This is a genomic window from Streptococcus sp. WB01_FAA12 (genome assembly GCF_012843315.1).
Lineage (GTDB): Bacteria > Bacillota > Bacilli > Lactobacillales > Streptococcaceae > Streptococcus.
This window is the reverse complement of record NZ_JABAEX010000006.1, coordinates 57,672-111,225: the sequence shown is the minus strand read 5'-3', so window position 1 is coordinate 111,225 and position 53,554 is coordinate 57,672. Positions and strand designations below refer to the sequence as shown.

General features: G+C 41.9%; 68 protein-coding genes, 1 pseudogene and 1 riboswitch (1 of these 70 running past the window's edge). Of the genes and pseudogenes, 3 read left to right on the top strand and 66 right to left on the bottom strand.

Going from position 1 to position 53,554, the window contains the following annotated elements; translation table 11 throughout:
• The 66 genes and pseudogenes from HF881_RS07905 to uvrA all read right to left on the bottom strand — a co-directional run.
• Positions 1 to 293, bottom strand: a 293-nt coding sequence (locus tag HF881_RS07905) for a hypothetical protein (protein WP_169447049.1), incomplete at its 3' end; no start/stop codon positions are given.
• Positions 280 to 978, bottom strand: coding sequence for a DUF5081 family protein (locus tag HF881_RS07900; RefSeq protein WP_169447048.1), 699 nt, complete (start codon positions 976 to 978; stop codon positions 280 to 282). The genes HF881_RS07905 and HF881_RS07900, both read right to left, overlap by 14 nt.
• 2 nt (positions 979 to 980) lie before the next feature.
• Positions 981 to 1,280: a WXG100 family type VII secretion target gene (locus HF881_RS07895; protein ID WP_169447047.1), complete on the bottom strand. Its 300-nt coding sequence runs from the start codon at positions 1,278 to 1,280 to the stop codon at positions 981 to 983.
• 5 nt (positions 1,281 to 1,285) lie between these two features.
• Positions 1,286 to 1,687, bottom strand: a complete 402-nt coding sequence (locus tag HF881_RS07890; RefSeq protein WP_169447046.1) for a hypothetical protein — start codon at positions 1,685 to 1,687, stop codon at positions 1,286 to 1,288.
• 162 nt (positions 1,688 to 1,849) lie between these two features.
• Positions 1,850 to 1,963 (bottom strand): annotated as a pseudogene (locus tag HF881_RS07885) (DnaD domain protein); the annotation flags it as partial.
• Between the two features lie 164 nt (positions 1,964 to 2,127).
• A complete protein-coding gene (locus tag HF881_RS07880; protein ID WP_169447045.1) occupies positions 2,128 to 2,772 on the bottom strand; it encodes a hypothetical protein in 645 nt (214 codons plus the stop codon).
• Positions 2,773 to 3,105: 333 nt separating this feature from the next.
• Positions 3,106 to 4,041 carry an IS30 family transposase gene (locus HF881_RS07875; RefSeq protein ID WP_169447044.1) on the bottom strand — a complete coding sequence of 312 codons (936 nt, stop codon included), beginning with the start codon at positions 4,039 to 4,041 and terminating at the stop codon, positions 3,106 to 3,108.
• Between the two features lie 290 nt (positions 4,042 to 4,331).
• Positions 4,332 to 4,748, bottom strand: a complete 417-nt coding sequence (locus HF881_RS07870; protein ID WP_125398485.1) for a GNAT family N-acetyltransferase — start codon at positions 4,746 to 4,748, stop codon at positions 4,332 to 4,334.
• An 11-nt stretch (positions 4,749 to 4,759) separates the two neighbouring features.
• Entirely contained in the window at positions 4,760 to 5,455 is a 696-nt protein-coding gene (locus HF881_RS07865) for a GNAT family protein (protein WP_125398486.1), read from the bottom strand.
• Between the two features lie 194 nt (positions 5,456 to 5,649).
• On the bottom strand, positions 5,650 to 8,151 hold the full coding sequence (gene leuS, locus HF881_RS07860; protein WP_169447043.1) for a leucine--tRNA ligase: 2,502 nt from the start codon (positions 8,149 to 8,151) through the stop codon (positions 5,650 to 5,652).
• A 159-nt stretch (positions 8,152 to 8,310) separates the two neighbouring features.
• On the bottom strand, positions 8,311 to 9,003 hold the full coding sequence (locus HF881_RS07855) for a histidine phosphatase family protein (RefSeq protein ID WP_169447042.1): 693 nt from the start codon (positions 9,001 to 9,003) through the stop codon (positions 8,311 to 8,313).
• A 236-nt stretch (positions 9,004 to 9,239) separates the two neighbouring features.
• Positions 9,240 to 10,577, bottom strand: a complete 1,338-nt coding sequence (locus HF881_RS07850) for a PFL family protein (protein WP_169447041.1) — start codon at positions 10,575 to 10,577, stop codon at positions 9,240 to 9,242.
• A 9-nt stretch (positions 10,578 to 10,586) separates the two neighbouring features.
• Complete coding sequence (locus HF881_RS07845; protein ID WP_000644111.1) at positions 10,587 to 10,853, bottom strand: ACT domain-containing protein; 267 nt, start codon at positions 10,851 to 10,853, stop codon at positions 10,587 to 10,589.
• Positions 10,854 to 11,116: 263 nt separating this feature from the next.
• Positions 11,117 to 11,503 carry a 50S ribosomal protein L17 gene (gene rplQ, locus HF881_RS07840; RefSeq protein WP_000331493.1) on the bottom strand — a complete coding sequence of 129 codons (387 nt, stop codon included), beginning with the start codon at positions 11,501 to 11,503 and terminating at the stop codon, positions 11,117 to 11,119.
• Between the two features lie 11 nt (positions 11,504 to 11,514).
• Positions 11,515 to 12,450, bottom strand: coding sequence for a DNA-directed RNA polymerase subunit alpha (locus HF881_RS07835; RefSeq protein WP_125398490.1), 936 nt, complete (start codon positions 12,448 to 12,450; stop codon positions 11,515 to 11,517).
• Positions 12,451 to 12,492: 42 nt separating this feature from the next.
• Positions 12,493 to 12,876, bottom strand: a complete 384-nt coding sequence (rpsK, locus tag HF881_RS07830) for a 30S ribosomal protein S11 (protein ID WP_001118385.1) — start codon at positions 12,874 to 12,876, stop codon at positions 12,493 to 12,495.
• 17 nt (positions 12,877 to 12,893) lie between these two features.
• Positions 12,894 to 13,259 carry a 30S ribosomal protein S13 gene (rpsM, locus tag HF881_RS07825; RefSeq protein ID WP_000090781.1) on the bottom strand — a complete coding sequence of 122 codons (366 nt, stop codon included), beginning with the start codon at positions 13,257 to 13,259 and terminating at the stop codon, positions 12,894 to 12,896.
• A gap of 17 nt (positions 13,260 to 13,276) precedes the next feature.
• Positions 13,277 to 13,393 (bottom strand): 50S ribosomal protein L36, encoded by a 117-nt coding sequence (gene rpmJ, locus HF881_RS07820; RefSeq protein WP_001808836.1) that lies wholly within the window; start codon positions 13,391 to 13,393, stop codon positions 13,277 to 13,279.
• Between the two features lie 24 nt (positions 13,394 to 13,417).
• Entirely contained in the window at positions 13,418 to 13,636 is a 219-nt protein-coding gene (infA, locus tag HF881_RS07815; RefSeq protein WP_001029883.1) for a translation initiation factor IF-1, read from the bottom strand.
• Between the two features lie 116 nt (positions 13,637 to 13,752).
• Positions 13,753 to 14,391, bottom strand: coding sequence for an adenylate kinase (locus HF881_RS07810; RefSeq protein WP_169447040.1), 639 nt, complete (start codon positions 14,389 to 14,391; stop codon positions 13,753 to 13,755).
• Between the two features lie 145 nt (positions 14,392 to 14,536).
• Complete coding sequence (gene secY / locus HF881_RS07805) at positions 14,537 to 15,847, bottom strand: preprotein translocase subunit SecY (protein ID WP_000465381.1); 1,311 nt, start codon at positions 15,845 to 15,847, stop codon at positions 14,537 to 14,539.
• 11 nt (positions 15,848 to 15,858) lie between these two features.
• Complete coding sequence (gene rplO / locus HF881_RS07800) at positions 15,859 to 16,299, bottom strand: 50S ribosomal protein L15 (protein ID WP_000766092.1); 441 nt, start codon at positions 16,297 to 16,299, stop codon at positions 15,859 to 15,861.
• 144 nt (positions 16,300 to 16,443) lie between these two features.
• Entirely contained in the window at positions 16,444 to 16,626 is a 183-nt protein-coding gene (gene rpmD / locus HF881_RS07795; protein WP_000057241.1) for a 50S ribosomal protein L30, read from the bottom strand.
• Positions 16,627 to 16,639: 13 nt separating this feature from the next.
• Positions 16,640 to 17,134: a 30S ribosomal protein S5 gene (gene rpsE, locus HF881_RS07790; protein WP_000874204.1), complete on the bottom strand. Its 495-nt coding sequence runs from the start codon at positions 17,132 to 17,134 to the stop codon at positions 16,640 to 16,642.
• A 17-nt stretch (positions 17,135 to 17,151) separates the two neighbouring features.
• Positions 17,152 to 17,508 (bottom strand): 50S ribosomal protein L18, encoded by a 357-nt coding sequence (rplR, locus tag HF881_RS07785; RefSeq protein WP_004251098.1) that lies wholly within the window; start codon positions 17,506 to 17,508, stop codon positions 17,152 to 17,154.
• Positions 17,509 to 17,591: 83 nt separating this feature from the next.
• Entirely contained in the window at positions 17,592 to 18,128 is a 537-nt protein-coding gene (gene rplF, locus HF881_RS07780) for a 50S ribosomal protein L6 (protein ID WP_169447039.1), read from the bottom strand.
• Positions 18,129 to 18,320: 192 nt separating this feature from the next.
• Positions 18,321 to 18,719, bottom strand: a complete 399-nt coding sequence (gene rpsH / locus HF881_RS07775; protein ID WP_000245504.1) for a 30S ribosomal protein S8 — start codon at positions 18,717 to 18,719, stop codon at positions 18,321 to 18,323.
• A 212-nt stretch (positions 18,720 to 18,931) separates the two neighbouring features.
• Positions 18,932 to 19,117: a type Z 30S ribosomal protein S14 gene (locus HF881_RS07770; RefSeq protein WP_001085697.1), complete on the bottom strand. Its 186-nt coding sequence runs from the start codon at positions 19,115 to 19,117 to the stop codon at positions 18,932 to 18,934.
• A gap of 17 nt (positions 19,118 to 19,134) precedes the next feature.
• On the bottom strand, positions 19,135 to 19,677 hold the full coding sequence (rplE, locus tag HF881_RS07765; protein ID WP_000013542.1) for a 50S ribosomal protein L5: 543 nt from the start codon (positions 19,675 to 19,677) through the stop codon (positions 19,135 to 19,137).
• A 23-nt stretch (positions 19,678 to 19,700) separates the two neighbouring features.
• Positions 19,701 to 20,006: a 50S ribosomal protein L24 gene (gene rplX / locus HF881_RS07760; protein ID WP_000497691.1), complete on the bottom strand. Its 306-nt coding sequence runs from the start codon at positions 20,004 to 20,006 to the stop codon at positions 19,701 to 19,703.
• Positions 20,007 to 20,083: 77 nt separating this feature from the next.
• Positions 20,084 to 20,452: a 50S ribosomal protein L14 gene (rplN, locus tag HF881_RS07755; RefSeq protein WP_000616548.1), complete on the bottom strand. Its 369-nt coding sequence runs from the start codon at positions 20,450 to 20,452 to the stop codon at positions 20,084 to 20,086.
• A gap of 25 nt (positions 20,453 to 20,477) precedes the next feature.
• Positions 20,478 to 20,738 (bottom strand): 30S ribosomal protein S17, encoded by a 261-nt coding sequence (gene rpsQ / locus HF881_RS07750; RefSeq protein ID WP_000440801.1) that lies wholly within the window; start codon positions 20,736 to 20,738, stop codon positions 20,478 to 20,480.
• Between the two features lie 24 nt (positions 20,739 to 20,762).
• Complete coding sequence (rpmC, locus tag HF881_RS07745; protein WP_000772918.1) at positions 20,763 to 20,969, bottom strand: 50S ribosomal protein L29; 207 nt, start codon at positions 20,967 to 20,969, stop codon at positions 20,763 to 20,765.
• 9 nt (positions 20,970 to 20,978) lie between these two features.
• Positions 20,979 to 21,392 (bottom strand): 50S ribosomal protein L16, encoded by a 414-nt coding sequence (gene rplP / locus HF881_RS07740; RefSeq protein WP_000960948.1) that lies wholly within the window; start codon positions 21,390 to 21,392, stop codon positions 20,979 to 20,981.
• A gap of 3 nt (positions 21,393 to 21,395) precedes the next feature.
• Positions 21,396 to 22,049, bottom strand: coding sequence for a 30S ribosomal protein S3 (gene rpsC / locus HF881_RS07735; RefSeq protein WP_000529936.1), 654 nt, complete (start codon positions 22,047 to 22,049; stop codon positions 21,396 to 21,398).
• Positions 22,050 to 22,061: 12 nt separating this feature from the next.
• Complete coding sequence (rplV, locus tag HF881_RS07730) at positions 22,062 to 22,406, bottom strand: 50S ribosomal protein L22 (protein WP_000818137.1); 345 nt, start codon at positions 22,404 to 22,406, stop codon at positions 22,062 to 22,064.
• 11 nt (positions 22,407 to 22,417) lie between these two features.
• Positions 22,418 to 22,699, bottom strand: coding sequence for a 30S ribosomal protein S19 (gene rpsS, locus HF881_RS07725; protein ID WP_000533766.1), 282 nt, complete (start codon positions 22,697 to 22,699; stop codon positions 22,418 to 22,420).
• A gap of 103 nt (positions 22,700 to 22,802) precedes the next feature.
• Complete coding sequence (rplB, locus tag HF881_RS07720) at positions 22,803 to 23,636, bottom strand: 50S ribosomal protein L2 (protein ID WP_000512905.1); 834 nt, start codon at positions 23,634 to 23,636, stop codon at positions 22,803 to 22,805.
• Positions 23,637 to 23,653: 17 nt separating this feature from the next.
• Positions 23,654 to 23,950: a 50S ribosomal protein L23 gene (locus tag HF881_RS07715; RefSeq protein WP_001055347.1), complete on the bottom strand. Its 297-nt coding sequence runs from the start codon at positions 23,948 to 23,950 to the stop codon at positions 23,654 to 23,656.
• Positions 23,950 to 24,573, bottom strand: coding sequence for a 50S ribosomal protein L4 (gene rplD / locus HF881_RS07710; RefSeq protein WP_000024537.1), 624 nt, complete (start codon positions 24,571 to 24,573; stop codon positions 23,950 to 23,952). The genes HF881_RS07715 and rplD overlap by 1 nt, the downstream gene beginning before the upstream one ends.
• A gap of 24 nt (positions 24,574 to 24,597) precedes the next feature.
• The gene (rplC, locus tag HF881_RS07705; RefSeq protein ID WP_000160197.1) at positions 24,598 to 25,224 is read right to left on the bottom strand and encodes a 50S ribosomal protein L3; all 627 of its coding nucleotides are present in this window, start codon (positions 25,222 to 25,224) and stop codon (positions 24,598 to 24,600) included.
• 81 nt (positions 25,225 to 25,305) lie between these two features.
• Positions 25,306 to 25,614, bottom strand: coding sequence for a 30S ribosomal protein S10 (gene rpsJ / locus HF881_RS07700; protein ID WP_001284513.1), 309 nt, complete (start codon positions 25,612 to 25,614; stop codon positions 25,306 to 25,308).
• Positions 25,615 to 25,879: 265 nt separating this feature from the next.
• On the bottom strand, positions 25,880 to 26,506 hold the full coding sequence (locus HF881_RS07695) for a phosphoribulokinase (protein WP_169447038.1): 627 nt from the start codon (positions 26,504 to 26,506) through the stop codon (positions 25,880 to 25,882).
• A complete protein-coding gene (gene nrdG / locus HF881_RS07690; protein ID WP_169447037.1) occupies positions 26,503 to 27,099 on the bottom strand; it encodes an anaerobic ribonucleoside-triphosphate reductase activating protein in 597 nt (198 codons plus the stop codon). Before nrdG ends, HF881_RS07695 begins: the two co-directional genes overlap by 4 nt.
• Positions 27,100 to 27,104: 5 nt before the next feature.
• Positions 27,105 to 27,605 carry a GNAT family N-acetyltransferase gene (locus HF881_RS07685; protein ID WP_169447036.1) on the bottom strand — a complete coding sequence of 167 codons (501 nt, stop codon included), beginning with the start codon at positions 27,603 to 27,605 and terminating at the stop codon, positions 27,105 to 27,107.
• A gap of 43 nt (positions 27,606 to 27,648) precedes the next feature.
• Positions 27,649 to 27,789 (bottom strand): hypothetical protein, encoded by a 141-nt coding sequence (locus tag HF881_RS07680; RefSeq protein WP_000521635.1) that lies wholly within the window; start codon positions 27,787 to 27,789, stop codon positions 27,649 to 27,651.
• A gap of 11 nt (positions 27,790 to 27,800) precedes the next feature.
• A complete protein-coding gene (gene nrdD / locus HF881_RS07675) occupies positions 27,801 to 30,008 on the bottom strand; it encodes an anaerobic ribonucleoside-triphosphate reductase (RefSeq protein WP_169447035.1) in 2,208 nt (735 codons plus the stop codon).
• Positions 30,009 to 30,124: 116 nt separating this feature from the next.
• The gene (locus tag HF881_RS07670; RefSeq protein WP_169447034.1) at positions 30,125 to 31,681 is read right to left on the bottom strand and encodes a damage-inducible protein CinA; all 1,557 of its coding nucleotides are present in this window, start codon (positions 31,679 to 31,681) and stop codon (positions 30,125 to 30,127) included.
• A 35-nt stretch (positions 31,682 to 31,716) separates the two neighbouring features.
• Positions 31,717 to 31,860: a hypothetical protein gene (locus tag HF881_RS07665; protein ID WP_169447033.1), complete on the bottom strand. Its 144-nt coding sequence runs from the start codon at positions 31,858 to 31,860 to the stop codon at positions 31,717 to 31,719.
• 74 nt (positions 31,861 to 31,934) lie between these two features.
• Positions 31,935 to 33,467 (bottom strand): cardiolipin synthase, encoded by a 1,533-nt coding sequence (cls, locus tag HF881_RS07660; RefSeq protein ID WP_169447032.1) that lies wholly within the window; start codon positions 33,465 to 33,467, stop codon positions 31,935 to 31,937.
• A 134-nt stretch (positions 33,468 to 33,601) separates the two neighbouring features.
• Complete coding sequence (locus HF881_RS07655) at positions 33,602 to 34,546, bottom strand: 3-oxoacyl-[acyl-carrier-protein] synthase III C-terminal domain-containing protein (RefSeq protein ID WP_169447031.1); 945 nt, start codon at positions 34,544 to 34,546, stop codon at positions 33,602 to 33,604.
• 14 nt (positions 34,547 to 34,560) lie between these two features.
• Positions 34,561 to 35,823 (bottom strand): F390 synthetase-related protein, encoded by a 1,263-nt coding sequence (locus tag HF881_RS07650; protein ID WP_169447030.1) that lies wholly within the window; start codon positions 35,821 to 35,823, stop codon positions 34,561 to 34,563.
• A complete protein-coding gene (locus HF881_RS07645) occupies positions 35,801 to 36,616 on the bottom strand; it encodes an MBL fold metallo-hydrolase (RefSeq protein WP_169447029.1) in 816 nt (271 codons plus the stop codon). The genes HF881_RS07650 and HF881_RS07645 overlap by 23 nt, the downstream gene beginning before the upstream one ends.
• Positions 36,591 to 37,571, bottom strand: coding sequence for an NAD(P)-dependent oxidoreductase (locus HF881_RS07640; RefSeq protein ID WP_169447028.1), 981 nt, complete (start codon positions 37,569 to 37,571; stop codon positions 36,591 to 36,593). Before HF881_RS07640 ends, HF881_RS07645 begins: the two co-directional genes overlap by 26 nt.
• A 3-nt stretch (positions 37,572 to 37,574) precedes the next feature.
• Positions 37,575 to 38,843, bottom strand: a complete 1,269-nt coding sequence (locus HF881_RS07635) for a nucleotide disphospho-sugar-binding domain-containing protein (RefSeq protein WP_169447027.1) — start codon at positions 38,841 to 38,843, stop codon at positions 37,575 to 37,577.
• Between the two features lie 87 nt (positions 38,844 to 38,930).
• Entirely contained in the window at positions 38,931 to 40,082 is a 1,152-nt protein-coding gene (locus HF881_RS07630) for an iron-containing alcohol dehydrogenase (RefSeq protein WP_169447025.1), read from the bottom strand.
• A 185-nt stretch (positions 40,083 to 40,267) separates the two neighbouring features.
• The gene (locus HF881_RS07625; RefSeq protein ID WP_169447023.1) at positions 40,268 to 40,708 is read right to left on the bottom strand and encodes an SP_0198 family lipoprotein; all 441 of its coding nucleotides are present in this window, start codon (positions 40,706 to 40,708) and stop codon (positions 40,268 to 40,270) included.
• A 90-nt stretch (positions 40,709 to 40,798) separates the two neighbouring features.
• Positions 40,799 to 42,049, bottom strand: a complete 1,251-nt coding sequence (locus HF881_RS07620; RefSeq protein WP_169447022.1) for a folylpolyglutamate synthase/dihydrofolate synthase family protein — start codon at positions 42,047 to 42,049, stop codon at positions 40,799 to 40,801.
• Between the two features lie 355 nt (positions 42,050 to 42,404).
• Positions 42,405 to 42,710, bottom strand: coding sequence for a DUF1292 domain-containing protein (locus tag HF881_RS07615; protein WP_000017622.1), 306 nt, complete (start codon positions 42,708 to 42,710; stop codon positions 42,405 to 42,407).
• Between the two features lie 15 nt (positions 42,711 to 42,725).
• A complete protein-coding gene (gene ruvX / locus HF881_RS07610; protein WP_004244031.1) occupies positions 42,726 to 43,145 on the bottom strand; it encodes a Holliday junction resolvase RuvX in 420 nt (139 codons plus the stop codon).
• Between the two features lie 3 nt (positions 43,146 to 43,148).
• Positions 43,149 to 43,415 (bottom strand): IreB family regulatory phosphoprotein, encoded by a 267-nt coding sequence (locus HF881_RS07605; protein WP_000507060.1) that lies wholly within the window; start codon positions 43,413 to 43,415, stop codon positions 43,149 to 43,151.
• Between the two features lie 87 nt (positions 43,416 to 43,502).
• Positions 43,503 to 44,072 carry an SP0191 family lipoprotein gene (locus tag HF881_RS07600; RefSeq protein ID WP_169447020.1) on the bottom strand — a complete coding sequence of 190 codons (570 nt, stop codon included), beginning with the start codon at positions 44,070 to 44,072 and terminating at the stop codon, positions 43,503 to 43,505.
• Between the two features lie 63 nt (positions 44,073 to 44,135).
• A complete protein-coding gene (gene spx, locus HF881_RS07595; protein WP_000591165.1) occupies positions 44,136 to 44,534 on the bottom strand; it encodes a transcriptional regulator Spx in 399 nt (132 codons plus the stop codon).
• A gap of 134 nt (positions 44,535 to 44,668) precedes the next feature.
• Positions 44,669 to 47,329, bottom strand: a complete 2,661-nt coding sequence (mgtA, locus tag HF881_RS07590) for a magnesium-translocating P-type ATPase (RefSeq protein WP_169447018.1) — start codon at positions 47,327 to 47,329, stop codon at positions 44,669 to 44,671.
• A 195-nt stretch (positions 47,330 to 47,524) separates the two neighbouring features.
• Positions 47,525 to 47,676, bottom strand: a riboswitch (M-box (ykoK) riboswitch).
• A gap of 53 nt (positions 47,677 to 47,729) precedes the next feature.
• Positions 47,730 to 48,791, bottom strand: a complete 1,062-nt coding sequence (locus HF881_RS07585) for a Xaa-Pro peptidase family protein (RefSeq protein ID WP_169447016.1) — start codon at positions 48,789 to 48,791, stop codon at positions 47,730 to 47,732.
• A complete protein-coding gene (gene uvrA, locus HF881_RS07580; protein ID WP_169447014.1) occupies positions 48,784 to 51,615 on the bottom strand; it encodes an excinuclease ABC subunit UvrA in 2,832 nt (943 codons plus the stop codon). The genes HF881_RS07585 and uvrA overlap by 8 nt, the downstream gene beginning before the upstream one ends.
• Before the next feature lie 136 nt (positions 51,616 to 51,751).
• Here uvrA and HF881_RS07575 point away from each other — a divergent pair, with 136 nt between their 5' ends.
• The 3 genes in view from HF881_RS07575 to HF881_RS07565 are tightly spaced (at most 15 nt apart) and all read left to right on the top strand, a layout consistent with a single transcriptional unit that may run on beyond the window.
• Positions 51,752 to 52,696: a magnesium transporter CorA family protein gene (locus HF881_RS07575; RefSeq protein ID WP_000815621.1), complete on the top strand. Its 945-nt coding sequence runs from the start codon at positions 51,752 to 51,754 to the stop codon at positions 52,694 to 52,696.
• A gap of 11 nt (positions 52,697 to 52,707) precedes the next feature.
• Positions 52,708 to 53,385, top strand: coding sequence for a DUF1129 family protein (locus tag HF881_RS07570; protein ID WP_169447012.1), 678 nt, complete (start codon positions 52,708 to 52,710; stop codon positions 53,383 to 53,385).
• Positions 53,386 to 53,400: 15 nt separating this feature from the next.
• Positions 53,401 to 53,554: the beginning of a hypothetical protein gene (locus HF881_RS07565; RefSeq protein ID WP_169447010.1), read on the top strand. 194 nt of this gene lie beyond the right edge of the window; 154 of the gene's 348 nt are visible here — the first part of the coding sequence; the start codon lies at positions 53,401 to 53,403; the stop codon falls past the right edge of the window.

Here is a 53,554-nt window from a genome sequence, read left to right as displayed (position 1 = left end):
TGTTGGAGCCACTGTCCCATCATACTTAAAATTTCACTATTGGCACGCCGATATAGGTCGCCAACTTCATTCACTTTATTGAGCATTTTAGAATAGTGATCCATTGCCTTGGAAGCTTCTCCACCCTCATAATATTTTGTTTCAGAAAGGCTCTTCAATTTTGGAGCCAAATTATTTTGAAATGAAACCTCAACTGTGGTGATATAACGCATGATTGCCTGTAATTCATCAGGATTCATGACGATTTCGTTAGATCCACCACCATCCATTGTAGTAGCTTCAATTAGAACCATTTTCAAAATCCTCCTCTCTAAACGGAATAGAAAGCCAATTATACAATCTCTCAAGGAAATAGTATTGACTAAAACGATATAACTCCTCTTGATTCACATCAAATCCCAGCAATTCTCCCCCTTCTTCAACAAAGAGATAAGAAGCTGATAATAATGCTGCGTGTCTGGTCTCGCACATTTGTTCCAAAGGATAATACTGTACCATCAGAACTTGATCAGATGCTAAAGCTGTTTCGATATCAGAAGTGAGTTGTCTTCTTTCAGTTAGAAAATCTACCTCATCTTCCAGAGAAATCCTTGTCACAAGCGATAGCTTATCTTGAAGCAATAATAAGCGACTCATAGGACTAATCTTGGCAAGTTGATATCCCTGACCAGTATCAATGATAAGAATAGAGAAGTCGCTATCACGGCAGTGCATGAAATAGAAATTATTCAGAATGACCAAGGTTATTCCTAAGCAATACTCCCGTAGAGTTTCAACTATGGTAAAACCTGATTTTGTCAAAGAACCATCCTCATTAACTAGGCCTTTTTTCTCAAGAGCTTCCTTAGCTATCGTCCACACTAGTTCAGAAGCAGTTACAATATCGTCTAGTGTTGGCAAACCAGGCATTAGTTCACCATCAAAGGCACCAATCAGATAATGGAGTTCATGAATAGAAAATATTTCTTTATTTGACATATTTACAACCCCTTAATTGATGAAACTTCCGATGAACCATTATAGCTATCAATGGAGTTTTTCAAACTTGTTACTGCTTTTTCATGTTCTTCCATAATAGATCTCAAATCTTTGTGGTATTTATGGATGATGTCTAGATAGGACTCAAAAGCCACCTTTGTTTTCCCAGACCACTTGGCTGACTGGAGATAACTTTTTAATTGAGTGACAGTTTGGTAAGAATTTGTCAATTCTTGATTAATTTCTTTTGAAAGCTGAATAGCTGTCTCTAGATCTTTATACTTTATTTTTAAATCTGCCATGGAACTTACCTCCTTCTACGGTTTCTTTTCCTACGTTCTTCAGCTTGACGTCTTGCCTCTGCTTCCCTCTCTCGGCGTTCTTGCTCAGCCAATCGAGCATAATACTGATATCGTTCATAAGCTGCATCAACCGCACGAGACAATTTGCTTACGTCACTTGATTGATTTGAAATAACTGATTCTACTTTTGTTTTAACCCTATTTTCGCTATCACTAAAAACATCCTCTGGAATAATAGATAAACTCATAGAAGGTCGTGAACTATTATAGCTATCAACTTTTCCCTCTATCATTTTTAATTTAGTCTTAAAACTTTTCAATTGACTATTCAGATCATTATATAAAGTCTTATATTGTTCCCTTTTCTTTTCTGTTGGTGTCCCAAACCATGCATCCCAAAGTGACATAATGAGTATCCTCCTTTTTTATCATCATTCAGTTCAGAAGATCGGTTAAAATCCTGAATCGAATCAGGAAAAGTGACGTCATCTAACTCATCTAATTTTTTACTATCCATATCCATTAACAAATGTCAGAAAATAAAGCGATTATCTTCTATAAATCTCTCATTAGGAATCTAATTTTTTTAACATTTCTGCTTTTTTTCTTTCAAGTTCTTGACGCTGCTCTTCTGTTATCTCGTTCTTATAATTAGGATTTGACAAAAATGGAACATTGGTCTTTGGAGATTCGCCAAAAATTTCTCTTTCGGCGTTCTCAATATCTTCCATCTTCTTCACTCCTGCTTTTTCCCAATTTTCTAAAGTATACTCTAAATCTCTAATAATCTGACGTCCATCATCATAAGTGAGACTCTGTAATTCTTTAATAGCACTATTTAGAATTGTTAATTTATTTTTTTAGTATATGGTATTGGAGGGTTTATAGATCGGTGTTCAGCAATCCATCGATATAAATTTTGCCCATATTTTTTCAATTGATTATGTAGCTCACGACCAAATTTTAAATACTTTGTCTCAGACCAATCATCTTTATTAAATAAATCAACAACTCGTTTTTTATTCTGAATAATGTTCCCCACTTCATCCAAAATCTCATTTTGATAAACAGCTTCTGAAATATGAACGGTCAATTCCTGATTGATATGATCTACTCTAAATTTTTCTGTAAATAAAGGATAATCATCAAAAACACTATTCCCTTTTTCATCCATCTTAATAAATTTTTTATATGATACGAGTTTTAATTTAGTCTGAATCTCTTCAATAAAACGATTGAAGTGTTTCCCTGTATTGGCATAATATACTCCATCAGAATTTTTTAAAACATTATCCGACATATATGCAATGTCAGAATAAGAGATAGTTATTCCATCAGGAGAATATTTATCACGAATTTCACCCAATAAAGCATATACAACATTTGCTTCATTCTTTGATAGATCTCCAAGATCAAAATATTTTGGAAAGTCTCTATCATATTGAATAACAGCCCTATACTGTTTTTGATTTACATCTTTTAATTTTGCCATCTACTAACTTTTTAAACTCCGTTTTTTCTAAGGTTATGCAGGAATCTCCCTTATATTTTATCATATTTTATACTCAAAGAAAAACTATGATAGACTTCCTAGCCTATAAGATTATTGAATCTCTTAGTTTACCTTGCATTTCTAGGACTTTTATTTTGTTCTATTCTTGTTGCCTTGCGTTTCTCAGACTTTATACTCTTAAAATCCTTGGTATCACTAGCTTTATACTATCCCCTAACTAATATAATTTAAGTAATTTTAATAACTTATATATAACTAAAATTATTAGTAATTATTTTTCGTAATGATAAATTGCAAGAATAAGTGCAACATTTACTCTAACTCATCCACTAGAGCCTCATAAGCAGTTCTGTAAGCTAAACATTTTCGCGGTCTGTGATTGATATCTGATGAGGCCTTGTTCAAAGCCTCATCAGATATAGCAGCTAAATCTGTTTTCTTTGGGAAATATTCTCTTAGTAAGCCATTTGCGTTTTCATTGCTTCCTCTCTGCCATGATGAATAGGCGTCCGCAAAGAAAAAGGAAATTCCTAAGTTCTCTACCAGAGGATAGCAGGCGAACTCTTTTCCCCTGTCTGAAGTGAAGGTTTTAAGAGTCTCTTTTGGAAATAGCTTACAAAGTTGTTCGATGGCTGAAAACATGGCTTTGGCTGTTTTGTCTGGTATCTTTAAAGCTAAGTAAAAGCGAGTTTTCCGCTCCAGAAAGGTCGCTAAACAGCCCTTGCTTTTGCCTCTGGAAGACACCACAGTATCGAGCTCCCAGTGACCAAAAGTTTCACGATTCCGGACCTCTTTAGGACGTTTGGCAATCGGTGTGCCAATCCTAAATCTTCCACGTGTTTCTTTTGGCTGTCGACTTTTTCCCTTTCGGCGAAGGACGCTTAAATCCAGATCAATCAAACCCGCATAGAGCCAGTTATAGATGGTTTTAAAAGCGACCATTGGCCTTTGTTCAAGCTGATAGCACCCACAAATCTGTTCAGGCGACCAGGAGGCTTTTAACCCCTTCTCAATTTCCTTTTTCAACTTAGGTGTTAAACAAGACTTCCGACCCTTTTGCTTAGCCCTGTGGTCATACTGTTCCTGTGTTAAGACTGCGGAGTAACCATTTTGGCATCGTCTCAACTCTCTTGAAATGATAGACTTATGGACGCCAAGTTTACTTGCAATTTGGCAAGGTTTCAAACCTAATTCCAAGTAAGTTTCTATCTTTATTCGGTCGGTTATGGTAAGATGGGAGTAGCTCATAGTTTTTCCTCGGCTTCTGTTTGTGTGGTTACTTACAGTTTACACCAATGAAATGCTGTGAGTTTTTTTGGTGTACTATATTTTACAATTTATCTTTTTTAAAAAATTTTTTCCAAATGGAATTTCCTTTCTCAGGCAACAAAAAAGCCACCTGATTGGGTGACTTCTTTAGGAGATTATGATGAAAAAGAAAAGTTTAGGATTTCATTAAATAAAGTTAGGAGGTCTTTATTTAATAACTATATGATACACGAGGAGACTTAAACTTTACTTAAGAAAAATAATTATTTTTATTTTTTTCGATCCACCCAAATCATTCCCGTACAATCATAAGTAGATAAGGTTTCAAAACCCAGTGAACAGTAGAATTCTAAATTTTTTTCTGTCTGTTCGGTCACTAGTTGGACTTGATAGGCATCTTTAAAATCCTCTAAAGCCTCTTTCATCAAGTCTCTACCAATCCCTTGGCGCTGATAGCTAGGCAAAACGATCAAATCCTGGACAAAAATCGATGAGAAACCATCTCCGACCAAACGGACCAAGCCCACCACGGCATCGCCATCAAGTGCCAGATAAATCGCTAATGAGTGAGACAAGGCCTTCTCCAGCATCTGGGATTGATGTGTATAATTTGTCCAGCCGACTGCCTGATAGAGATGCAAAACATCATTTATATTTACTAATTCTTGCTTTCTAACGGTAATCATGTCATCACCTCTTAGATTTCTCTCAAACTCTTGTACTGCCGTCCATCTTTATCAAAGTTTTCAGGAGCCAGCCACATTTCCAAGCGAGTTTTGGCTTGGGGCCAGTCCTTATCAATCATAGACAACCAATCCGTATCTCTAGTCCGCCCCTTATAAATGACAGCCTGGCGGAAGGTTCCTTCATAGACAAAGCCCAAACGCTCTGCTGCTCGTCTTGATGGCAAATTTAAGGCATCGCATTTCCACTCATAGCGACGATAGTTAAGCTCCTCAAAAACATAGCGAGCCAAGAGATACTGAGCTTCTGTCCCTATCCTCGTCCCCTTAAGAGCCGGTGAAAAGGTGACAGCACCCACTTCTATTACTCGGTTATTCTGATCAATTCGCATGAGAGAAAATGTTCCCAAGGCCTTACCCGTCTCCCTATCCAAGATAGCATAGAAAAAACGATCCTTACGAGCCAACATCTGATTTAAAACGGCAACCAGTTCCTCCATATCTGCCACTGGCTCCTGAAAAAGGTAGGTCCACATCTCCCGAGGAGTATCTGGACCATAAACAGCTAGCAAATCCTCCGCATGCTTTTCCACAGAAAGAGCCTCTATCCGAGCGTAACTCCCTTCTAAGAAATCAATGGAAGGCAATTCACCTGGTGTATAACCTTCCATTGACTCACCAATCATCTGACCATATTCGTTTACTGGCATAGCTTTCTCCTTGTTTTGCTTTTCAAACTTTATAATTGCACATAGTATATCATACTTTCATGAAAAAATTCAAAAATCCTCCAGATTCTACCTCTGAAGGATTCGTTTCTTATTTCACAACGATATTAACGAGTTTAGTTGGCTTCAATAGTCCAGTGGACTATTGAAGGTGGCAGATAGGGCTAATAAACTCGTTATTTAACGACGATATTAACGAGTTTGTTAGGTACCGCAATCACCTTCACGATTTCCTTACCGTCAATTTCTGCTTTGACCTTTTCGTCAGCCAGAGCAATTTCTTGCAATTCTTCGCGTGACAGGTCTTTAGCGACCATGAGTTTGGCACGAACTTTTCCTTTGATTTGGACGACGATCTCGATTTCATCTTCAACCAATTTGCTTTCGTCCCATGTTGGCCAAGCTACATAAGAGATGGACTCACCTGTTGCAGCAACAGTTTGCCAGAGTTCTTCTGCCAAGTGAGGTGCAAATGGGGCAATCAATTGGATAAAGCCTTTGGCGTAGTCTACATAGAGTTTGTCTTCCTTGTTAGCTGCGTTGACAAAGACCATGAGTTGGGCAATGGCTGTGTTGAATTTCATGGACTCGATTTGCTCAGTGACAGCTTTGACTGTTTCATTGTAAACCTTGTCAAGAGCACCATTGTTTTCCGCAGCGATTTCTTTACTTGTAATCAAACGGTAAACACGGTCGAGGAATTTACGGCTTCCTTCCAAACCTTCTTCTGACCAAGCGATTGAAGCGTCAAGTGGTCCCATGAACATTTCATAGACACGAAGGGTATCAGCACCGTATTGTTCCACTACGTCGTCTGGGTTGACAACGTTCTTGAGAGATTTAGACATCTTGGCTGGTGCTTGCTCCAACTCTTCTCCTGTTTCCACATGGAAGAAGGAACCATCACGTTTTTCAACCTTATCAGTTGCCACAAGAGCCCCGCGGTGGTCACGGTAGCTTGTTCCCAAAATCATTCCTTGGTTAAAGAGTTTTTGGAATGGTTCCTTAGTCGGAACAACACCGAGGTCATAGAGGAATTTATGCCAGAAACGAGCGTAAAGCAAGTGAAGCACAGCGTGTTCTGCACCACCCACATAGATATCGACTGGCAACCATTGTTTGAGGAGATCCTCATCAGCCAATTTCTCAGTATTGTGTGGGTCAATATAACGGAGGTAGTACCAGCTTGAACCAGCCCATTGTGGCATAGTGTTTGTTTCACGACGACCTTTGACACCATCTTCACGAGTCACTTCTAGCCAGTCGGTCAGGTTAGCCAATGGGCTTTCCCCAGTACCTGAAGGGCGGATATCCTTGGTTACAGGCAAAACAAGTGGCAATTCACTTTCTGGAACAGCTGTTGAAGTCCCATCTTCCCAATGAATGATTGGGATTGGCTCACCCCAGTAACGTTGACGACTAAAGAGCCAGTCGCGGAGACGGTAGGTAACCTTCTCTTGACCACAACCTTTTTCTTCCAACCAAGCTACAATCTTAGCAATAGCGTCTTCTTTGTTAAGGCCATCTAGGAAGTCTGAATTGACATGAAGACCATCTTCAGTATAGGCAGCTTCTTCTACATTTCCACCTTCAAGCACTTCTACGATTGGAAGGCCAAATTGTTTGGCAAATTCCCAGTCACGTTGGTCGTGGGCTGGAACAGCCATTACCGCGCCTGTACCATAGCTAGCAAGAACATAGTCGGCAATCCAGATTGGAATTTCTTTGCCATTGACAGGGTTGATGGCATAAGCACCCGTCCAAACCCCTGTTTTTTCTTTGGCAAGGTCGGTACGAGCCAAGTCTGACTTGAGGCTAGCTTGGTGTTTGTAGTCTGCTACGGCTTCAGCTTGTTCTGGACTGACGATAGCATCTACCAAATCATGCTCAGGAGCCAAGACAGTGAAAGTCGCACCGAAAAGAGTGTCAGGACGCGTCGTAAAGACGGTGAATTCCTTGTCTGTTCCCTTCACTTTGAAAGTGACATTGGCACCAGTTGATTTACCGATCCAGTTGCGTTGCATGTCCTTGATAGACTCCGGCCAGTCAAGCTCGTCCAAATCATTAAGCAGACGCTCCGCATAAGCAGTGATTTTAAGCATCCATTGGCGCATCGGTTTGCGGACAACTGGATAACCCCCACGCTCAGATGTTCCATCTGGAAGGACTTCTTCGTTAGCAATGGCTGTTCCTAGTTCCTCAACCCAGTTTACTGGTACTTCCGCTTCATAGGCCAAACCTTTTTCGTAAAGCTTGGTGAAGATCCACTGAGTCCATTTGTAGTAGTTTGGATCTGTTGTGTTGACTTCACGGTTCCAGTCGTAAGAGAATCCAAGCGCATTGATTTGGCGTTTGAAGTTGGCAATATTTTCAGCTGTAAATTCTGCTGGGTCATTTCCTGTGTCCATAGCATATTGCTCAGCTGGTAAACCAAAGGCATCCCAACCCATTGGGTGAAGGACACTGTATCCTTGCGCACGTTTGTAACGGCTGAGGATATCGGTTGCAGTATAACCTTCTGGGTGTCCTACGTGCAATCCAGCTCCTGAAGGATATGGGAACATGTCGAGAGCATAAAACTTCGGTTTTGATGCATCTGTTCCTGTCTTAAATGTGTGATGTTGAGCCCAGTAGCCCTGCCACTTAGGCTCAATTTCCTTATGATTGTAAAAACTCATGCTATTTCTCCAATTTTATGATGTTACTATTATACCATTTTTGGGGGAATTTGAAAGACGAGAAATGCTCTTTTAGACTTGGATAACAAGAAATACTGAGCCGCAAATCCACCTTATTTAACAGGAAAAAAATTAGCTCCTAATCGGAGCTAACTTCTATCAATTTTTTATTTCTCCCATCTTCTCACGTCCCAGCTCCCGATAGCTACGATCACCGACAACTTCAACGCTAAACTGGCCATTCTCATATTCTAGGATGGTCACACTGCCATTATCCAAACCGTGCGGATGCATGCCATTGATCAGATACACAATGGTGCCAATCGTCATTCCATGGCTCACAACGAGAGCATTGCCCCCACCTTGTTCTTCCATTTCTTTGGCAATCGCTTCAAAGCCTTCCTTGATTCGACCACTGAGTTTTTCCCAACCTTCTGCCCAGCCAGCTGTATCAACCTCTACCAAGCCTTCTGCTAGCTCTGCATAGGACAACTGATGAACATGGTCTACATTGAAAATTCTCGGAATCAAGCCCATAAAGAGATCCCCATCATAGGCCCCATCAAAACTACCAAAGCACCACTCTCTGATGCGCTTGTCCATGCGGTAAGGGATTTTCCCCTGCAGGCCAAGTTCTTCTAGGATAATTCCCATGGTTTGAATAGTGCGCCCTGAATCACTAGAATAAGCTCGGTCAAACTGCAAACCAGACTCTCGTAAGCCAATTCCCAGCTCATGGATTCCCAACTCACCTTCTGCGGTCAGAGGCGTATCACTCCATCCTTGTGCACGTCCAATGGTATTAAACATCGTTTTCCCATGACGGACCAAGTACAATCTTACTTTAGACATTTTCTATCCTCCATTTTCTTCTATTATATCATGGAACAAAGAAATATTCGGCTTTCAACAGTAAAGTCCGCTCTCGTAATTTTCCCACAAGAAAAGCTACCCTAACGGTAGCTTTCCTAGGAGATTATTATGAAAAAGTTTAGGATTCTAATTAAATAAAGTTAGGAGATCTTTATTTAATGATTATAGTATACACAGTCATCCTTAAACTCAACTTAAATCCTCTCTCTTTTTTATTAATTTTTAAAACTATGGATTGGAGCAGGGATTTGCCCACCGCGAGAGATGAAATCAACAGACGAAGCCCCGTTGACCTTCATAACTGGAGCTGTCCCTAGCAAACCACCAAACTCAATCATATCGCCTTCTTTGCCCTTTGGAATAATACGGACGGCCGTTGTCTTCATGTTAATGACACCAATTGCTGCCTCATCCGCAATCATAGCCGCAATGGTTTCAGCAGGCGTATCTTCTGGAATGGCAATCATATCCAGTCCAACAGAACAGATAGCCGTCATGGCTTCTAGTTTTTCTAAATTCAGAGAGCCATTTTGTACCGCGGCAATCATCCCCTCATCTTCAGAGACAGGGATAAAAGCACCTGACAAGCCACCGACCTGGTTACAAGCCATCACTCCGCCCTTTTTAACTTGGTCATTCAAAAGAGCGAGGGCAGCCGTCGTTCCATGCGTACCAACTGTTTCTAGACCCATTTCCTCAAGGACACGTGCCACAGAATCACCAACCGCAGGAGTAGGTGCCAAACTTAGGTCGACAATTCCAAAGTCAACACCAAGGCGTTCACTCGCCATTTGCCCAACCAATTGACCGATACGAGTAATCTTGAAGGCTGTTTTCTTAACTGTTTCCGCTACTACATCAAAGCTCTGTCCACGAACTTTTTCTAAGGCACGCTTGACAACTCCCGGACCCGAAACCCCGACATTGATGATAACATCTGCTTCACCGACACCGTGGAAAGCCCCTGCCATAAAAGGATTGTCTTCAACAGCATTAGCAAATACGACCAACTTGGCCGCACCCATATCTGATAGCGCAGCTGTTTCCTTAATGATACGCCCCATATCAGCGACCGCGGTCATGTTGATACCTGACTTGGTCGAACCAATATTAATAGACGAACAAACCTTGTCTGTCTCAGCTAGAGCGCGGGGGATAGAATTGATGAGAATTTCATCTCCTTTTTGGTAGCCTTTTTGTACCAAAGCCGAAAAACCACCAATAAAGTCAACACCAATCTCCTTGGCAGCCTTATCCAGTGCCTTTGCCAAAACGACGTAGTCCGTCGCATCAGTCGCAGCACCAATCAAAGAAATCGGAGTCACCGATACCCGTTTATTAACAATAGGAATCCCAAGTTCTGCAGCAATTTCATCTCCTACAGCCACTAGATTTGCTGCTTTAGTAGTAATTTTTTGGTAAATCTTTTCAGCAGCACGATTGATATCTGGATCAATACAGTCCAAAAGGGAAATCCCCATGGTGATGGTTCTGATATCGAAGTTCTGCTCTTCAATCATGGCGATGGTTTCCGTAACTTGTCTAATATCCATGATAACCTCCTAGATATTATACATAGCATCAAAAATCGCTGCACTTTGAATATTGATTTTAACATTCAAGGTCTGACCGAACGTTTCAAACTCATTTCGCAGATAAGTAAAATCTTGTTTTTCATCACTAGAAACGACCGCCATCATGGTAAAGTATTCATCCAGTACTGTTTGAGAAATATCGTCAATATTCAAACCCAACTCTGCAATCTTAGTAGACACGCCTGCAACAATCCCAGCCTTATCCTTGCCAACCACTGTAATAATAGCCTTCATTCTTATACTCCATTTCTACGATTTTTAGAAAACCTGAACGTTTTTGATTTTCTTTTTTCCTAGTATAGCATATTTCCATAGAAAATACTAAAAAACGCCTGCTTACGAAGTTGTTCTTAAACAAAAAACAATTTCGTAAACAAGCGTCTACCCTATCAAATGATGATGAGTGTTCCCGCTGGGACCGAAGTCCCAGCGGTAGACCAGAGCTAGACTAAGAGCACAAGACTCCATCATCATAACACTCAACAAAATTGATGATTTTATACTAATTCGATGATCGCCATTGGCGCAGCATCACCACGACGTGGTTCAGTTTTAAGGATACGAGTGTATCCACCGTTACGTTCAGCATAACGAGGTGCGATTTCTGAGAACAATTTTTGAAGTGCTGTAGTAGAAGTGTACTTATCAGTTGCTTCATCATAGTTTTCAGATGCGATTTCATTACGTACGAAAGCAGCTGCTTGACGACGTGCATGCAAATCACCACGTTTACCTAGAGTAATCATTTTTTCAACAGTTTTACGGATTTCTTTAGCACGAGCTTCAGTTGTCACGATTGATTCGTTGATCAAAAGGTCAGTTGTCAAATCGCGAAGCATTGCTTTACGTTGTGAGCTAGTGCGTCCTAGTTTACGGTAAGCCATGTATTCCTCCTTTATTTATCTTTTAATCCAAGACCCAAGTCAATGAGTTTGAGTTTCACTTCTTCCAAACTCTTGCGTCCAAGATTTCGTACTTTCATCATCTCTGCTTCAGATTTTTCTGTCAAATCATGCACAGTATTGATACCGGCACGTTTCAAACAGTTATATGAACGCACAGATAAGTCCAGTTCCTCAATCGTACGATCCAAAATACGATCGTCAGATTCAGTATCAGCTTCTTTCATCACTTCAGTTGACTTAGCAATCTCAGTAAGATTTGTAAACAAATCAAGATGTTCTGTCAATATACGTGCTGAAAGCCCTAAAGCATCTTCTGGAATAATTGTTCCATTAGTCAAGATTTCAAGGGTTAATTTGTCAAATCCATCATTGCTACCTACACGAGCAGGCTCTACTTGATAGTTGACTTTTGTAACTGGTGTATAAATAGAATCTACAGCAAGTGTTCCAACCGGTGCATTATCTTTTTTATTTTCATCAGCAGGTACATATCCACGACCACTGTTAACAGTCATTGTCGCTTTTAGAGAAGAACCTTCACCGATTGTAAAGAGATAATGATCTGGATTTACAATCTCAATATCACTATCAGTCAAAATGTCTCCAGCTGTTACTTCAGCAGGACCTTCAACGTCAAGTTCAATGATTTTTTCGTCTTCAACGTATGATTTCACTGCAATCCCTTTAATGTTCAGAATGATTTGCATCACGTCTTCACGAACACCTGGAACTGTGTCGAACTCATGCAAGACACCTTCAATATTGATAGATGTCACTGCTGCTCCTGGTAGAGAAGCTAGTAGTACACGACGAAGAGAGTTACCAAGAGTTGTACCGTAGCCACGTTCAAGCGGTTCGATTACAAACTTGCCATAATCTTTATTTTCATCAATTTTTGTTATATTTGGTTTTTCAAACTCGATCATTTAGTTACTCCCTCTTAAACGAAAAGCAGTGTAATGCAATGATTATACACGGCGACGTTTTGGAGGACGAGCACCATTGTGTGGCACTGGAGTCACATCACGAATTGCTGTTACTTCAAGACCAGCGGCAGCAAGCGCACGAATAGCTGACTCACGACCAGAACCTGGACCTTTTACAGTAACTTCAACTGATTTAAGACCGTGTTCTTGTGCAGATTTAGCAGCAGCTTCAGAAGCCATTTGAGCAGCGAATGGTGTAGATTTACGAGAACCTTTGAAACCAAGAGCACCTGCTGATGACCAAGCAATTGCATTACCATGCACATCAGTAATCATAACAATAGTGTTATTAAATGTAGCGTGAATATGAGCAATACCAGATTCGATATTCTTTTTCACACGACGTTTACGTGTTGGTTTAGCCAAGACTTTTACCTCCTATATTATTTTTTCTTACCAGCAATCGCAACAGCTTTACCTTTACGAGTGCGAGCGTTGTTTTTAGTGTTTTGTCCACGGACAGGAAGTCCACGACGGTGACGAATACCACGGTAAGAACCGATTTCCATCAAACGTTTGATGTTCAAGTTTACTTCACGACGAAGGTCACCTTCAACTTTGATTGCATCCACTTCACGACGGATAGCATCTTCTTGATCTGATGTAAGGTCACGTACACGAACATCTTCTGAGATTCCAGCAGCAGCCAAAATTTTCTTAGATGTTGCAAGTCCGATACCATAAACATAAGTCAATGAGATTACTACGCGTTTGTCATTTGGAATGTCAACTCCAGCAATACGAGCCATGTTTTCTCCTTTCTATCTTATCCTTGACGTTGTTTGTGTTTTGGATTTGCTGGGCAAATTACCATAACACGACCATTACGACGAATTACTTTACAGTATTCGCAAATTGGTTTGACCGATGGTCTTACTTTCATTTCTTATCCCTCCAAGTTTTTCGATTATTTAAAGCGGTAAGTGATACGTCCACGTGTCAAGTCATATGGACTCATCTCGACAGTAACACGATCTCCCGCTAAAATACGAATATAGTTTTTACGAATTTTACCAGAAACTGTTGCTAAAATCTGATGTCCATTTTCAAGTTCAACCGTAAACATTGCGTTAGGCATTGTATCGACTACTTTGCCTTCAACTTCAATCACATCGTCTTTTGCCACGCAAAAGCACCTCCATAAATTTCGATTTGATGCCTCTAAACATAGAGACAACAATTATAAGTCAGACTATCTCAGTATAACATTTGTAACGATTTTTTGCAAGTGTGAAAAACGCTTTATTTCAAATTTGTCAATACTTTTTCGATGTCTTTGAACACATCATTGATATCTTGATTTCCTTCGATATCGTGAACCAAACCTTTGGCACGGTAGTGAGCAATGATTGGTTCACCTTGTGCAATGTTCACATCCAAGCGACGTTTCACTGTCTCAGGTTTGTCATCTTCACGTTGGTAGTAATCTTCTTCTTTGTAGTCAACTGGTGGATTGAAAACTTTGTGGAAGGTTTCACCTGTTTCACGGTGAATGATACGACCACTCAAACGCTCCAAGAGACAGTCTGGGTTCACTTCGATATTGATCACTCCTTCAAGTTCAATACCAAGTTCAGCTAAAGTTTTATCTAAAGCATATGCTTGTTCGATCGTACGTGGGTAACCATCCAACAAGAAACCTGTTTCTTTGATATCATCCTGTGAAAGGCGTTCTTTAACAATTCCATTTGTAACTTCATCTGGAACCAACTCACCTTTGTCGATGTATGACTTTGCAAGCACACCCATTTCAGTTTGATTTGCCATAGCAGCACGGAACATATCCCCAGTTGAAATGTGTGCCACGTGGAATTGTTCCACAATTTTAGCTGCTTGCGTTCCCTTACCTGCTCCAGGTAAGCCCATAATCAAAAGATTCATGATCTGATCTCCTTATTTTGTATTTAAATAGAAGCAGAAAACTGTTCTAACTCCTATTTAAAAACAAAATAGAAGAGGGGAGACGAAAGTCTCCCTTATAGATAGACTTTCATACTCCACTCTCTAAGCAAAAGTAGTCTTGCTTTTATTCTGTTTTGTCCATGAAACCAACATACTTACGTTTCAATAGGTAACCTTCTAGCTGTTTGATCCCTTCGATACCTGTCGAAATAATGATCAAAAGACTAGTTCCCCCAAAAGCAACCGCTTCTGAGAGCCCAAAGACATCTTTTGCTACAATCGGCAAGATTGAAATCACACCAAGGAAAAGGGAACCGACGGTTGCAAGGCGACGAAGAAGTTTCGACATGAACTCTTCTGTTCCTTTACCAGGACGGACACCGTGGATATAGGCTCCGCTCTTTTGCAAGTTTTCTGCTGCTTTCTCTGGATTGATCTGTACAAATGTATAGAAGAATGTAAAGAGAATAATCAGCAGCGCATACATGGCAACACCTGTTGGAGATGTTGTCGCAAGCATTTCTTGTGCTGTACGTACCCAAGTCCAATCAAGCCCCATAGCGCTGACAAACTGAAGAATAGCCGCAGGAGCTGCCGTAATCGAACTTGCAAAGATAACTGGGATAACACCAGCAGGATTGACCTTCAAAGGAAGGTAAGAACTGGATGGAGCACCTTGAGCAACTTTTGTATATTGGATCGGAATTTTATATTCTGCCTGTTGTACATATGTTGTAAAGTAAACAATCAACAAAACAGCGATAATGAGAATAACGACAAATATAATAGATGACGTCAACCGATCACTTGGAATATTGACAAAATAGTCCACGTAAATGCCATGAATCATCTCTGGAATTGAAGCCACAATCCCAGCAAAGATAATCATAGACACACCGTTACCATATCCCTTATCAGTGATTTGCTCCCCGAGCCAAGTAACAATCATAGTACCTGCAGTCAAGATAATACCAATCGTAACAAAGACTTGAGGTGTTAGATCTGTCGTTAATAATTTTGCACCAGATAGAGTGTTAAAACCAGCAGTGATTCCGATTGATTGCACAAACGCAAGTACAAGCGCAATATAACGAGTAGCCTGGTTTATCTTTCTCCGTCCTACTTCCCCCTGCTTGCCCCACTCTACAAACTTTGGAACAATATCCATTTGTAGCAATTGAACAACGATGGAAGCTGTGATATACGGACTCACACCGAGTGCAAAAACCGAAAAGTTCTTCATGGCATTCCCTGAAACTAAACTAAGCATGTTCAAGAAGGATAATCCACTCAAAGCTTCCAGACTTTTTGCATTCACACCTGGTACAGTAATACTAGTCCCGATACGGAAGACAAGTATGATAAAAATCGTAAAGAGAATTTTTGATCGTACTTTCTTAACCTTGAGGGCCTCTTTTAATAATTTAAAAAACATAGGTCACCTCTCTAGATGACTTCTACTGAACCACCTTTAGCAGTGATAGCTTCTTCAGCTGTTTTTGAGAATTTAGCTGCTTTCACAGTCAACTTCTTAGTCAACTCACCGTTACCAAGAATTTTAACACCTGATTTTTCAGCCTTTACAATTCCTGCTTCGATAAGAACAACTGGAGTAACTTCAGTACCATCTTCAAAAACGTTCAATTGATCAAGATTTACAATTGCGTATTCTTTAGCGTTGATGTTAGTGAATCCACGTTTTGGAAGACGACGGAACAATGGAGTTTGTCCACCTTCAAAACCAAGGCGAACTCCGCCACCGCTACGAGCTTTTTGACCTTTTTGACCGCGACCAGATGTTTTACCGTTACCTGATGAAGTACCACGACCAACACGGTTACGTACTTTACGAGAACCTTCTGCAGGTTTCAATTCATGAAGTTTCATTTATATTTTCTCCTCTTTTGTAAAATGCTAGCGCCGATAAGAGAGAAAAGGTTGTCTCCCTTATCAACTCGCCTATACATCGTCATCTTAGATGACTATACCTAGTTTTAGGGGATGAGTATTGTCACATCCCCTAAAAATTCATTAGTTTACTTCTTCAACTGTTACCAAGTGAGATACTGCAGTGATCATACCACGGATAGCAGCGTTGTCTTCTTTGATAACAGAGCTGTTCAATTTGCCAAGTCCAAGTGCTACAACAGTTTTACGTTGTGATGGAATGCGTCCGATTGGAGACTTAGTCAAAGTAATTTTAATTTGAGCCATTTTATCCCCTTTCTTATGCCAAATCAGAAACTGAAATACCACGAAGGGCAGCAACTTCTTCAGCGCGTTTCAATTGTTTCAAACCTTCAACAGTTGCGCGAACAATGTTGATTGGAGTGTTAGAGCCAAGTGATTTAGATGTAATATCTGCCACACCTGCCAATTCCACAACGGCACGAACTGCACCACCAGCGGCAACTCCAGAACCTTCTACAGCAGGTTTCAACAATACTTTAGCTCCACCAAATTCTGAAAGAACTTCGTGTGGGATTGTTGTTCCAACCATAGGAACTTCAATCAAGTTTTTCTTAGCATCTTCTACTGCTTTACGGATTGCTTCTGGAACTTCTTGAGCTTTACCAGTACCAAATCCTACGCGACCATTGTGGTCACCAACAACAACAAGAGCTGCGAAACGAAGACGACGTCCACCTTTAACAACTTTTGTAACACGGTTAACAGCAACTACGCGTTCTTCTAATTCAACTGCATTGTCTTTAAATGCCATTTTCTAGTGTCCTCCTATTAGAATTTCAATCCGTTTTCACGAGCTGCATCAGCCAAAGCTTTCACACGTCCGTGATATAGATATCCACCGCGGTCGAACACCACTTCTGAAATACCTTTAGCACTTGCACGTTCTGCAACGAGTTTACCGACAGCAACGGCTTGTTCAGTTTTAGTTCCTTTTGAAACTTCTTTGTCAAGAGTTGAAGCACTTGCGAGCGTTACACCCGCTACGTCATCAATCACTTGAGCGTAGATGCCTGTATTAGAACGGAATACGTTCAAACGTGGGCGATCAGCAGTTCCAGAGAGTTTTCCGCGAACGCGACGGTGGCGTTTTTGGCGGAGTTTGTTTTTATCTGGTTTAGAAATCACAGTTTTCACCTCTTTAGTTTTAAATCGTGTGCTATGCACAAAGTTGGAAAATAGGTCGGTGGTTGAAGATCAACCACTCAACATTATTTACCTGTTTTACCTTCTTTAAGACGAACGTATTCGCCAACGTAACGGATACCTTTACCTTTATATGGCTCTGGTGAGCGAAGGCTACGTACGTAAGCAGCTGTTTGGCCAACTACTTCTTTTGAAATTCCGCTGATAACGATTGTCGTTGGGTTTGGAAGTTCAAAAGTAATTCCTTCTGGAGCTTCAACTTCGTCTGGATGAGATTTACCTACAGCCAAAACAAGTTTTTTTCCTTGAAGTTGTGCACGGTAACCAACCCCACGCATTTCAAGTTCTTTCTTGAATCCTTCTGATACACCAATTACCATGTTGTTCAAAAGGGCACGAGTAGTTCCGTGGATAGTTTTCATTTCTTTTGAATCGTTTGGACGGTGAAGAGTTACTTCCGTACCTTCCACGCGAATTTCAATATCTTTTGAGAACTCACGAGTAAGTTCTCCTTTAGGTCCTTTTACAGTTACTACGTTGTCATTGTTAGTGAGTTCAACACCAGCAGGCAACACGATAACTTTATTACCAATACGTGACATGTTTATTTTCTCCTGTTAGATTGTCAGGCCATGATGGCCAGTTTTCACGGGGTTAAAGATACTTATTGTGTTCAATAGCTAAATTGAACACGCTCTAAGAACTGTGCAAAATAGATAAGTTGGCTGGTTTGTAAACAAACTGCTCCAACTTCCTAATTTTGCTTTGTTCTTTACGAGCTTTGTATCTTGATTTTACCAAACGTAAGCGATAACTTCTCCACCAACGTTCTTTTGGCGAGCTTCTTTATCAGTAAGCAAACCTTCAGAAGTTGAAAGGATAGCAATTCCAAGTCCGTTAAGAACTTTTGGAAGATCTTCACGTTTTTTGTAGACACGAAGTCCTGGTTTAGAAACACGTTTCAAGTTAGTGATAACTTTTTCACCGTTTGGTCCGTATTTAAGGAATACACGGATGATGCCTTGTTTGTCATCTTCGATGATTTCTACGTTCTTAACAAAACCTTCGCGTTTAAGGATTTCAGCAATCCCTTTTTTGATGTTTGATGCAGGTACTTCAAGTACTTCGTGTTTTGCTTGGTTAGCGTTACGAATACGAGTTAGGAAGTCTGCGATTGGGTCAGTCATAACCATTTTTTATTCTCCTCTTACTAGTAGTTTGCAAGTCGCACTTGCTAGTTAATGATTGAGCTAGGCTCAGATAGTATTGACACATTCAAATGAGATAACTCTTATTTGAACACGAGCTACAACCTGTGCAAAAAAGATAGATTTGTTTTGGAGCATCGCTCCTACACCAAATCTCCTATTTTTGCTGTGGTTGTTACGCTCTTTGTATCATGATATTACCAAGATGCTTTTGTTACACCAGGAATTTGTCCTTTGTAAGCTAATTCACGGAAGCAAACACGGCAAAGTTTAAATTTGCGGTAAACTGAATGTGGACGACCACATTTTTCACAACGAGTATAAGCTTGAGTAGAGAACTTCGCTGGACGTTTGTTCTTAGCAATCATTGATTTTTTAGCCATTAGATTTACCTCCTATATTATTTTGCAAAAGGCATTCCAAGGCCTGTAAGCAATGCACGTGACTCTTCGTCAGTGTTAGCAGTTGTTACGATAACGATGTCAAGACCACGAGTTTTGTCAACGTCATCAAAGTTGATTTCTGGGAAAATCAATTGTTCTTTCACACCAAGTGTGTAGTTTCCGCGTCCATCAAATGATTTTGTTGGAACACCGTGGAAGTCACGCACACGTGGAAGTGAAACTGAAACCAATTTGTCCAAGAATTCATACATACGTTCACCACGAAGGGTAACTTTTGCACCGATCGCTACACCTTCACGAAGACGGAAGCCGGCGATTGATTTTTTAGCTTTAGTGATAAGTGGTTTTTGACCTGAGATAAGTGCCAATTCTTCAGCAGCTTTTTCAAGACTTTTAGCGTTTGATACAGCTTCACCAACACCCATGTTCAAAACGATCTTATCTACTTTAGGCACAGCCATCACTGATGAGTAGTTGAATTGTTCTGTCAAAGCAGGAACTACTTCATTAAGATATTTTTCTTTTAAACGATTTGCCATTATACTTCTCCTTTCCTTCGTGATTAATCAAGCACTTCGCCTGATTTTTTGTTGTAGCGAACTTTTTTACCGTCTACAAATTTGTAACCAACACGACCAGCCACACCATTTTTGTCCAAAACTTGAACGTTTGATACGTGGATAGCTGCTTCTTTCTCGATGATACCACCTTGAGGAAGCTCGTTAGTTGGACGTTGGTGTTTCTTAACGATGTTAACACCTTCAACGATAACTTTGTTTACTTTTGGAAGGGCAGTAAGGACAACAGCTTCTGTTCCCTTATCTTTACCAGCGATTACGCGAACTTTGTCGCCTTTTTTTACAAACATTAGGTTTCTCCTTGATTTTTCTTACGCCCATAAGGGCACCCTAGCTTGAAGCTAGGGGACTAGTTTGTTTCTAAAAATTAAAGTACTTCTGGAGCAAGTGATACGATCTTCATGAAGCCACCTTCACGCAATTCACGTGCAACTGGACCAAAGATACGTGTTCCGCGAGGAGTTTTGTCTTCACGGATGATAACTGCTGCATTTTCGTCAAATTTGATGTATGAACCATCAGCACGACGAGCACCTGATTTAGTACGAACGATAACAGCTTTTACAACGTCACCTTTTTTAACCGCACCACCAGGAGTAGCTTGTTTTACAGATGCCACAATGACATCACCGATGTTCGCAAATTTACGTTTAGAACCACCAAGAACTTTGATAGTCAAGATTTCGCGTGCACCGCTGTTGTCTGCGACTTTCAAACGAGTTTCTGTTTGAATCATTTCAGTTTTCTCCTTTCAGGCTTGATTAGATGATAACCGCTTCTTCAACAACTTCTACAAGACGGAAACGTTTTGTAGCTGAAAGCGGACGAGTTTCCATGATACGTACGATATCGCCTTCTTTGGCAACATTGTTTTCATCATGTGCTTTGTATTTTTTAGAGTAGTTAATACGTTTACCATAGACTGGGTGGTTACGTTTTGTTTCAACTACAACTGTGATTGTCTTGTCCATTTTGTCAGATACAACACGTCCAACAAGAACTTTACGATTATTGCGTTCCATTGAAATTTCTCCTTCCCTAGTCTATTATTTCGCTTCAGATTGAACTGTTTTGATACGAGCGATTTGTTTTTTAACTTCTTTCAAGCGAGCTGTTTGTTCCAATTGACCAGTAGCAGCTTGGAAACGAAGTTCAAACAATTCTTTTTTCAATTCGTTTTCGCGCTTCGCGAGTTCTTCTTGAGAAAGACCACGAAGTTCTTTAACAAATTCTTTTACTTCATTAAGTTTCATGCCTTCTCCTTATTCTGCTTCACGTTTTACGAATTTACATTTAACTGGCAATTTGTGGCTAGCAAGACGAAGCGCTTCGCGAGCGATCTCTTCAGATACACCAGCAACTTCAAACATCACTTTACCACGTTTAACTGGTGCTACCCAACCTTCAGGTGCCCCTTTACCAGATCCCATACGCACACCGATAGCTTTAGCAGTGTATGATTTGTGTGGGAAGATTTTAATCCAAACTTTACCACCACGTTTCATGTAACGAGTCATGGCGATACGAGCAGCTTCGATTTGGCGGTTAGTAATCCAGTGGCTAGTTGTAGCTTGAAGACCGTATTCACCGAATGCTACTTCTTTTCCACCTTTTGCTTCACCGCGCATTTTTCCACGGAATTCACGACGGTGTTTAACACGTTTAGGTACTAACATTGGTTATTTACCTCCTTTAGTGTTTTTACGAGCTGGAAGAACTTCACCACGGTAGATCCATACTTTAACACCAAGTTTACCGTATGTTGTATCTGCTTCTTCCCAAGCGTAATCGATATCTGCACGAAGTGTGTGAAGTGGAACAGTTCCTTCAGAGTATCCTTCAGCACGGGCTATATCTGCACCGTTCAAACGACCTGATACTTGAGTCTTGATTCCTTTAGCTCCAGCACGCATTGCACGTTGGATTGCTTGTTTTTGTGCACGACGGAAAGCAACACGTTGCTCCAATTGACGAGCAATTCCTTCACCTACAAGGTGAGCATCCAAATCAGGTTGTTTGATTTCGATGATGTTGATGTGTACTTGTTTTCCAGTCAATTTGTTAAGTTTTGCACGAAGTGCATCAACGTTAGCACCACCTTTACCGATAACCATACCTGGTTTAGCAGTGTGAAGTGAAACGTTAACTTTGTTTACTGCGCGTTCGATTTCGATAGTTGAAACAGCTGCGTCAGCAAGTTCTTTTTGAACGAATTTACGGATTGCAAGATCTTCATGAAGGTAATCCGCGTATTCTTTTTCAGCATACCATTTGGCATCCCAATCACGGATGATGCCGACACGCATACCAATTGGATGTACTTTTTGACCCACGATTTTACCTCCTTATTTTTCTGCAACAGCCACAGTAATGTGAGCTGTACGTTTGTTGATTGGTGAAGCTGAACCTTTCGCACGTGGACGGAAACGTTTCATAGTTGGTCCTTCGTTTGCGAATGCTTCAGATACTACCAAGTTAGCTTTGTCCAAACCAAAGTTGTTTTCAGCGTTAGCTACAGCTGAGTTCAAAACTTTCAAGATGATTTCAGCAGCTTTGTTTGGTGTGAATGTCAAGATTGCAATAGCATCGGCTACGCTTTTACCACGGATGTTGTCAAGAACAAGACGTGATTTACGAGGTGAAACACGTACTGTACGAGCCATTGCTTTAGCTGAAGTAATTTCTGCCATTTATGTTCTCCTTATTTTCTACGTGTTTTCTTGTCGTCTGCAGCGTGACCTTTGTAAGTACGAGTTGGTGCAAATTCACCAAGTTTGTGACCTACCATGTCTTCTTGGATGTAAACAGGTACGTGTTTACGTCCGTCATAAACTGCAATAGTGTAACCAATGAAACTTGGGAAGATCGTTGAACGACGTGACCAAGTTTTGATAACTTTTTTCTTTTCGTCGTTAGCTTGAGCTTCAACTTTTTTCATCAAATGCTCATCGACGAAAGGTCCTTTTTTAAGACTGCGTCCCATTTTTATATTTTCTCCTTTAAATGTTGTACCACAGCGGCTTGCGCTCACATGGAGCGCTACCGAGCTGGCGGATTTCCTAGTTGCTTAGGCGACTAGTTTACTATTATTTCTCGTTGCGACGACGAACGATAAGTTTGTCAGATTTCGCTTTCTTGTTACGAGTTTTAAGACCAAGAGCAGGTTTGCCCCATGGAGTAGATGGCGCTTTACGACCAACTGGTGCTTTACCTTCACCACCACCGTGTGGGTGATCGTTAGGGTTCATTACAGAACCACGAACTGTTGGGCGGATACCTTTCCAACGGCTACGTCCTGCTTTACCAAGGTTTACAAGTCCATGTTGTTCGTTTCCGACAACACCAACTGTAGCACGACAAGTTCCAAGAATCATACGAACTTCGCCAGATTGAAGACGAACAAGAACATATTTACCTTCTTGACCCAATACTTGAGCAGAAGCTCCAGCAGCACGTACCAATTCTCCACCACGACCTGGTTTCAACTCGATGTTGTGGATCAAAGTACCAACTGGGATGTTAGCAAGTGGAAGAGCGTTTCCGACTTTGATATCTGCTTCTGGACCTGAAACGATACGTTGACCAACTTCAAGACCTTTTGGAGCGATGATGTATGCTTTCACACCGTCAGTGTAGTGTACAAGAGCGATGTTTGCAGAACGGTTTGGATCGTACTCGATTGTTTTAACAACAGCTTCAACGTTGTCTTTGTTACGTTTGAAGTCAACCAAACGGTAGAAACGTTTGTGTCCACCACCTTGGTGACGAACAGTGATACGACCGTTGTTGTTACGACCAGCCTTGTTCTTCAAAGCAACAAGCAATGATTTTTCAGGAGTGCTTGTTGTGATTTCAGCGAAATCCAAAGAAGTCATATTACGGCGACCGTTTGTTGTTGGTTTATAAACACGAATTCCCACGATATTTCCTCCTTAGATTATTCAGCTTCAGCAGCAAACAACTCGATTGCTTTTGAATCAGCTGTAAGTGTGATGATAGCTTTTTTAGTTTTGTTAGTAAAACCAGTATAACGTCCAACACGTTTAGCTTTTGGTTTTACGTTGATTGTATTAACGTTGGCAACTTTAACACCTTCGAAAGCAGCTTCAACAGCTTGCTTGATCAAAAGCTTGTGTGCACGAGTGTCAACTTCAAATACATATTTACCTGCTTCAAGTTGAGCCATTGAGCTTTCAGTGATGACAGGTTTTTTGATAACATCATACAAATTCATTATGCAAGAACCTCCTCGATTTTAGAGATAGCTGCTTGTGTGACAAGAAGTTTGTCGCTATTTGCGATGTCAAGAACACTTGCAGTTGTAGCAGTTGCAACTTTCACGTTTGGAAGGTTACGAGCTGAAAGAGCTGCGAATTCATTTCCTTCTTCAAGGATAACAAGAACTTTAGAATCGATGCTCAATGCTGCAAGAACTTTTGCAAACTCAGCAGTTTTTGGAGCTGTAAATGAAAGAGCGTCTACAGCTACGAATTTGTTTTCAGCAACTTTTTCAGAGTAAACTGATTTAAGAGCTAGGCGACGAACTTTTTGTGGAAGTTTGTAGCCGTATGAACGTGGAGTTGGTCCGAAGACAACACCACCACCACGCCATTGTGGTGAGCGGATAGAACCTTGACGAGCACGTCCAGTTCCTTTTTGACGCCATGGTTTGCGTCCACCACCTGATACTGCAGAGCGGTTTTTAACAGCGTGTGTTCCTTGACGAAGGCTTGCGCGTTGGCTGATGATCACATCAAACACAACTGATTCATTTGGTTCGATACCAAATACTGCATCGTTAAGAACAACTTGGCCAGCTTCTTTACCAGTTTGGTCAAATAATGTTACGTTTGCCATTGTGACTGATTTCCCCTTTCTTTATTATTTACCAGCTTTAACTGCTGATTTGATAGTGATAAGAGATTTCTTAGCACCTGGTACGTTACCTTTGATAAGGATAACGTTCTTTTCTGGAACAACTTGTACAACTTCAAGGTTTTGAATTGTTACGCGGTCGCCACCCATACGTCCTGCAAGGTTTTTACCTTTGAATACGCGGTTAGGTGCAACAGGCCCCATAGAACCTGGACGACGGTGGTAACGAGAACCGTGAGCCATTGGTCCACGTGATTGTCCGTGGCGTTTGATAACACCTTGGAAACCTTTACCTTTAGAAGTACCAGTTACGTCAACAACGTCTCCAGCTGCGAATGTTTCAACTGTGATTTCAGCACCAACTTCCAAGCCTTCAACGTTTTTGAATTCACGAATGAAGCGCTTAGGAGCCGTGTTAGCTTTCGCTACATGTCCTTTAGCAGGTTTGTTGCTCAATACTTCGCGTTTGTCATCGAAACCAACTTGGATAGCGTTGTATCCGTCTGTTTCAACAGTTTTAACTTGAAGAACAACGTTTGGAGTTGCTTCAATAACTGTTACAGGGATCAATTCGCCAGCTTCAGTGAAGATTTGAGTCATTCCCACTTTTTTCCCTAAGATTCCTTTTGTCATGAGAAAATAGTTCCTTTTCTATATTTTTATTCAAAAAGTTTTTAACGAGCGTTTTTTATGCTCAAGGTATCAAGCTTTAAATTAAAGTTTGATTTCTACGTTTACACCACTTGGAAGATCCAATTTCATCAAAGCATCAACTGTTTTTTGAGTTGGGTTAACGATATCGATCAAACGTTTGTGTGTACGCATTTCAAATTGTTCGCGAGAGTCTTTATATTTGTGAGTCGCACGAATGATTGTGTAGAGGCTACGCTCAGTTGGAAGTGGGATTGGACCCGCAACTTGTGCACCTGTACGAGTAGCTGATTCTACGATTTTTGCAGCCGCTGTGTCAAGCGTACGGTGTTCGTAAGCTTTCAAACGGATACGGATTTTTTTGTTTGCCATCTTTTTCTCCTTTTCGTCTATTTAAGATAATAGGCTAGCTCCACAAGAAAACCGACGCGCGTTGCGTGGCAATGCAACCGAGCGTGTCGCAACCTCTTGCATCAAAGCTAAAGCTGTAATTTACAGCACCATAATAGAATAACACAAAACCCCTGCGATTGCAAGGGATTTGTAAGCTTTTTTTCGTTTTTTTGGGATGAAACTGTTTTCCTATTTCATCTTCATACAATTACTAATTTACGACTATTAAAACCAATCTTTTTTTCTATATAATACGAGTCATGTTGACTTCAAACTTATCTTCTGATTGATCCACTAAGACATCCGCTTTAGACTCGTTTTGTCTATAGTATCGCAGATACTGCTCCCGTCTCATCTGATGACTAGCTAACACAAAGGAAGCATCTCGATTTCTCATAATCGTATCTCGAGCTAGACGCCTCTTTAATTCTGTTTCTTCGTCCGCGTAGAAGCAGATGGTTTTGTCAAAGAGTTCCTTGGGTAGAAAACCCACAGACATCCCTTCAACAATCAGAATCGGTTTGGCTCCAGATAAGATCTCGCTAGCCTTCCAAGGTTCATCGATTGTTAAGATATCCATACCTGCCTGCAAGGCGAGAATATCTCTCTGCAAACTTGCCAGTTCATGCGCCACTGGAAGGCAAGCTGTCACCTTTTGATCAGGTGCTTGCTTTGGTATTACCAGGTGACGTTCTGAAGTGATATAGGGATCTGTTTCTAACAAATTTACTTTTGTAGAATCTAAGGCTTGATATAATTCTTGAGCAAAGGTAGACTTACCTGAAGCGCCATGGCCGTAAATCCCCAGTGTTTTGACTTTTCCCATTTCTATCTCTGAGACCAGTTGTTCTATCAGGTCTTTTTTCTTCATTCTCTCTTCACCTGTTCATAGTTTTCTTTTCCGTCATTGAGCTTGTCCCAAATCACCACTTGCCCACTTTTGAGGGATTTTTGTACATCGATAATTCGTTGATTAGAGGAACCTCGAAACTGGAGCATGAGATTGCGCTTGCTTTTATCATACCGTCCATCAACAAGGATGTCAATCAGCGACAAGAGTTCCAATTTATCTGGAGTTTCCAGCATCATTTCTTCCCACGTGTAGCCCGTCCAGGACCAGATGTCTTTATCTGGCAATTCCTTTCGAATGCGTTTAACGAGTGGCAAGAGAATACCTGTATTAAGAAAAGGCTCTCCTCCTAGCAGGGTCAATCCTTGAACATAGGGCTGGGCAAGATCTTCCATGATCTGTTCTTCTAATTCTGCTGTATAAGGAATACCTGCGTTGAAAGACCAAGTCGCAACATTATAGCACCCCTCGCAGTGGAACATACAGCCTGCGACATAGAGGGAGTTGCGCACGCCTTCTCCATCGACAAAGTTAAAGGCCTTGTAGTCAATGATTCGCCCCTGACTGAGTTCTTCACTTTTCCACTCGCCTGGTTTTGGTGTATTCCATGTCATGCTGTCTACTCCAAGTCTATCCAATAGCGCTCCGTTCCGTTTCGAACATCCTCCAACTCCCCACCATTAGCTAAGATAACAGCTCGGCTTGCTGGATTTTCTGTGCTACAAGTCACTAAAGCTCGTTTAATATTCTTTCCCTTAGCAACTTGTAGACCTTGTCGGAGGGATTCTTTGGCATAACCCTTACCTCTTTCAGATGGACGAATGGAGTAGCCAATATGGCCCCCATTTTCTAGTAAGTAGTCATTTAATCGGAGACGAAGGTTGAGAAAGCCAAGAGCCTGGCCTGCTACGTCAAAACTAACCAGCTGGATAGCAGGAACCCAGTTTTCAGGAATATTGAGTCCCGCTTCCGCTTGAAGATTTTCTTCTAGCCACTCTTCATAAACAAAATTGTTGGCGTTCCAAAACCCACCATCGTGGGCTGATTGGCTCTGCTCAAACTCTGCCATCATGTCTAATATAGTTTCCTTATCTGCCAATGTTGGTCTGCGTAGTATCATTTTTACCTCCAATTAAGAGAAAAGCGAGAGGCAACTCTCACTTTTATTTTTTCTTGTTCTTGTTTAAAAATTGTTCTCTAAGGTTGAGCAAGCGTTCTTTTTTGCCTGTTCCACCTTTAGAGTACTTCTCGTGATAACGGGTTACTTGTGCACGTCCCTTATCGTCTAATTGGTATTTCCCCATTCCATTTCCTTCTAATTTGTTACTTCATGTCCGGCTGTTTTAATGGTTGAACCGTTCATGTGTTTAACCCGCGCAGCGATTTCCTTGTGGCGTCCGTTAACCATCGGACGCGCTTGAGGATTTCCCAGATAACCACACGTACGTTTGACAACGTCTACTGTTTTAGGGTCACTATTGCCACAGTTGGGACAAGCAAATCCTCTTTCAGTTGGTTCAAAATCCCCTTCAAAGTCACACTTATAACAATGATCAATCGGAGTATTGGTCCCTAGATACCCTACACGATCATAGGCGTAGTCCCAGACAGCTTCCAAGGCTTTTGGATTTTGTTGGAGAACTGGATACTCACAGTAGTGGATGAAACCACCTGTTGCACCTGCTTCTGGATAAGCCTTCTCAAAGTCTAATTTTTCAAACGGTGTTGGATTTTTACGGACATCATAGTGGAAAGAGTTGGTGTAGTATTCCTTGTCTGTGATATCAGGAATAGAGCCGAACTTCTCTGTATCCAAGCGACAGAAGCGGTCTGTCAGACTTTCAGACGGTGTGGAGTAGATAGAGAAATGGTAATCATATTGATCTGACCACTCTTCTACACGTCGTTTCATATCACGAATGATGTCAAGCGTGAATTCCTTGGCTTCTGGATTACTTTCCCAGCTATTACCAAAGAAGACCGTCGCCACTTCATACAAACCGATGTAGCCCAGCGAAACTGTCGCACGGCGATTCTTAAAGAGTTGGTCAACACTTTCTTCTTTTCCAAGACGGCGACCGAAGGCTCCGTACTGATAGAGGATAGGGGCATTCGCTGGTGTTGCTTCCTTGGTCCGTTCAACACGATAAACCAAAGCATCTTCTGCGATGTTCATCCGCTCGTTGAAGATTTCCCAAAACTTATTCAGATCCCCTTCGGACTCGAGGGCGATACGAGGCAGATTGACTGTCACAACACCTAGATTCATGCGACCTGAATTGACCTCGACACCATTTTCATCCTTCCATCCTTGGAGGAAAGAACGGCAGCCCATAGGAACCTTGAAAGAACCTGTCAGCTCGATAATCTTATCGTAGGACAAGACATCTGGGTACATCCGCTTGGTTGCACACTCGAGGGCCAACTGTTTGATATCGTAGTTAGGTGAACCTTCCTCTAAATTGAGTCCTCTTTTCAGCGTAAAGATGAGTTTAGGGAAGATAGCTGTACGGTGTTCTGAACCAAGTCCCTTGATACGAATAGTCAAGATAGCTTTTTGAATTTCCCGCTCAAAACGATTAGTTCCTAAACCAAAACCGAGCGAAGTAAAAGGTGTTTGCCCATTTGAAGTAAAGAGGGTGTTGATTTCATACTCAAGAGATTGCATAGCATCATAGATGTCTTTTTGCGTTTTCTTCCAAGCGTAATCTTCCCGTTTCTCAGGCAAGACCCATTCTTCTGCATCTTTAAGGTGTTTTTGGTAATTCTTCTCTGCGTACGGCGCCAAGACCTCATCGATACGGTCAGCTGAACAGCCACCATACTGGCTAGAAGCGACGTTGGCGATGATTTGTGAAATCTGAGCTGTCGCAGTCTGGATAGACTTGGGACTCTCTACCTCTGCATTTCCAATCTTAAAACCATTTTCCAACATGCCTTTAAAATCAATCAAACAGCAGTTGGTCATTGGTGTGTAGGGGCTATAGTCCAAATCATGATAGTGGATATCCCCTTTTTGGTGAGCATTGGCTACGTGCTTAGGAAGCATTTGCAGTCCGATTGATTTCCCAACAATCCCTGCTGTCAAATCACGCTGGGTATTAAAGACATCACTGTCTTTATTGGCATTTTCATTGACAACTGCCTGGTCTTTATTAAGAAGCTTATGAATGCTAAAGTTGATATCTGTCGCTTTTGAGCGCTCAAAATCCCTTTGTGTCCGATAAGTGATATACTCCTCAGCTAGAGCATATTCTTTGGCTTCAAGGAGTTCATGTTCTACGATATTTTGAATCTCGTAAATCTTGACACCTTGAGGGAAACGACTATGAATTTCCGCAACAATACGCTCAAGCAGTCCATTTAGACGTTTTTCGACCAAGGGTGTCACATCCATGACTTTGTCAGCCGCCTTGTGGAGAGCTTTGTCAATCTTGTCTATATCAAACACTACACGTCTACCATCTCGTTTTTCAACGAACAAAGTGGGAACGGTTGCAAGGTTTTCTTCTAATACAATCATATCCAGGCTCTTTTCTATTTTTCTTCTTAAATGATATTATACCACTCCAAAAAGAAAAATCAATATCTTGTGTTAAAAATTCTAAAATTTTTAAAAATACACAAGATATTGATTTATTATTTAGATTTATAAAGCTTGAATTCCTTACTATCCGTCTGAACAAGCTCGTATTTTTCACTAAGTAGGCTCTCTACATCCGACCACAAGGCAACCTTTTGGTTGACCAAAATCATCTTCGGTTGATTTTCTTTCAAGTCATTGACTAGTTTCGTTTTATTCTCGTCGCTTGCAGTATAGAGCGTCGGTGTTACTAGAGAGCTTGGTGCCAAGCGTTCACTTGCTCGATAAAAATCTGGACGATCATCCCAAGCATAGACACGATCCTCAGAACTCGTTTGCTGTTTGACCAAGCTAGCAAGTTGCTCGCGTTCCTGATAAGTACTTGGATGCGAAATATAGCGACTCAAAACAGGTAGGAAAAGTAAATAGACTATCGCAATTAATGGTAGATAGAAATTTCCCTTGAGGTAGCGACCAAAGAGTGATGAAGAACGAACTCTTCGTCTACTACGACTGATACGATCAGAGCTTCCTTCTTTGATGTTGGTTAACAATAACAATGTCAGAAAGGGCAAAATCGCTGCCAAACGTGAGCCATGCAAAGGTTCCTTTGAAAGAATTAACAAAGAAAGAGTTACTAATAATCCTAAAATAGCGCCTATTGAGACAGCAGATTGCTGAGCTGACTTGGTCTGAAACAATCCTGAAAAGATCAATGTCAGAGTCCCAACACCGATGGATAGCAAACCATAGAAAGCAGCATTCTCCATAAGATTGGCATTTGAAAATAGACTAAGCGTATCTATTGGATACAAAGTATGGCTAATCGCATCACCAAAAGTTCCTGTTAATACAGTATAGTAGCCAATTGGATAAAAAAGGAGAGAAAATCCTAGAGCTGATGCGAAAAATTGATACAAACCATGAGCAAATCGACGCTTGGCAATATTAAATCCAAACAAACTCAAGGCAAGTATGGCTGCAAACAAAGCTGTGGGAATAGGTGATAGGAAGAAAGCTAAGGCTAAACTCATCCCAACTCGCAAGAAACCTTTATCGTTACTTGGATCATCCAGATAGTCAGCCACTAGACTAAAACTATAAAACAGGAAAGGCAAGGCCACAACTACTGCATAGCTACCGCCAAATCCCAGACTGCCCACAAGAAGATAGAAAATCAACAAAAGCTGTCTAGCCTGTTCTCCCTGACCTGTCAAGGTATCAGCGGATTTAAATAGAAAAACACCAGCTCCGAACAAGGCCAACCACTCCACCAAAGCAAAAAGGATATTCCCTTGAGAGAGATAGGTTAGTACGTAATAAAGCAGCCCATTTGAACCATAATAATCCGTGTAAATCTGCCCACTCTGATGTAGCGCCCAACCAGTATAAAGATCTTGCATCTGTTGGGGGCTCACCAAACCAAAGATCAGAGGCAACATTACAGAAACAGCTGTAGCAGCCAGACTCCAAATTGCCATACTAAAAAATGGAAGCGGAGTTCGTTTCTTCTTACCTCGCTCCAGTCCAAATTCAGACTCTTGATCCAGCCGTTCCCGATACTGGTATCGAAATTCTTCTAGCTGTTCGTCTTTTTCCTCGTATACGTTCATTCAATTTCTCCTCTAAGTTTATCTGTTTTAGTATATCAAAATCTTACAGGAATGTCAGCTAGGGATTGATATTTCCTTAACTTCTTATCTAGCTCAGCATAGCGTTCAATCTCTCGAAAACGGTGTAAACTGCTTGTTTGAAACTCTAGGATAAAATCATATTCTTCTTGATTTAGCATTTTCACCCTCCTGCTTATCTATTCGCAAAAAGACAAAAATAAGATCCAGCCTTGGGCTAGATCTTGGTGGATAGTTAGAGCATGGGCGCAAACAACTGGACAATTTCCTTGATTAAGCTTTGATACCAGCTTGTTTTGATTGTGTGGGGATAAATTTCTTGAGAAACTTTAAAAATCTCTTCGAAGTCCCTCTCAATATCGATGATAGACTGCGTTCTATAAAGCAAGACGCCATTTTCATAGTGGTGAAGCAAACTCCGATAGTCAAAATTGATGGTTCCCACAGTAGCCACCTCTCCATCGACAAGCATTTGCTTGCTATGAAGAAATCCGGGACTGTACTCGTAAATGCGAACCCCTGCAGATAACAAATCTGGATAGGCTCCCCGAGTAACCAATTGGATAATCTCCTTATCTGGGATATATGGCGTCACAATTCGCACATCTACTCCTCTCAGAGCTGCATTTTTAATACTTTCAGTTAGATCATAGTCAGTGATCAGATAGGGAGTCGTGATATAGACGTAATCTGTAGCTTGATTGATAAGATTTTGATAGACCGTTTTTCCAACTTGGGCTCGGTAGATAGGCTTTGGCCCACTACTGTAAGGAATGCAAAGCCCCATCCCATCTCTAGGTTGATTTTCAAGATGGTATTGGTCAAAATCGCTAATTTCTCCACGGTTGATATACCAAGTTGATAAAAAGAGTCTGGTAAAAGCCTTTACTGCTGGACCATCCAACCGAATACCGCTATCCTTCCAGTAACCAAAGCGTTCGATATGATTGATATACTCGTCTGCTAGATTGGCACCACCTGTATAAGCAATCTGCCCATCGATAATCATGATTTTGCGGTGATCACGGTTGTTATAGGCAACAGTCAAGCGTGGAATCACCTTGTTAAATTTATGGGCTTCAATCCCTCGTCCACGAAGCTGGATGGTATAATCTCCAGGCAAGGTTGCCATACAACCAATATCATCATAGAGGAGCTTCACTTCTACTCCTTGAGCTGCCTTTTCTTCCAAAATCTCCAAAATGCTGTCCCACATCAAGCCTTCTTCGATGATATAGTATTCGAGAAAGATAAATTTCTCAGCTTTTTTGAGATCCTCCAACATCTGGCGCCACATACTTTCACCTGAAGGGAAGAAATGGGTATCTGTTCGATTATAGACATCCGCATTCGTATCCATACTGAGGAGGGATTTGATGACTCCGTAAGCCGACTTATCCTCTTCCTTTAACTCCAAACGGAGGGTTCTGCTATTATCCTCTCTGTCAACCATTGATTGGAGTTGCTTTAGCTGTTTCATTTCTTTTTTAGATAAACGGCGTTCTCCAAACATGATATAGAGCAAGGGACCAAATACTGGCACAAAGGCTACTAACAGCCATGTTACCTTACTCTCAGGATTCATGGACCGATTGACAATCGATACAATGGTCGCTAAGCTTACTAAAATGACAAGGATAATCCAGAGAATCGGAGCCATCTGTCCTAGATAGATAAATAAACCAAAGACGATAAACAACTCTGCCAACATAATGGTAATACTAAAACCATATTTGGACATGAGTAGCTGCATTTTTCTAGCTGTCATAATCCCCTTCCTTTTCTAACATTCTCCCTAATTGTTTGCTAAACTAATATTGCTACTAGTATACCTCAGTTCAGGGGTAGATGGCAACCGTTTACTCTTGCTCAAGTTCTAACTCTTCCGTTTTCAGATGCCTATTATAGTTTGAGAGCCAACATATTGACCGTCATACCGGCAGCGGTTCCCATAAGATAAATGACATCTCCCTCCTTAACCAGCCCATGATCTAACGAATAAGCCAAGCCAAACGGCACAGAGACTGATACCATATTTCCATAGTCAGTGACGAGATTGAGGTATTGTTCCTCGGCCACACCTAGTTTTTCCATGACCAAAGGAAGAGCACGACTTGCTTGATGAGGAATGATATAGTCCACGTCTCCCAAGGCTAGCTGTGTTTTTTCTTGAAACTCTTCAAACATGACTGGGATTTTACGAGCAGACAAGAGGAGGATTTTCTTTCCCTTCATATCAAACATATAGTTGGTCTTAGTCGCTTCAGAGTACTCTTTTGGTTGAAAAGAAGTCAGACCTCCACGAATTTCCGTATCGTGAACCCCTTCTGACCAAGTACGTTGGAGACTGGCAATGACCCCTTTTTCCTCATGGCTTTTTTGAAAAATAAAGGCTGCCGCCCCATCACTAAAGAGTTCAAAACTTTCTTTTTGATTCGGATTGAGGCCTAAACTACCAACTTCACTAGACACAATCAAGACACGATTGTATTCGCCTGCCTCGATCAAGTGGGACATAGTCGATAGAGCAGAAATAAAGCTGGTACAGGTTGTATTGATATCCATAGCTGGAATTGAGAGTCCTTTTACCACACGCTCATGAATCAAGGCAGCCGTACATGGAATGGGCTGGACTCCCACAGCACTGGCTGAAACCAAGCAATCAATATCTTCTATTTTTAAATTTGCCTTTTCAAGTGCACGATGGATAGCTACTTCTGCCAAATCTAGTTGTGTTTCTTCATTTTCGACCACACGATAACGAGTTTGGTCTTTGAATTGGACAGTATGCTTTGGAAGGCAAACTCCATAGCCTGCGATTTCTACATGTCTTTTTACTTCTGTCATTGTCTTTTATCCTTTCATAAACGTTGGATACGTTTGAGTTTACGGCTAGTATCCCAGTGATAATCTGAAAATTGGATTTCGGGAACTATAAACTGCTTTTGCTGAGCTAGGAGTTGAAACTGTGCTAAAATAGCTGTCTCCATGCCCTCATCTCGTTGGCTTAGACAAACTTCCACTAACTTCTCAGAATGTTGTTTGACTTGGTAATCTCCTACATTCTCCACAAAGAGGATGCAACGTCTGATAAAGTCAGGATAGATGGTCACCTGTCCCCCGTCCAGTCCTTCGAAATAGAAGATGTCGTCAGAGCGTCCTTCGACCTTGTCAATCCGTGTATAGCAGGAGCCACATGGACAAGGCTCCGAATTTTCAACCAAGATATCATTGAGCTGGTAACGATAAACAGGCTGACTAGTTCGTTTAAAGTCCGTAATCACTGGATAAAAACGGCGGTCATCCAGATACTGCTTTTCCACAAAGATAATGTCTTCGTTGAGATGCAGATTACCAGCTGAGCAAGTGCAAGCTAAGAAACCTTCGGTTGCCTGATAAACTTGGTCAATAATGGATAGTGAAAAGGCTTCTGCGATCCGTCCCCTATCACTATCTTCCAAGATTTCCGCCACCGAAATGATTTTTTGTGGGTGAATAGCTAACTCTCCATCCTTGAGACGCTTACTCAATTCAAGCAACATAGAGGCTGGTGCTACCACAATGGTCGGTTGGTAACTATTGAGACGCCCGATATGCTCATCTGTATGTTTGAAAATATCAAAATACTCTAAACGAATGAGGGCCGTATTGATGGTCTGATAGAGTTCATTATCGGCTCTCAGGAAAAAGGCGATGCGGTGTCCAAAAAGTTGACCTTTGGGCAACATCTTTGCCAAGATAGCCGCTGCCCACATACTTCGTTCTTTCTCTGTTGTGATAAAGAGCCCCCGATGTCCAGACGTCCCTGAAGATAGACCGACAGCCACTTCCCCTTTAAGTTCAGTAAAATCTCGGGTCTTCTCACTTTCAATAGCCAAGGTCAAAGCTTCATCTCGATCCACTCCTTGGGTGTTGAGCTCATTAAAATGTTCCATCATAAAAGCCTTGTCCATATGGTCAAAGTTGCTAGGAATCCTATTTTTAAAGTAAGGCGACTCTCGCTTTAAAAAGTCCATATAGTTGGATAATTGCTTTTTCTGATAGTTTTCTAAAGCTTCTCGAGATTTGAAATGATGAAGCCAGCGAGTTTGGATAAAGGTTTTAAGAAAGGTTATTTTTTTCATATAAGATTGACTCTATCCTTTCTACAGGGTCATGACTAACGAGCACCTCAATTCCGTCTTTCAAGACTTCCTCCAGAAACTCCGTCCCCTTGATATAGTCCACCTTGTTATCTTGAACCAAGGAAGGAAGCAGGTGCATCTGCTTGGTATAAGGTAAGAGGTCAATTCCCCAACAGAGGTCTGCTGCAATGAGGAGATTGAAGTCTGGAAGGTACAGACAGGCTTGCCCCCTAGCATGCCCATCAACAGAAGCTACTAGGATACTGCCATCTCCGAAAAGATCACAAATCGGACGATAGGGAAATCCCGGGTGATGCTGGTCAGTTCTGATAATGGTTAGATTTTCTTCAAAAGAAGCTGGCAAAAACTCCTTGAAAATCAAGTCTTTCAAATTAGGTTTTTGGTAGACTTCATACACTTCTTTGGTCAGTATAAAGGTTGCATGAGGAAAGAAGCTAGCTCCTCCCAGATGATCTGGATGTAAATGAGATAGAAGGACATAGTTTATTTCTTCTGGTTTGATTCCCTTCGCTTTCAGTAAATGTGAAATCTGGTCCTTCTCCGTCATTTGAACAGGTGTTCCTAGACGATAAAAGCCATAGCGAAGCTTCATCTTAATATCATAGTGATAGCCAGTATCATATAGCAAATAGCCCTTGTCTCTGTGTTTGATAAGAAAAACACCTGCTGGGAAGGTCATCTTTTGATTCTTGACTCCCTTAAATAGCAAACCTGTGTAGCAGGTACAGTAGCCTGCTGGGAAATAATCAATGCTTTCGATAATCTTGGACATATTGTTCAATCCCTTCTGAAATACTGATTTGAGGGCGATACCCCAAGTCTCGCTCCGCCTTGCTGATGTCTAGCGTCTGGCTATAACGGAGCAGATAATAGGTATAGCGTGTCAGAGCTGGCTCTCCTTTGAGTTTCAAGGTCTTATAAAGAAACTCTAGACTACTGGCAATAACTGAAAGAAGAGGAGCCGGCACTTTTCTGTATGTTATCGGATAGTCCAGTCCTCTCAAGGTTTCTTCTATCAAATCCTTAAAGGCTCTTGGTTCCCCGTTGGTAATATTATAAACTTCGCCACTAGCTTGAGGAGCCTCTAGAGCCAAGCGAATTGCCAGAGCGACATTTTCCACACAGGTCATATCCATGAGCTGACGACCGTCCCCTATCAAGGGAATGCCAATCTTCTGACTGAGTTTGAGAACTCGAGGCAAAATACTGGTATCCCCAATCCCAAAAAGCCCACGAGGTCGCAAGATAATGCTCGGAACATCGTGATAATCCTTAAACAGCTTCTCCGAAGCCAGCTTACTACGAATGTAGTTGTTAAGATTATTTTCCTGAGGCGCATCGCTTTCTTTGATAGCAAGCTGATCTCGAGGCGCAGCATAGATGCTCGGCGATGATACATAAACTAAACGCTGAATACCGGCCTCTCGACAAGCATCCAGAACATACTTGGTTCCCAAGACATTTGTCTGGTAGAAATCCTCCCAAGAACCCCAAACGGTAGAAAGAGCACCCGCATGCACAACCATGTCCATCCCCTGACAAGCCTGAGCCAAATCCTCTTGCTTGGTCAAATCTCCCTGAAAAAATGTTACTAAGGAATTTTCCAAAGACTGACCTGCCTTGGGATTGCGTCCAAAAGCGCGTACCTGATAGCCCTGCTGACTGAGCTCTTCAACAACATACTTGCCTAGAAAGCCCGTAGCACCTGTTACCAATACTTTCTTCATTTTTTACTTCTCCTTGTCCCCTAAGAGCCGATGTATTTCGCTCTTCAGAATCTCTGTTGGCTGATAGACTTGGGCTGCGCGACTGAGTTTGTTCAAGTCTGGCCAGTCAGCTCTAGCCAATAACCCATCAAAAGCTCGCCCAATCGCTTCCGTATCCTCTCGTTTAGCAGTCAGGGCAATCCCCGCCTCTAAGCCACGAACCGCATAGTCATACTGATCATAGTCATGAGGGAGAATCAAGGCAGGCTTGCCATAGATAATACATTGGTAAAAAATACCCGCACCGCCATGATGAATTACATAATCCATCTGAGGAATGTATTCCTTATAGGGAAGATAGGATACCACAGAAACATTGTCCATGACCTCCTCACATTGGAAGTCTTGTCCGCCAAACCCCAAAGTCACAAAAAAGTGACAATCTGAATGAGCCTTAGCCAATTGTTGGGTCTGGTAGAGGAGGTTGTCTTTGGCCCATGCTAGCTGAGTCCCACAAGATACGAGGACTTTCTTATGATTTGCATAAGGAGCCAAATCTAGGGGATAATTCTCTGCCCTCTCAATCGAAGACCCAAAAGGTCCCACCCAAAGGTAATGCTCTGGAAAACCACTTTTCAGCTCCAACTCTTTCATCCCAATCCCTAAGATAGAATAGGGGGAATAGATAGTTTCTTGACCTTTCTGATTGTAGAACTTAAAATCGTAACGTTTTAAGCGTTCTCTCAATAAAAAGGTTACGATTCGTTTTCCTAAACGAGTCACTTTTCTCCCCAGCCATTGCTGGACAGATTGGAACGGTGTCTTTGGACTGCCCATTCCTCCAAAGAAACAAGGCGGTCCATCTGTCGTTTCAATGGCAAATTGTGTCGCCATGGTTGTTATCCAAGGAATTCCCAACTGTTCCGCTACTAACCCCCCAGATAAGGTGATGAAGTCGGCAATCACAATATCAGGTCGATTTTCCTGCCACTCTTGCACTAGTTGGTCAGACACCACATCGATCAAATCAAGACTAGCTGACAACTGTCGATAAGCAGAAATAAGGTTTAATTGCCCTTCATTGTTGGCTACGCGCTCAAATTCATCTACAGAATTTTCTAAAAAGGGAATCACCTGGAATCCCATCTCCTCTGCGACAGCTTTTCGTTGCGGTCCTGTAAATAATCGAATCTCATACAAGGGATCCTTCAACAAGGGTGCGAGTAGATTCAAGGTTGGGAAGAGATGCCCACTTAAGGGCACTACAACCACATCGATTTTGATTTTTCTCATATGTCTAGGATAGCAAATTTTTAAAAAAAGAACTACCAAAATGATAGTTCTTCCCAGCATTATTTAGCTTCTTTTTCACTTTAAGAATTAGAACAATTCTTTATAGAAGGCAATAGTTTCTTCTAAGGTTGGCATAAATGGATTTCCTGGTGCACAGGCATCAATCAAGGCATTCTTAGAAAGGTAGTCAAAGTCAAAATCTTTTTCTTCGATACCGAGTTCAGTGAGTTTCTTCGGAATCCCTACTGTTTCAGACAGTTTTTCAATCTCAGCGATGGCGTAGGCTGCACATTCTTCATCAGTTTTCCCTTCAACATGAAGCCCCAAGGCTTTGGCTACATTGCGAAAAGCTTCTGGTACGCGTTTGGCATTTTCACGTTCTACAACTGGGAGAAGCATGGCACAGCAGACACCATGTGGCAAGTTATATACTGCACCGAGTTGGTGAGCCATAGAGTGAACGTAGCCCAAACCAGCATTGTTAAAGCTCATACCACCGAGGAAGATGGCATTGACCATAGCCTCACGCGCCTCAATATCATGACCATTTGCCACAGCACGAGGGAGGTATTCCTTGATGATCTCGATGGCTCCGATAGAGAGTTTCTTAGTTACATTATAAGCACCAGGTGTGACCAAGGCTTCGACAGCGTGAGTAAGAGCATCCATACCTGTCGCCGCTGTCAATCCTTTCGGTTTTGAAAGCATGAGTTCTGGATCATTGACAGAGATGAGGGCGAGGCTGTTCTTATCAACCATTACCATCTTGACCTTGCGTTCTTCGTCAGTAATGACATAGTTAATGGTAATTTCTGCTGAAGTTCCAGCTGTTGTATTGATCGCAACCACTGGCAACCCTTTTTTAGCAGACTTGTGGAGACCTTCGTAGTCCTGTGGTTTGCCACCATTTGTAGCGATGATAGAGATACAACTAGCCGCATCCTGAGGAGAGCCCCCTCCGAGACTAATGATGAAATCACAACCATGCTCTTTCAAGGCAGCCACTCCGTCTGTGACGTTCTTGCAAGTTGGATTTGGCTCCACATCACTAAAGATCACATATTCGATCCCTTCAGCATCTAATGGTTTTAGGACCTTAGGTAAAATATCACTTCCCTCGATGAACTTATCTGTCACCAAAAGGGCCTTCTTATACCCCAGTTCCTTGATATACGGACCTACTTCATTTACAACACCTTTACCAATAAGGTTAACTGATGGAACGTAAAATGTAGCCATATGCTTTTCCTCCTGCGCCTCTGCGCTGTTTAATTATTTACTATAAGTATACGACCTAATAAGAAGTTTTACAAATATTTGTAAGCGTTTTAAGTAAAAAAACGGTAAAGAACCACTGGTCCCATTTTAAAACAAAAAAGCTCCAAAAAGATGGATTTCATCTCATTGGAACTTTTACTGAATGATTATTGCTTAGTTAATACCACTCGGTCAGATGGCTCTCGGTCCATATCATCGATAATCAATTGATTACCATTAACCGTGTAAATTTTGACATCATCTCCGATAATGACACGTTGATTTTCTGGCTCAAAGCTAACTTGCTTGATTTCCTTATCTCCATCTGGCTCGACCTCAGTCCATGTACCAGTTTTACCTGTTACAACAAGAGTGATTTGGTCATTCTCATCTTTTCCAGTATAGGTACCATCGATGTTCGTAGTTTGAGCTACAGTAGTGTCCTGACTTGAGGACGCCTGTGGTTGACTGGCACTTGTAGCAGCACTAGAAGATGACTCTTGTTGAGCAGATTGCTGGGTAGGTGCTTGTGTCTTAGATCCACAAGCTGCTAAAAGACTAAGAATTGCTAGGGAAGCAATAGAAAGTGTGAATGTTTTTGTTTTCATAGCGATTTCCTTTCTTTTGTGCCAATGTTTTGCTGGATTAGTTTCCAGATGTACCTCCTACCTCAAGTATAACAACTTAAGCCTAGAAGGTCAACTAATCCCATCGCTTCCTAGCAAACTCGCTCGGACTTCTGAGATAAAGTAGAGTGAACCCGTCACGAAAAGCAGGTCCTGATCGTTGGCCTTTTCTTCAAATTCTCTGATAAAATCGCCATAGGAAGAAATCAAATCGTAACCCGCCACATCCTTTTCATCGAGAGAGCCTTGGTAGTCAAAGCCTGTTACCTTAAGTTCCACCTGAGGCAACTGCTCAGATAGATAACTTAACATCCCTTGATAATCTTTGCGTTTAAGGGCACCAAAAAGGATGCGGGCTTGATAACCTTGCTGGATTTTCCCCTGGATAAACTCTACTAGACGAGTCAAGGCTGGAAGATTGTGAGCCCCATCTAGGTAGATTTGCGGGCGAATCCGTTCCAATCGACCTGCCCAGTGAGTCTTCTTCAAAGCCCGTCTGACAAACTCTTCCTCGACCCTTTCACCTCTTGATGCCATAAACAGAAGAAAAGTTTCTAAAGCCAAGGCGGCATTTTCTTGCTGATAGGTGCCTTCCAAACCGATTTTAAGCTGGGAAAAACTTGCTAAGCTACTCGAAAAATTCCCAGCTTTCAAGGTAAAGTCTCGCCCAGCTTGATAAAGTTCAACAGCTAACTCTCTTGCTGTATTTTGACAGACAAGCTCCGCTTCTGGAGCAAGCTTGGCAATGACTGCCTTCTTGCCAGCCTTGAAAATACCAGCTTTCTGCTCTGCTATTCCCTCCAGACTATCACCCAAGGTCTCCTGATGATCTAGGCCAATGGAAGTAATAACTGCAATCTCTCCTGTTACTACATTAGTCGTATCAAGTAGACCACCAATTCCCACTTCTAGCAGAACTAGATCCACGTCCTGCTCTTTAAAGTAAAGCAAGGCAATCAAGGTCAACAACTCAAAGAAAGACAATTGGTCATGTGTTTCCAAAAGAGTTTTCTCCATCTCCTTGACTTGATTAGCTATACGGACAAAGTCTTCCTCCGCGATCGGTTGCCCATTAATACAGATTCGATCATGGATACTGATGATATGAGGAGAGGTAAAAGTACCAACTTTTTTAGCATGAGTAACAAACAACTCCCTCATAAAGGCAATAGTTGACCCCTTACCGTTAGTCCCTGTTACGTGGATAATAGGATAAGTCTTCTCAGGATTCCCCAGCAAATCCACCGCTCGCTGCATTCGCCCAAGACCGGATCTAAAGTTTAAACCAATCCGACTATGAAGCCATTCTTCTACTTCAAACATACACGTCTCCTTAACAAAAGTCCAATCAACTACCACATCAAAGTATGATTACAAATAAAAGCGAGGTCGGGACTAAAATCCCAACCTCTTACCTGGTTAGCTAATCACTAGCTACTATGAATTTCAATGTGAGCTAAAAACGTCCCTCGGACTTACTTACGGTCTTTATTTTTAGCGTAAGGGTAAAAATGTTCACTGAACATACCAGTTCTCTCTTATTTAAAGGAACTGGAGTAAAAATATCCCCCGGACGTTCCTGCGTTTCTAATTTCTGGCGTAGGGGTAAAAACATCCCCCGGATATTCCAACTCTTACAATTTTTAGGAGTTGGGGTGATACAGTCTCCCAGACTGTATCACTCCTCCATAAAGCTGTTGAAGACTTCTTCAATCATGTTCCATTCGTCTTCTGAGTCTTCTGGAATTGGTTGCAATTCGCCTTCTGTTCCATCTTCATTTTCAGTGAATGAGTAGGCTTGGATTTCAACTTGCCCGTCTTCGTCTTCTTCTGCGTTAACTGGTACAAGCAGAACATAGTTCTTACCAAATTCTTCTTTTCCATCAATGGTCAAAAGGATTTCAAATAAAGTTTCATTTCCTTGCTCATCTACTAGTGTAATCAATTCACGTTCTTCGTGATCGTGGTTGTGATCGTGTGACATAGTTTCTCCTCTGTCTTAAAATTTTCTATCTAAATAATTTTGCAAAATCAGCTGAGCAGCCAATTTATCAATGACTTTTTTTCGCTTGTTGCGACTGATGTCAGCCTGCTCAATCAACATACGCTCAGCTGCGACTGTCGTCAAGCGCTCATCTTGATACTCTACTGGCAAACTAAAAAGTTCCTCTAGTTTTGCTCCGTAGGCTTGACTAGCTTCTACTCGCGGACCGCTGGTATTGTTCATGTTTTTAGGCAGACCTACTACAAAACGTTCCACCTTATAGCTGTCAACCAATTCCTTGATACGGTCAAAACCAAACTGGCCCTGATCCTCATTAATCTGGATGATTTCAAGTCCCTGAGCGGTGAATCCTAGTGGGTCGCTAATGGCCACGCCTACCGTTTTTGAACCGACGTCCAATCCCATAATTCTCATAGATTATAGATCGACTCCTTGTCCTTTAAGGTAATAGCGTACCAATTCTTCAACAATTTCATCACGCTCATACTTACGGATTTGATTTCGTGCATTGTTGTAACGAGGAACGTAGGCAGGGTCTCCACTCAATACATAACCGACGATTTGATTTATCGGATTATAACCCTTTTCATTCAGAGAAGCATAGACATCTGTCAACGTTTCACTGATTTCCTTCTTGTTGGAATCATCCAATTTAAAACGTACAGTTTCTTCAGTAAATCCCATTCTAACACCCTCTTTCCTTAGAATAGTACTATTATAGCATATTTCCTTACGTTCTACAATTAAGTCAATCCATTTATTTGGATTTTCTTACTGTTCTGTCGCACCATTTGCCACTCTGTCTGCGATATACTGACTTGGGCCATGTTGCAAAAGACTCTCTAAGCCAAGATTTTTCAAATAATCTGTCTGTGACGCCTTTTTGACATCCAAAACTTGTAAATCATAGGTCGTTGTGGTCTGGATTTCAGTCTCACTAAGCAGTTTGGTTTCAAGTGTAAAACCTGCCAATTTACGCGCTTCCTGAAGCATTTCATCCTTTTCTTCTGCTTCTAAAAGAGCTTTTTGAGTTTCTTCAAGACCGTGATCAGCGATAAAGGATTTCAATTCCTCACTTAAGGGCCGTATCTGCCGAATAACCAATTTTAGAAATTGTTTCCCTTTATAGGTAATGGTTTGCGTTTGCTTGACGCCATCTCCTGACTCAGGGAAAATCAAAGTCTTGGTCACAACCGTATTCTTTTCCGCATTTTCCAAAACGGGCAGAGTAGACTGGAGTGTTTCGGATTCATGTTTTGAACCAGATGTCGTTTCCTTCTTTTGGCTACATCCTGCAAGTAGCAGGAGGAGAGTAGCTGCGCCAATTACTATCTTTTTCATAATTCCTCACATGATTTTTTGATAAAAAATGAACAAGGCTAGGAGATACCCCAGCCTCGATGTTTATAGAGCTGCACGCAAACGTGCTTCTGCATTTTCTACATTACGGACAGAGCGTGGTAAAAAGGCACGAATATCATCTTCTTTGTAACCGACCTGCAAACGCTTCTCGTCAACTAGAATAGGACTTTTTAAGATCCGTGGCGTTTCCATGATTAAGTTGAGTACTTCATTCACACTCAAATCTTCAATGTCAACTCCTAAAGCTTTCGCATAGCGGTTTTTTGATGATACAATGCTGGCAATTCCATTATCTGTCTTTGTCAGAATATCAAGTAGTTCTTCTCTCGTAATCCCTTCTTTACCAAGGTTTTGTTCTTTATAACTTAACTGGTGTGCGTTGAGCCAAGTCTTCGCTTTCTTACAGCTTGTGCAACTGGAGACGGTATAAATCTTAATCATGTGCCTACCCCTTTCGCTACATGTTACTATCAGTTTAATCTATTATACCATAAAAAACATCCGACTTGCGACCTATTTTTAAAAAAATTTAACTTTTTTCGCTATTTTCGTACTTTTTTCTTGACAAAATCAATTTATAGCCAACTTTTAAATTTTTTGATGTACATTCGTTTCACAACTGTAACACTAATCATATAGAGAACGATTATCAAAATCAAAAAGAGGAAATAAATTGGTTCCAAAGGGGTTAAATGAAGCAGGCTCGCAATTGAAGAGTAGGGAAGGAAAGTCACAAAACTAGCTGCCAGCAAGGTTGTTGCAAGCACAAACCATGATGGACGACTTTGCAAGAAAGGAAGCTTTGCTGAACGAAGCATATGGATAACCATGGTTTGGGACCACATGGATTCAATGAACCAACCTGTCTGGAACAAGATGATAAAGCCCGTTGCAGACTCTGCTCCGTGAGCATAGGCTTGACCTGTCGTCATTGGGACAATGACAAAATAGAGCAAGATAAAGGTCAAAATATCAAAGGCAGAAGAAATAGGACCCATCCAAATCATAAAACGAGTAATAGACTGAGCCTCCCACTTATGAGGATGTTTCAAAAAGTCTTCATCCACATTATCAAATGGCAAGGCAATGCAAGAAAGGTCGTAGACCAGGTTTAACACAATCAAGTGAATCGGAGCCATAGGAAGGAAAGGTAAAAAGATACCAGATACTAAAAGAGAGAAAATATTCCCGAAATTAGAGCTGACCGTCATCTTGATATATTTGGTCATATTTGCATAGACCTTGCGCCCTTCAACCAGGCCTTTTTCAAGCACCATCAAATCTTTATCCAGCAAAATAACATCAGCTGTCTCTTTGGCAATATCTACTGCTGTATCAACAGAAATCCCCACATCTGCTACTTTCATAGAAGGGGCATCATTGATCCCATCTCCCATATAGCCGACACAATGTCCATTAGATTTGATTTGTAAAATGATTCGTGCCTTTTGATCAGGAGAGAGTTTGGCAAAGACGGTCACCTTCTCAACTGCTTGGGCTAACTCTTCGTCCGTCATGGCGTCAATATCAGAACCCAGCAAGATTTGATCAACGTTTAAACCAACTTTTTCGCATACTGCTTGGGTTACCTTCTCATTATCCCCCGTCAAGATCTTTGTTTGAACACCATGCTCCAGCAAAGCTTGGATAGCAGGGGCTGCAGATGGTTTTGGTGGATCTAGAAAGGCAAGATATCCTGTTAGAATCATCTCCTTTTCATCTTCAACGGAGTAAGCAAAACCTTCTTTTAGGCCTGTTTTATAGGCGACTCCCAAGACTCGCAAGCCCTGTTGATTAAGTTGGTCCACTTCTTTTAAGATCTCCACTCGGATATCATCCGTCAGAGGGCTAATCTGACCTTGATATTCCACATGGGTTGAAATCGCAAGCATTTCCTCTAGGGCACCCTTGGTTACCAAACTAACAACTTCGTTCTCATCCTTGACGATGACACTCATCCGTCTGCGTTCAAAATCAAAGGGCAATTCATCTATTTTTTGAAAGCTAGTATCCAAACTTTGTAAAATAGCGTGTTCTTTAGCTTCTTTTTCAGTTCTACTGATAATGGCACGGTCCATCAAGTTTTTCAAACCGGTTTGAAAATAGGAATTGAGATAGGCACGTCTCAATACAGACAAATCCAAATCTCCATGTATATCCAAAGGATATTCAAGGACAATTTCGTCTTGAGTAAGGGTTCCAGTTTTATCCGTGCATAAGATATCAATAGCACCTAAATCTTGTATAGCATTGAGTTTTTTGATGACGACTTTTTCCTTGGCCATGATAATGGAGCCTTTTGCTAAACTTGCCGTGATAATCATGGGAAGCATCTCAGGTGTGAGTCCGACACCCACACTCAAGGCAAATACGCCAGCTTCTAACCAATCCCCATCTGTCAAGCCATTGGAAAGAAATACGATAGGAACCATGACTAACATCAAACGGATTAAGAGCCAAGAGATGCTGTTCATCTCCCGTTCAAAAGAGGTCGGTTCGTCATAAGTATTGAGAGTCTGCTCGATTTCCCCCATCATGGTGTCATCACCGACCGCTAGAATCAAAGCCTTGGCACTTCCTGATATCACATTGGTTCCCATAAAGGCGAGCGCTTCTGCTTCTAGCAGACTATCAAAGTTTGACTGACTCATTTTTGACAAGGCCAGTTTTTCAACCGAGTCACTTTCGCCTGTCAAGCCAGACTGTTGAACAAAGAAATCGCGCGATTCAATTAAAATGAGGTCTGCTGGAATCATATCCCCAGCACTCAATTTGACTATATCTCCAACGACCAAATCTTCAATTGCTACCTCTAAACTCTGGCCTTCGCGAATTACTGTGGCTGTGTTCACAATCATTTTTGATAGATTGGTCGCCGCCTTATCGCTCCGTAATTCTTGTACAAAGCGTATACCACCAGAGATCAATACGAGAACGACGATGATGATAGAGGTCGTTGGATCCTCTTGCCCAGGCTTCGCCAACCAGACATTGGTCACCATGGAGATCATGGCGATGACCAGCAAGATGATTGTAAATGGATTGATAATAGATTCGTAAATCTTTTTGAGGATACTGTCTTCTTGACCCTTGGTGATGGTGTTTTCGCCATATAGGTCACGATTTTTCTCCACCTGCTCCTCAGTCAAGCCTGTTAGACTTGTCTTATAAAAAGATAGAGTCTCGTTTAAAGGTGTGTGAATAGCTGCTGCTAATCTTTCTTTTGTAGTTTTCATTGGTTTCTCCTATCTGTATGAATGATGTGTTTCATACACAGAGACCAATCACTTTATAAGGGCAGAACGACACAAATCAGCGATTGGCTGTGTATGTGCGGTTCTGGGTGGTCGTCAATTTGCATCGTCTGTCTCCTTTCCCTGTTCTAAAACAGTAGAAAATCCTGCCATAAAATGGCAGGATTAAAAAACTAATTATCTGTTTTTTCGTTCAAGCTTTAACTCCATAGGGCAATGAAATGAGCTTAGTCTTGGCCTTCGCGACCAGGACTGTTGACCAACGAGTAGTGTCTCCACTGCTTTGCGGTAGTCATCCGTATCCCTATGGTAGCCTCACCTACCGTTTTCGTCTATCAGTATAAACCTTTAAAATATAAAAGTCAACGATTTATCTCATTTTTTAGATAACAATCAATTCTTTTGGAGCAAGTGTCAATAACTCACAACCTGTTTCTGTAATCAAGATATCATCCTCGATACGAACCCCGTATTTACCTTCAATATAGATACCCGGTTCATCAGTCAAGACCATACCAGATTTAATGACTTCTTTGGAAGTTTGGCTAAAGTAAGGTTCTTCGTGGATATCCAGTCCGATACCGTGTCCAATACCGTGAGTAAAGTAGTCGCCATAGCCTGCCTCGATGATAATATCACGAGGAATTTTGTCAAAGTCGCGGAAACCTAGACCTGCCTTGGCATGGTCAATCAAGGCTTGATTGGCTTTCAAAACTGTGTTGTAGATTTCTGCTTGCTCGTCACTGACATGACCTAGATAAATGGTCCGTGTCATATCACTCACATAGTGGTCGTAGAGACAACCGAAGTCCATGGTAATGGCTTCGCCAAGCTCTACTGGCTTATGCATAGGATGAGCGTGGGGTTTGGAAGAGTTGATACCACTTGCTAAAATGGTATCAAAAGACAAGCCGGCCGCTCCTAGCTCACGCATGCGGAAATCAAGGAAGTTGGCAATCTCAATCTCTGTCTTTCCTGGTTTGATAAAGTCAAGTGCATCACGGAAAGCTTGGTCTGAGATTGAACAAGCCTTGCGAATAGTCGCAATCTCTTTCTCATCCTTAATCATACGAAGCGCTTCAACAAACTGAGTCTGCGGAAGCAAGTCAATCCCTGTAAAAGCTGCCTGCATACGGTGGTAATAAGAGACCGAAATCTCGTCCTCAAAACCGACGCGAGACAAGCACATATCCTTAACAATGCCTGCAATGACAGCCAATTCATCACGGTCAGCCACAATCTCAAAACCTGTCACTTCTTGCTTAGCTGCAATGATATAGCGAGAGTCTGTCACCAAGACCTGACGGTCACGGCTGATAAAGACTGTTCCGTTTGACCCCCAAAAACCAGTCAAATAATAGACGTTTTTAAGGTTGTTGATGATGATACCATCCAGTTCTTTTTCTTGCATTTTAGCTAGAAATGCTTGTACACGTTTATTCATGATGTAACTTTCCTTTCAAATAGTGTCCTGTGTAGCTGGCGTCATTTGCCGCTACTTCTTCTGGAGTTCCTGTTGCGATGATGGTTCCACCACCAACACCGCCCTCAGGTCCCAAGTCGATGATATGGTCTGCAGTCTTGATAACATCTAGATTGTGCTCGATGACGAGTACTGTATTGCCATCGTCGACAAAGCGAGCTAAAACCTTGAGCAGACGAGCGATGTCCTCCGTATGAAGTCCTGTCGTCGGCTCATCCAGAATGTAGAAGGACTTACCTGTTGAGCGTTTGTGGAGTTCACTAGCTAACTTCATACGCTGGGCTTCTCCCCCTGAAAGGGTTGTAGCTGGTTGTCCTAGCGTTACATAGCCCAACCCCACATCCTTGATAGTCTGGAGTTTGCGTTGAATCTTAGGAATGTGTTGGAAAAATTCAACTGCATCGTTAACGGTCATATCCAAGACTTGCGAGATATTCTTTTCCTTATAGTGAACTTCTAGGGTTTCACTGTTGTAGCGGGTTCCGTGGCAGACTTCACAAGCCACGTATACATCTGGCAAGAAGTGCATCTCAATCTTGATAATCCCGTCACCTGAGCAGGCTTCACAGCGACCACCCTTAACGTTGAAACTGAAACGGCCCTTTTTATAGCCTCGAATCTTAGCTTCATTTGTCTGGGCAAAGAGATCACGTATATCGTCAAAAACTCCTGTATAGGTAGCTGGATTGGACCTCGGCGTCCGTCCGATTGGGCTCTGGTCAATGTCAATCAAGCGGTCTACATGCTCAATCCCTGTAATCGTTTTAAACTTCCCAGGTTTGTCTGAATTTCGGTTGAGCTTTTGAGCAATGGCTTTTTTGAGGATACTGTTGATTAGGGTTGATTTCCCTGAACCGGATACCCCTGTCACGGCGATGAATTTCCCTAACGGGAAGCGGGCTGTGACATTTTGCAAATTGTTCTCACGCGCTCCTGTCACCTCGATAAAGCGACCATTTCCTACACGGCGCTCAGCCGGTACTGGAATGGCACGTTTACCTGACAAGTACTGACCTGTGATGGACTTGCTGTTGCGAGCCACTTGCTTAGGTGTTCCTGCAGCGACGATTTCCCCACCAAAAACACCAGCACCGGGACCAACGTCAATCAGATAATCCGCCTCGCGCATGGTATCTTCGTCATGTTCTACCACGATGAGAGTATTTCCCAAGTCACGCATCTTTTTCAGACTGGCAATGAGGCGGTCATTATCCCTCTGGTGAAGACCGATGGACGGCTCATCCAGAATATAGAGAACACCTGATAGGTTGGATCCAATCTGGGTCGCCAAACGAATCCGCTGGCTCTCACCACCTGAAAGGGTTCCTGCCGAACGCGACAGAGTTAGATAGTTGAGACCTACGTTATTGAGGAAGGTCAAGCGATCCTTTATTTCCTTGAGAATGGGACGGGCGATGATGGCTTCATTTTCAGACAGAGTCAACTGACTCACCAAGTCCAAGTGGTCTGCGATAGACAAGTCCGAAATTTCTCCGATATGCGGCCCTTGCTCCCCACCAACACGGACAGACAAGGCCTGGTCATTGAGACGGTAGCCTTGGCAAGTTCCGCAGGTCAGCTCATTCATGTAGAGACGCATCTGGGTGCGCGTGTAGTCACTATTGGTTTCATGGTAACGACGCTTGATATTATTGACAATTCCTTCAAAAGGAATATCGATATCGCGCACACCACCAAATTCATTTTCATAGTGGAAATGGAATTCCTTGCCATCTGAGCCGTAGAGAATCAAGTTCTTCTCTTCTTCTGACAAGTCTTCAAATGGCTTATCCATATCCACCCCAAAGGCTGTCATGGCCTGCTCTAGCATGTTTGGATAGTAGTTAGATGAGATAGGATTCCAAGGCGCCAGCGCTCCTTCACGCAAAGTTTTGCTGGTATCAGGAACCACCAAGTCAACATCCACCTCCAGCTTGATTCCCAAACCATCACACTCGCTACATGAACCAAAAGGCGCATTGAAAGAGAAGAGTCGAGGCTCCAACTCGGGTACAGTAAAGCCACAGACCGGACAGGCATAGTGCTCAGAGAAGAGCAACTCAGAGTCATCCATAGTGTCGATAATCACATAGCCTTCTGCGATACGAAGGGCCGCCTCAACGGAGTCAAAGAGACGGCTACGAATGCCCTCCTTGATGACAATACGGTCAACCACGACATCGATATTGTGTTGCTTGCTCTTAGACAGCTCTGGAACTTCGGTCACATCGTAGACCTCCCCATCCACTCGGACACGAACATACCCATCTTTCTGAATCTTTTCAATGACACTCTTATGTTGCCCTTTTTTCTTACGGATGACAGGAGCTAAGATTTGCAGGCGCTGGCGTTCTGGCAACTCCAAGACCTTATCCACGATTTGCTCTACAGAAGAGGCCTTGATAGCCCCATGCCCGTTGATACAGTAAGGCGTCCCCACACGTGCGTAAAGGAGACGCAGATAATCATTAATTTCAGTCGTCGTTCCCACGGTCGAGCGTGGGTTTTTACTAGTGGTTTTCTGGTCGATGGAAATAGCTGGGCTAAGACCGTCAATGGCATCCACATCTGGTTTTTCCATGTTGCCCAAAAACTGACGAGCATAGGCTGACAGACTCTCTACATAGCGTCTTTGCCCCTCAGCATAGAGGGTATCAAAGGCCAGACTGGATTTCCCAGAACCTGACAAACCAGTCACGACGACCAGCTTGTCTCGTGGAATCTCCACATCAATATTTTTTAAGTTATGGGCACGTGCCCCATGAATGACAATTTTATCTTGCATCTTTGTTCTTTCTAGTCCATTATTGCTTTCCATTATACCAAAAAATGTGAAATTCTATTACCCAAAAAGCTGTTTTTGTAGTATAATAGTACGGTGCAAAAAATGAATCACTGAATAGTAGGAAAGGATAGGGGATATGAAACAAGTTTTTCTCTCAACAACAACTGAATTTAAAGAGATCGACACGCTTGAACCGGGTACTTGGATCAATCTCGTCAATCCTACACAAAATGAATCGTTGGAAATCGCCAATGCCTTTGACATTGATATTGCCGACCTTCGAGCACCACTCGATGCGGAAGAAATGTCCCGTATCACCATTGAAGATGAGTATACTTTGATCATCGTGGACGTTCCCATCACAGAGGAAAGAAACAATCGCACCTACTACGTAACGATTCCGCTAGGGATTATCATCACCGAGGAGACCATTATCACTACCTGCTTGGAATCCCTCCCCGTTCTCGATGTCTTTATCAACCGCAGACTGCGCAACTTCTACACCTTTATGCGTTCACGCTTTATCTTCCAGATTCTATACCGCAACGCAGAGCTTTACCTTACGGCCCTTCGTTCAATCGACCGTAAGAGTGAACAAATCGAAAGTCAACTTCACAAGTCTACTCGAAACGAAGAACTGATCGAGCTCATGGAATTGGAAAAGACCATCGTCTATTTCAAAGCCTCACTTAAGACAAATGAGCGCGTGATTAAGAAATTGACCAGCGCAACTAGCAATATCAAGAAATACCTAGAGGACCAAGACCTGCTCGAAGATACCCTGATCGAAACCCAACAGGCCATCGAGATGGCAGATATCTATGGAAACGTCCTTCACTCTATGACAGAGACCTTTGCCTCTATCATTTCCAACAACCAGAACAACATCATGAAGACCCTGGCTCTCGTGACCATCGTCATGTCTGTCCCAACTATGATCTTCTCAGCCTACGGGATGAACTTTAAAGATAATGAAATCCCTCTGAACGGTGAACCCCACGCCTTCTGGTTAATCGTCTTTATCGCCTTTGCTATGAGTGTCTCGCTCACTCTCTATCTCATCCATAAAAAATGGTTCTAAGAGGAATCCCTATGTCTCAGATTGATTTACAAAAACTAACCAAGAAAAACCAAGAGTTTATCCATATTGCTACCCAGCAATTCATCAAAGATGGCAAAACAGATGCTGAAATTAAGGCTATCTTTGAGGAAATTATTCCTCAAATCCTTGAAGAACAAGCCAAAGGAACGACAGCTCGTTCCCTATACGGTGCTCCAACTCACTGGGCTCACAGCTTCACTGTCAAGGAGCAATACGAAAAAGAGCACCCTAAGGAAAATGACGATCCAAAACTCATGATTATGGACTCAGCCCTTTTTATCACCAGTCTCTTTGCATTGGTTAGCGCTCTAACTACGTTCTTCTCTAGATATCAGGCTATTGGCTATGGGTTGATTACCCTCTTGTTGGTTGGACTTGTAGGAGGAGTTGCCTTTTACTTTATGTACTACTTTGTCTACCGCTATTATGGACCCGATATGGAGCGTAGCCAGCGTCCTCCTTTCTGGAAATCTGTGCTCGTTATCCTGGCTTCTATGGTCCTTTGGTTAGCCGTTTTCTTTGGAACTAGCTTCCTACCAGCAGCTCTCAATCCAATCCTTGCTCCATTGCCTTTGGCTATCCTGGGAGCTGCCCTTCTCGCCCTTCGCTTCTATCTCAAGAAACGTTTCAACATCCGAAGTGCAAGCGCGGGCCCATCACGTTATTAAGAAAAGTGAAGAGCTATGGCATATAGTCAATCTTTAGCTCAGCAGATTCGAAAAATTCTAGCGCTCAAACTTCCTCCCCAAATTTTCGAAGAAGAGCTAGAAGAAAAGAAACTGTTTGGTGGCCTTGCCTTTATGATTCGTGGGAAAATGGTCCTTACAGTCAGTTCCA

What these genes read in the sequence shown, in the direction of transcription:
- HF881_RS07900 (WP_169447048.1), bottom strand. Translation starts at nt 978, where the DNA reads ATGTCAAATAAAGAAATATTTTCTATTCATGAACTCCATTATCTGATT.
- HF881_RS07895 (WP_169447047.1), bottom strand. Translation starts at nt 1,280, where the DNA reads ATGGCAGATTTAAAAATAAAGTATAAAGATCTAGAGACAGCTATTCAG.
- HF881_RS07890 (WP_169447046.1), bottom strand. Translation starts at nt 1,687, where the DNA reads ATGTCACTTTGGGATGCATGGTTTGGGACACCAACAGAAAAGAAAAGG.
- HF881_RS07880 (WP_169447045.1), bottom strand. Translation starts at nt 2,772, where the DNA reads ATGGCAAAATTAAAAGATGTAAATCAAAAACAGTATAGGGCTGTTATT.
- HF881_RS07875 (WP_169447044.1), bottom strand. Translation starts at nt 4,041, where the DNA reads ATGAGCTACTCCCATCTTACCATAACCGACCGAATAAAGATAGAAACT.
- HF881_RS07870 (WP_125398485.1), bottom strand. Translation starts at nt 4,748, where the DNA reads ATGATTACCGTTAGAAAGCAAGAATTAGTAAATATAAATGATGTTTTG.
- HF881_RS07865 (WP_125398486.1), bottom strand. Translation starts at nt 5,455, where the DNA reads ATGCCAGTAAACGAATATGGTCAGATGATTGGTGAGTCAATGGAAGGT.
- leuS (WP_169447043.1), bottom strand. Translation starts at nt 8,151, where the DNA reads ATGAGTTTTTACAATCATAAGGAAATTGAGCCTAAGTGGCAGGGCTAC.
- HF881_RS07855 (WP_169447042.1), bottom strand. Translation starts at nt 9,003, where the DNA reads ATGTCTAAAGTAAGATTGTACTTGGTCCGTCATGGGAAAACGATGTTT.
- HF881_RS07850 (WP_169447041.1), bottom strand. Translation starts at nt 10,577, where the DNA reads ATGGATATTAGACAAGTTACGGAAACCATCGCCATGATTGAAGAGCAG.
- HF881_RS07845 (WP_000644111.1), bottom strand. Translation starts at nt 10,853, where the DNA reads ATGAAGGCTATTATTACAGTGGTTGGCAAGGATAAGGCTGGGATTGTT.
- rplQ (WP_000331493.1), bottom strand. Translation starts at nt 11,503, where the DNA reads ATGGCTTACCGTAAACTAGGACGCACTAGCTCACAACGTAAAGCAATG.
- HF881_RS07835 (WP_125398490.1), bottom strand. Translation starts at nt 12,450, where the DNA reads ATGATCGAGTTTGAAAAACCAAATATAACAAAAATTGATGAAAATAAA.
- rpsM (WP_000090781.1), bottom strand. Translation starts at nt 13,259, where the DNA reads ATGGCTCGTATTGCTGGAGTTGACATTCCAAATGACAAACGCGTAGTA.
- rpmJ (WP_001808836.1), bottom strand. Translation starts at nt 13,393, where the DNA reads ATGAAAGTAAGACCATCGGTCAAACCAATTTGCGAATACTGTAAAGTA.
- HF881_RS07810 (WP_169447040.1), bottom strand. Translation starts at nt 14,391, where the DNA reads ATGAATCTTTTGATTATGGGCTTACCTGGAGCAGGTAAGGGAACGCAA.
- secY (WP_000465381.1), bottom strand. Translation starts at nt 15,847, where the DNA reads ATGTTTTTTAAATTATTAAAAGAGGCCCTCAAGGTTAAGAAAGTACGA.
- rplO (WP_000766092.1), bottom strand. Translation starts at nt 16,299, where the DNA reads ATGAAACTTCATGAATTGAAACCTGCAGAAGGTTCTCGTAAAGTACGT.
- rpmD (WP_000057241.1), bottom strand. Translation starts at nt 16,626, where the DNA reads ATGGCTCAAATTAAAATTACTTTGACTAAGTCTCCAATCGGACGCATT.
- rpsE (WP_000874204.1), bottom strand. Translation starts at nt 17,134, where the DNA reads ATGGCATTTAAAGACAATGCAGTTGAATTAGAAGAACGCGTAGTTGCT.
- rplF (WP_169447039.1), bottom strand. Translation starts at nt 18,128, where the DNA reads ATGTCACGTATTGGTAATAAAGTTATCGTGTTGCCTGCTGGTGTTGAA.
- rpsH (WP_000245504.1), bottom strand. Translation starts at nt 18,719, where the DNA reads ATGGTTATGACTGACCCAATCGCAGACTTCCTAACTCGTATTCGTAAC.
- HF881_RS07770 (WP_001085697.1), bottom strand. Translation starts at nt 19,117, where the DNA reads ATGGCTAAAAAATCAATGATTGCTAAGAACAAACGTCCAGCGAAGTTC.
- rplE (WP_000013542.1), bottom strand. Translation starts at nt 19,677, where the DNA reads ATGGCAAATCGTTTAAAAGAAAAATATCTTAATGAAGTAGTTCCTGCT.
- rplX (WP_000497691.1), bottom strand. Translation starts at nt 20,006, where the DNA reads ATGTTTGTAAAAAAAGGCGACAAAGTTCGCGTAATCGCTGGTAAAGAT.
- rplN (WP_000616548.1), bottom strand. Translation starts at nt 20,452, where the DNA reads ATGATTCAAACAGAAACTCGTTTGAAAGTCGCAGACAACAGCGGTGCA.
- rpsQ (WP_000440801.1), bottom strand. Translation starts at nt 20,738, where the DNA reads ATGGAACGCAATAATCGTAAAGTTCTTGTTGGACGTGTTGTATCTGAC.
- rpmC (WP_000772918.1), bottom strand. Translation starts at nt 20,969, where the DNA reads ATGAAACTTAATGAAGTAAAAGAATTTGTTAAAGAACTTCGTGGTCTT.
- rplP (WP_000960948.1), bottom strand. Translation starts at nt 21,392, where the DNA reads ATGTTAGTACCTAAACGTGTTAAACACCGTCGTGAATTCCGTGGAAAA.
- rplV (WP_000818137.1), bottom strand. Translation starts at nt 22,406, where the DNA reads ATGGCAGAAATTACTTCAGCTAAAGCAATGGCTCGTACAGTACGTGTT.
- rpsS (WP_000533766.1), bottom strand. Translation starts at nt 22,699, where the DNA reads ATGGGACGCAGTCTTAAAAAAGGACCTTTCGTCGATGAGCATTTGATG.
- HF881_RS07715 (WP_001055347.1), bottom strand. Translation starts at nt 23,950, where the DNA reads ATGAATTTGTATGATGTTATCAAAAAACCTGTCATCACTGAAAGCTCA.
- rplD (WP_000024537.1), bottom strand. Translation starts at nt 24,573, where the DNA reads ATGGCAAACGTAACATTATTTGACCAAACTGGTAAAGAAGCTGGCCAA.
- rplC (WP_000160197.1), bottom strand. Translation starts at nt 25,224, where the DNA reads ATGACAAAAGGAATCTTAGGGAAAAAAGTGGGAATGACTCAAATCTTC.
- rpsJ (WP_001284513.1), bottom strand. Translation starts at nt 25,614, where the DNA reads ATGGCAAACAAAAAAATCCGTATCCGTTTGAAAGCTTACGAACACCGT.
- HF881_RS07695 (WP_169447038.1), bottom strand. Translation starts at nt 26,506, where the DNA reads ATGAAGAAAAAAGACCTGATAGAACAACTGGTCTCAGAGATAGAAATG.
- nrdG (WP_169447037.1), bottom strand. Translation starts at nt 27,099, where the DNA reads ATGACATGGAATACACCAAAACCAGGCGAGTGGAAAAGTGAAGAACTC.
- HF881_RS07685 (WP_169447036.1), bottom strand. Translation starts at nt 27,605, where the DNA reads ATGATACTACGCAGACCAACATTGGCAGATAAGGAAACTATATTAGAC.
- HF881_RS07680 (WP_000521635.1), bottom strand. Translation starts at nt 27,789, where the DNA reads ATGGGGAAATACCAATTAGACGATAAGGGACGTGCACAAGTAACCCGT.
- nrdD (WP_169447035.1), bottom strand. Translation starts at nt 30,008, where the DNA reads ATGATTGTATTAGAAGAAAACCTTGCAACCGTTCCCACTTTGTTCGTT.
- HF881_RS07670 (WP_169447034.1), bottom strand. Translation starts at nt 31,681, where the DNA reads ATGAACGTATACGAGGAAAAAGACGAACAGCTAGAAGAATTTCGATAC.
- HF881_RS07665 (WP_169447033.1), bottom strand. Translation starts at nt 31,860, where the DNA reads ATGCTAAATCAAGAAGAATATGATTTTATCCTAGAGTTTCAAACAAGC.
- cls (WP_169447032.1), bottom strand. Translation starts at nt 33,467, where the DNA reads ATGACAGCTAGAAAAATGCAGCTACTCATGTCCAAATATGGTTTTAGT.
- HF881_RS07655 (WP_169447031.1), bottom strand. Translation starts at nt 34,546, where the DNA reads ATGACAGAAGTAAAAAGACATGTAGAAATCGCAGGCTATGGAGTTTGC.
- HF881_RS07650 (WP_169447030.1), bottom strand. Translation starts at nt 35,823, where the DNA reads ATGAAAAAAATAACCTTTCTTAAAACCTTTATCCAAACTCGCTGGCTT.
- HF881_RS07645 (WP_169447029.1), bottom strand. Translation starts at nt 36,616, where the DNA reads ATGTCCAAGATTATCGAAAGCATTGATTATTTCCCAGCAGGCTACTGT.
- HF881_RS07640 (WP_169447028.1), bottom strand. Translation starts at nt 37,571, where the DNA reads ATGAAGAAAGTATTGGTAACAGGTGCTACGGGCTTTCTAGGCAAGTAT.
- HF881_RS07635 (WP_169447027.1), bottom strand. Translation starts at nt 38,843, where the DNA reads ATGAGAAAAATCAAAATCGATGTGGTTGTAGTGCCCTTAAGTGGGCAT.
- HF881_RS07630 (WP_169447025.1), bottom strand. Translation starts at nt 40,082, where the DNA reads ATGGCTACATTTTACGTTCCATCAGTTAACCTTATTGGTAAAGGTGTT.
- HF881_RS07625 (WP_169447023.1), bottom strand. Translation starts at nt 40,708, where the DNA reads ATGAAAACAAAAACATTCACACTTTCTATTGCTTCCCTAGCAATTCTT.
- HF881_RS07620 (WP_169447022.1), bottom strand. Translation starts at nt 42,049, where the DNA reads ATGTTTGAAGTAGAAGAATGGCTTCATAGTCGGATTGGTTTAAACTTT.
- HF881_RS07615 (WP_000017622.1), bottom strand. Translation starts at nt 42,710, where the DNA reads ATGTCACACGATCACAACCACGATCACGAAGAACGTGAATTGATTACA.
- ruvX (WP_004244031.1), bottom strand. Translation starts at nt 43,145, where the DNA reads ATGAGAATTATGGGATTGGACGTCGGTTCAAAAACGGTAGGCGTGGCC.
- HF881_RS07605 (WP_000507060.1), bottom strand. Translation starts at nt 43,415, where the DNA reads ATGGGATTTACTGAAGAAACTGTACGTTTTAAATTGGATGATTCCAAC.
- HF881_RS07600 (WP_169447020.1), bottom strand. Translation starts at nt 44,072, where the DNA reads ATGAAAAAGATAGTAATTGGCGCAGCTACTCTCCTCCTGCTACTTGCA.
- spx (WP_000591165.1), bottom strand. Translation starts at nt 44,534, where the DNA reads ATGATTAAGATTTATACCGTCTCCAGTTGCACAAGCTGTAAGAAAGCG.
- mgtA (WP_169447018.1), bottom strand. Translation starts at nt 47,329, where the DNA reads ATGAAAACTACAAAAGAAAGATTAGCAGCAGCTATTCACACACCTTTA.
- HF881_RS07585 (WP_169447016.1), bottom strand. Translation starts at nt 48,791, where the DNA reads ATGAATAAACGTGTACAAGCATTTCTAGCTAAAATGCAAGAAAAAGAA.
- uvrA (WP_169447014.1), bottom strand. Translation starts at nt 51,615, where the DNA reads ATGCAAGATAAAATTGTCATTCATGGGGCACGTGCCCATAACTTAAAA.
- HF881_RS07575 (WP_000815621.1), top strand. Translation starts at nt 51,752, where the DNA reads ATGAAACAAGTTTTTCTCTCAACAACAACTGAATTTAAAGAGATCGAC.
- HF881_RS07570 (WP_169447012.1), top strand. Translation starts at nt 52,708, where the DNA reads ATGTCTCAGATTGATTTACAAAAACTAACCAAGAAAAACCAAGAGTTT.